This window comes from Saccharopolyspora gloriosae (genome assembly GCF_014203325.1).
GTDB classification, from domain to species: Bacteria; Actinomycetota; Actinomycetes; order Mycobacteriales; family Pseudonocardiaceae; genus Saccharopolyspora_C; species Saccharopolyspora_C gloriosae.
The window spans coordinates 458,591-513,820 of record NZ_JACHIV010000001.1; the positions used below are offsets into that span (position 1 = coordinate 458,591).

The 55,230-nt window shown below is 69.1% G+C and carries 56 protein-coding genes; 26 read left to right on the top strand and 30 right to left on the bottom strand.

What is annotated here, in order from left to right:
• Positions 1 to 124: 124 nt before the first annotated feature.
• Positions 125 to 373 (bottom strand): hypothetical protein, encoded by a 249-nt coding sequence (locus tag BJ969_RS02160; protein WP_184476790.1) that lies wholly within the window; start codon positions 371 to 373, stop codon positions 125 to 127.
• A 264-nt stretch (positions 374 to 637) separates the two neighbouring features.
• On the bottom strand, positions 638 to 886 hold the full coding sequence (locus BJ969_RS02165; protein WP_184476792.1) for a hypothetical protein: 249 nt from the start codon (positions 884 to 886) through the stop codon (positions 638 to 640).
• A gap of 305 nt (positions 887 to 1,191) precedes the next feature.
• Between BJ969_RS02165 and BJ969_RS02170 the strand changes: the two genes are divergently transcribed.
• Positions 1,192 to 2,439: a DUF885 domain-containing protein gene (locus tag BJ969_RS02170; RefSeq protein WP_184476794.1), complete on the top strand. Its 1,248-nt coding sequence runs from the start codon at positions 1,192 to 1,194 to the stop codon at positions 2,437 to 2,439.
• A gap of 507 nt (positions 2,440 to 2,946) precedes the next feature.
• Entirely contained in the window at positions 2,947 to 4,317 is a 1,371-nt protein-coding gene (gene phoH2, locus BJ969_RS02175; protein WP_184476796.1) for an RNA 5'-3' helicase PhoH2, read from the top strand.
• A 124-nt stretch (positions 4,318 to 4,441) separates the two neighbouring features.
• On the opposite strand, the gene BJ969_RS02180 is transcribed toward phoH2, so the two are convergent.
• The 5 genes from BJ969_RS02180 to BJ969_RS02200 all read right to left on the bottom strand — a co-directional run bounded on the left by BJ969_RS02180 (position 4,442) and on the right by BJ969_RS02200 (position 10,307).
• Positions 4,442 to 5,881, bottom strand: coding sequence for a GuaB1 family IMP dehydrogenase-related protein (locus tag BJ969_RS02180; protein WP_184476798.1), 1,440 nt, complete (start codon positions 5,879 to 5,881; stop codon positions 4,442 to 4,444).
• 235 nt (positions 5,882 to 6,116) lie between these two features.
• A complete protein-coding gene (locus BJ969_RS02185) occupies positions 6,117 to 6,674 on the bottom strand; it encodes a hypothetical protein (protein WP_184476800.1) in 558 nt (185 codons plus the stop codon).
• A 119-nt stretch (positions 6,675 to 6,793) separates the two neighbouring features.
• The gene (locus tag BJ969_RS02190) at positions 6,794 to 7,219 is read right to left on the bottom strand and encodes a DUF4288 domain-containing protein (RefSeq protein WP_184476802.1); all 426 of its coding nucleotides are present in this window, start codon (positions 7,217 to 7,219) and stop codon (positions 6,794 to 6,796) included.
• Positions 7,216 to 8,757, bottom strand: coding sequence for an ATP-dependent DNA ligase (locus BJ969_RS02195; RefSeq protein ID WP_184476804.1), 1,542 nt, complete (start codon positions 8,755 to 8,757; stop codon positions 7,216 to 7,218). The genes BJ969_RS02190 and BJ969_RS02195 overlap by 4 nt, the downstream gene beginning before the upstream one ends.
• 155 nt (positions 8,758 to 8,912) lie before the next feature.
• Positions 8,913 to 10,307, bottom strand: coding sequence for a class II fumarate hydratase (locus BJ969_RS02200; protein ID WP_184476806.1), 1,395 nt, complete (start codon positions 10,305 to 10,307; stop codon positions 8,913 to 8,915).
• Between the two features lie 241 nt (positions 10,308 to 10,548).
• Between BJ969_RS02200 and BJ969_RS02205 the strand changes: the two genes are divergently transcribed.
• Entirely contained in the window at positions 10,549 to 11,523 is a 975-nt protein-coding gene (locus BJ969_RS02205; RefSeq protein WP_184476807.1) for an NAD(P)/FAD-dependent oxidoreductase, read from the top strand.
• Between the two features lie 299 nt (positions 11,524 to 11,822).
• Here the strand turns inward: BJ969_RS02205 and BJ969_RS02210 are convergent, their stop codons facing one another.
• The 6 genes from BJ969_RS02210 to BJ969_RS02235 all read right to left on the bottom strand — a co-directional run bounded on the left by BJ969_RS02210 (position 11,823) and on the right by BJ969_RS02235 (position 16,793).
• The gene (locus BJ969_RS02210) at positions 11,823 to 12,566 is read right to left on the bottom strand and encodes a S1 family peptidase (RefSeq protein ID WP_184476809.1); all 744 of its coding nucleotides are present in this window, start codon (positions 12,564 to 12,566) and stop codon (positions 11,823 to 11,825) included.
• A gap of 320 nt (positions 12,567 to 12,886) precedes the next feature.
• A complete protein-coding gene (gene glpX / locus BJ969_RS02215; RefSeq protein WP_184476811.1) occupies positions 12,887 to 13,933 on the bottom strand; it encodes a class II fructose-bisphosphatase in 1,047 nt (348 codons plus the stop codon).
• A 122-nt stretch (positions 13,934 to 14,055) separates the two neighbouring features.
• Positions 14,056 to 14,319 carry an exodeoxyribonuclease VII small subunit gene (locus BJ969_RS02220; protein ID WP_184476813.1) on the bottom strand — a complete coding sequence of 88 codons (264 nt, stop codon included), beginning with the start codon at positions 14,317 to 14,319 and terminating at the stop codon, positions 14,056 to 14,058.
• Positions 14,316 to 14,723, bottom strand: coding sequence for a hypothetical protein (locus BJ969_RS02225; RefSeq protein ID WP_266092409.1), 408 nt, complete (start codon positions 14,721 to 14,723; stop codon positions 14,316 to 14,318). Before BJ969_RS02225 ends, BJ969_RS02220 begins: the two co-directional genes overlap by 4 nt.
• Before the next feature lie 19 nt (positions 14,724 to 14,742).
• Positions 14,743 to 16,002 carry an exodeoxyribonuclease VII large subunit gene (gene xseA / locus BJ969_RS02230; RefSeq protein ID WP_343071179.1) on the bottom strand — a complete coding sequence of 420 codons (1,260 nt, stop codon included), beginning with the start codon at positions 16,000 to 16,002 and terminating at the stop codon, positions 14,743 to 14,745.
• Between the two features lie 317 nt (positions 16,003 to 16,319).
• A complete protein-coding gene (locus BJ969_RS02235; protein WP_184476817.1) occupies positions 16,320 to 16,793 on the bottom strand; it encodes a lipid droplet-associated protein in 474 nt (157 codons plus the stop codon).
• Between the two features lie 172 nt (positions 16,794 to 16,965).
• Between BJ969_RS02235 and BJ969_RS02240 the strand changes: the two genes are divergently transcribed.
• Positions 16,966 to 18,033 carry a 4-hydroxy-3-methylbut-2-enyl diphosphate reductase gene (locus BJ969_RS02240; protein WP_184476819.1) on the top strand — a complete coding sequence of 356 codons (1,068 nt, stop codon included), beginning with the start codon at positions 16,966 to 16,968 and terminating at the stop codon, positions 18,031 to 18,033.
• A gap of 114 nt (positions 18,034 to 18,147) precedes the next feature.
• Here the strand turns inward: BJ969_RS02240 and BJ969_RS02245 are convergent, their stop codons facing one another.
• The gene (locus BJ969_RS02245) at positions 18,148 to 19,068 is read right to left on the bottom strand and encodes a DUF6542 domain-containing protein (RefSeq protein WP_184476821.1); all 921 of its coding nucleotides are present in this window, start codon (positions 19,066 to 19,068) and stop codon (positions 18,148 to 18,150) included.
• Positions 19,069 to 19,317: 249 nt separating this feature from the next.
• On the opposite strand from BJ969_RS02245, the gene BJ969_RS02250 reads away from it, so the two are divergent.
• The 4 genes from BJ969_RS02250 (at position 19,318) to BJ969_RS02265 (ending at position 26,035) form a co-directional block, all read left to right on the top strand.
• Positions 19,318 to 20,904: a sugar ABC transporter ATP-binding protein gene (locus BJ969_RS02250; RefSeq protein WP_184476824.1), complete on the top strand. Its 1,587-nt coding sequence runs from the start codon at positions 19,318 to 19,320 to the stop codon at positions 20,902 to 20,904.
• The gene (locus BJ969_RS02255) at positions 20,901 to 21,950 is read left to right on the top strand and encodes an ABC transporter permease (protein WP_184476826.1); all 1,050 of its coding nucleotides are present in this window, start codon (positions 20,901 to 20,903) and stop codon (positions 21,948 to 21,950) included. Before BJ969_RS02250 ends, BJ969_RS02255 begins: the two co-directional genes overlap by 4 nt.
• Before the next feature lie 115 nt (positions 21,951 to 22,065).
• Positions 22,066 to 23,076, top strand: a complete 1,011-nt coding sequence (locus BJ969_RS02260) for a substrate-binding domain-containing protein (RefSeq protein ID WP_184476828.1) — start codon at positions 22,066 to 22,068, stop codon at positions 23,074 to 23,076.
• Between the two features lie 484 nt (positions 23,077 to 23,560).
• Positions 23,561 to 26,035, top strand: a complete 2,475-nt coding sequence (locus tag BJ969_RS02265) for a glycoside hydrolase family 172 protein (protein WP_246456659.1) — start codon at positions 23,561 to 23,563, stop codon at positions 26,033 to 26,035.
• Positions 26,036 to 26,083: 48 nt separating this feature from the next.
• Here the strand turns inward: BJ969_RS02265 and BJ969_RS02270 are convergent, their stop codons facing one another.
• Positions 26,084 to 26,290 carry a hypothetical protein gene (locus BJ969_RS02270; protein WP_184476832.1) on the bottom strand — a complete coding sequence of 69 codons (207 nt, stop codon included), beginning with the start codon at positions 26,288 to 26,290 and terminating at the stop codon, positions 26,084 to 26,086.
• A complete protein-coding gene (locus BJ969_RS02275; protein ID WP_184476834.1) occupies positions 26,277 to 26,639 on the bottom strand; it encodes a hypothetical protein in 363 nt (120 codons plus the stop codon). The genes BJ969_RS02270 and BJ969_RS02275 overlap by 14 nt, the downstream gene beginning before the upstream one ends.
• Positions 26,640 to 26,843: 204 nt before the next feature.
• Between BJ969_RS02275 and BJ969_RS02280 the strand changes: the two genes are divergently transcribed.
• From BJ969_RS02280 to BJ969_RS02330, 11 genes are all read left to right on the top strand, one after another.
• The gene (locus BJ969_RS02280; protein ID WP_184476836.1) at positions 26,844 to 27,680 is read left to right on the top strand and encodes a Scr1 family TA system antitoxin-like transcriptional regulator; all 837 of its coding nucleotides are present in this window, start codon (positions 26,844 to 26,846) and stop codon (positions 27,678 to 27,680) included.
• 19 nt (positions 27,681 to 27,699) lie between these two features.
• Entirely contained in the window at positions 27,700 to 27,909 is a 210-nt protein-coding gene (locus tag BJ969_RS02285; RefSeq protein WP_184476838.1) for a DUF397 domain-containing protein, read from the top strand.
• 90 nt (positions 27,910 to 27,999) lie between these two features.
• Positions 28,000 to 28,707, top strand: coding sequence for a YbaB/EbfC family nucleoid-associated protein (locus BJ969_RS02290; protein WP_184476840.1), 708 nt, complete (start codon positions 28,000 to 28,002; stop codon positions 28,705 to 28,707).
• Positions 28,707 to 29,042: a hypothetical protein gene (locus BJ969_RS02295; protein ID WP_184476842.1), complete on the top strand. Its 336-nt coding sequence runs from the start codon at positions 28,707 to 28,709 to the stop codon at positions 29,040 to 29,042. The genes BJ969_RS02290 and BJ969_RS02295 overlap by 1 nt, the downstream gene beginning before the upstream one ends.
• A complete protein-coding gene (locus tag BJ969_RS02300; RefSeq protein WP_184476844.1) occupies positions 29,039 to 29,818 on the top strand; it encodes a hypothetical protein in 780 nt (259 codons plus the stop codon). The genes BJ969_RS02295 and BJ969_RS02300 overlap by 4 nt, the downstream gene beginning before the upstream one ends.
• Positions 29,819 to 29,862: 44 nt before the next feature.
• Positions 29,863 to 30,351, top strand: a complete 489-nt coding sequence (locus tag BJ969_RS02305) for a hypothetical protein (protein WP_184476846.1) — start codon at positions 29,863 to 29,865, stop codon at positions 30,349 to 30,351.
• A 15-nt stretch (positions 30,352 to 30,366) separates the two neighbouring features.
• Complete coding sequence (locus BJ969_RS02310) at positions 30,367 to 30,873, top strand: hypothetical protein (RefSeq protein WP_184476848.1); 507 nt, start codon at positions 30,367 to 30,369, stop codon at positions 30,871 to 30,873.
• A 338-nt stretch (positions 30,874 to 31,211) separates the two neighbouring features.
• On the top strand, positions 31,212 to 31,535 hold the full coding sequence (locus BJ969_RS02315) for a hypothetical protein (RefSeq protein WP_184476850.1): 324 nt from the start codon (positions 31,212 to 31,214) through the stop codon (positions 31,533 to 31,535).
• A gap of 6 nt (positions 31,536 to 31,541) precedes the next feature.
• Complete coding sequence (locus BJ969_RS02320; RefSeq protein ID WP_184476852.1) at positions 31,542 to 32,129, top strand: DUF3558 domain-containing protein; 588 nt, start codon at positions 31,542 to 31,544, stop codon at positions 32,127 to 32,129.
• 186 nt (positions 32,130 to 32,315) lie between these two features.
• Complete coding sequence (locus BJ969_RS02325) at positions 32,316 to 33,467, top strand: hypothetical protein (protein ID WP_184476854.1); 1,152 nt, start codon at positions 32,316 to 32,318, stop codon at positions 33,465 to 33,467.
• Positions 33,467 to 34,291: an ESX secretion-associated protein EspG gene (locus tag BJ969_RS02330; RefSeq protein WP_184476856.1), complete on the top strand. Its 825-nt coding sequence runs from the start codon at positions 33,467 to 33,469 to the stop codon at positions 34,289 to 34,291. The genes BJ969_RS02325 and BJ969_RS02330 overlap by 1 nt, the downstream gene beginning before the upstream one ends.
• A gap of 1 nt (position 34,292) precedes the next feature.
• On the opposite strand, the gene BJ969_RS02335 is transcribed toward BJ969_RS02330, so the two are convergent.
• On the bottom strand, positions 34,293 to 35,285 hold the full coding sequence (locus BJ969_RS02335) for a substrate-binding domain-containing protein (protein WP_184476858.1): 993 nt from the start codon (positions 35,283 to 35,285) through the stop codon (positions 34,293 to 34,295).
• A 340-nt stretch (positions 35,286 to 35,625) separates the two neighbouring features.
• On the opposite strand from BJ969_RS02335, the gene BJ969_RS02340 reads away from it, so the two are divergent.
• From BJ969_RS02340 to BJ969_RS02350, 3 genes are all read left to right on the top strand, one after another.
• The gene (locus tag BJ969_RS02340) at positions 35,626 to 37,041 is read left to right on the top strand and encodes an L-fucose/L-arabinose isomerase family protein (RefSeq protein ID WP_184476860.1); all 1,416 of its coding nucleotides are present in this window, start codon (positions 35,626 to 35,628) and stop codon (positions 37,039 to 37,041) included.
• Between the two features lie 265 nt (positions 37,042 to 37,306).
• On the top strand, positions 37,307 to 38,800 hold the full coding sequence (locus BJ969_RS02345; protein WP_184476862.1) for an FGGY-family carbohydrate kinase: 1,494 nt from the start codon (positions 37,307 to 37,309) through the stop codon (positions 38,798 to 38,800).
• Between the two features lie 341 nt (positions 38,801 to 39,141).
• Complete coding sequence (locus tag BJ969_RS02350) at positions 39,142 to 40,101, top strand: alpha/beta hydrolase (protein WP_184476864.1); 960 nt, start codon at positions 39,142 to 39,144, stop codon at positions 40,099 to 40,101.
• A 133-nt stretch (positions 40,102 to 40,234) separates the two neighbouring features.
• On the opposite strand, the gene BJ969_RS02355 is transcribed toward BJ969_RS02350, so the two are convergent.
• Complete coding sequence (locus BJ969_RS02355; RefSeq protein ID WP_184476866.1) at positions 40,235 to 41,170, bottom strand: DNA recombination protein RmuC; 936 nt, start codon at positions 41,168 to 41,170, stop codon at positions 40,235 to 40,237.
• Between the two features lie 360 nt (positions 41,171 to 41,530).
• Between BJ969_RS02355 and BJ969_RS02360 the strand changes: the two genes are divergently transcribed.
• The 4 genes from BJ969_RS02360 (at position 41,531) to ychF (ending at position 47,117) form a co-directional block, all read left to right on the top strand.
• The gene (locus tag BJ969_RS02360) at positions 41,531 to 42,709 is read left to right on the top strand and encodes an exonuclease SbcCD subunit D (RefSeq protein ID WP_184476868.1); all 1,179 of its coding nucleotides are present in this window, start codon (positions 41,531 to 41,533) and stop codon (positions 42,707 to 42,709) included.
• A complete protein-coding gene (locus BJ969_RS02365; RefSeq protein ID WP_184476871.1) occupies positions 42,706 to 45,663 on the top strand; it encodes an AAA family ATPase in 2,958 nt (985 codons plus the stop codon). Before BJ969_RS02360 ends, BJ969_RS02365 begins: the two co-directional genes overlap by 4 nt.
• 56 nt (positions 45,664 to 45,719) lie before the next feature.
• Positions 45,720 to 45,944 carry a hypothetical protein gene (locus BJ969_RS02370; RefSeq protein WP_184476873.1) on the top strand — a complete coding sequence of 75 codons (225 nt, stop codon included), beginning with the start codon at positions 45,720 to 45,722 and terminating at the stop codon, positions 45,942 to 45,944.
• A gap of 96 nt (positions 45,945 to 46,040) precedes the next feature.
• Complete coding sequence (gene ychF / locus BJ969_RS02375) at positions 46,041 to 47,117, top strand: redox-regulated ATPase YchF (RefSeq protein WP_184476875.1); 1,077 nt, start codon at positions 46,041 to 46,043, stop codon at positions 47,115 to 47,117.
• A 9-nt stretch (positions 47,118 to 47,126) separates the two neighbouring features.
• On the opposite strand, the gene BJ969_RS02380 is transcribed toward ychF, so the two are convergent.
• From BJ969_RS02380 to BJ969_RS02435, 12 genes are all read right to left on the bottom strand, one after another.
• Positions 47,127 to 48,281, bottom strand: coding sequence for a tyrosine-type recombinase/integrase (locus BJ969_RS02380; RefSeq protein ID WP_184476877.1), 1,155 nt, complete (start codon positions 48,279 to 48,281; stop codon positions 47,127 to 47,129).
• 1 nt (position 48,282) lies between these two features.
• Complete coding sequence (locus BJ969_RS02385; protein ID WP_184476879.1) at positions 48,283 to 48,456, bottom strand: helix-turn-helix domain-containing protein; 174 nt, start codon at positions 48,454 to 48,456, stop codon at positions 48,283 to 48,285.
• A 2-nt stretch (positions 48,457 to 48,458) separates the two neighbouring features.
• On the bottom strand, positions 48,459 to 49,859 hold the full coding sequence (locus BJ969_RS02390; RefSeq protein WP_184476881.1) for a replication initiator: 1,401 nt from the start codon (positions 49,857 to 49,859) through the stop codon (positions 48,459 to 48,461).
• A gap of 123 nt (positions 49,860 to 49,982) precedes the next feature.
• Positions 49,983 to 50,885, bottom strand: a complete 903-nt coding sequence (locus tag BJ969_RS02395; protein ID WP_184484672.1) for a hypothetical protein — start codon at positions 50,883 to 50,885, stop codon at positions 49,983 to 49,985.
• Between the two features lie 17 nt (positions 50,886 to 50,902).
• Complete coding sequence (locus BJ969_RS02400) at positions 50,903 to 51,100, bottom strand: hypothetical protein (protein WP_184476882.1); 198 nt, start codon at positions 51,098 to 51,100, stop codon at positions 50,903 to 50,905.
• A gap of 19 nt (positions 51,101 to 51,119) precedes the next feature.
• On the bottom strand, positions 51,120 to 51,671 hold the full coding sequence (locus BJ969_RS02405; protein WP_184476884.1) for a GGDEF domain-containing protein: 552 nt from the start codon (positions 51,669 to 51,671) through the stop codon (positions 51,120 to 51,122).
• An 85-nt stretch (positions 51,672 to 51,756) separates the two neighbouring features.
• Entirely contained in the window at positions 51,757 to 53,061 is a 1,305-nt protein-coding gene (locus BJ969_RS02410; RefSeq protein WP_184476886.1) for a cell division protein FtsK, read from the bottom strand.
• A gap of 190 nt (positions 53,062 to 53,251) precedes the next feature.
• Positions 53,252 to 53,440: a hypothetical protein gene (locus tag BJ969_RS02415; RefSeq protein ID WP_184476888.1), complete on the bottom strand. Its 189-nt coding sequence runs from the start codon at positions 53,438 to 53,440 to the stop codon at positions 53,252 to 53,254.
• A 5-nt stretch (positions 53,441 to 53,445) separates the two neighbouring features.
• A complete protein-coding gene (locus BJ969_RS02420; protein ID WP_184476890.1) occupies positions 53,446 to 53,706 on the bottom strand; it encodes a hypothetical protein in 261 nt (86 codons plus the stop codon).
• A 35-nt stretch (positions 53,707 to 53,741) separates the two neighbouring features.
• The gene (locus tag BJ969_RS02425; protein WP_184476892.1) at positions 53,742 to 54,056 is read right to left on the bottom strand and encodes a hypothetical protein; all 315 of its coding nucleotides are present in this window, start codon (positions 54,054 to 54,056) and stop codon (positions 53,742 to 53,744) included.
• 161 nt (positions 54,057 to 54,217) lie between these two features.
• Positions 54,218 to 54,493, bottom strand: coding sequence for a hypothetical protein (locus tag BJ969_RS02430; RefSeq protein ID WP_184476894.1), 276 nt, complete (start codon positions 54,491 to 54,493; stop codon positions 54,218 to 54,220).
• Between the two features lie 283 nt (positions 54,494 to 54,776).
• Entirely contained in the window at positions 54,777 to 55,115 is a 339-nt protein-coding gene (locus BJ969_RS02435; protein WP_184476896.1) for a hypothetical protein, read from the bottom strand.
• Positions 55,116 to 55,230 lie beyond the last annotated feature (115 nt).

Genomic DNA, 55,230 nt, shown 5'->3' on the forward strand with positions numbered 1-55,230 from the left:
CGCGGTACGGCGGCGGGAGCGCACCGGATTCGGCCCAGCCGCGCGGAAATCGTTCACCGCGCAGCAAAAAGGCCAGGTCCCGAAGGGCCTGGCCTTTTCTGCATCCACACGAGCGCCGAGTGTGTCAGCCCTTGGCGGAGGGGTGGTCGACCACCGGGGCGTTGACGCACTGGCTGGTCTGCGGCGACAGGATCGGGACGACGGCGCCGAGGACGGCGACGTTGTTGCCGCACAGCTGCACCGGCACCGCGCTGATGTTGTTGTCGTTCAGCACGTTGACGCCGTCGTTGTCGGCGCTGTCCGCGTTGGCGATCGGAGCGAGGGCCATCAGGCCAGCCGCCGCACCGGCGACGATCACTGCCTTCTTCATCATTGCGTTCACTCTCCTTGTGTATTGCCGCGGGATGCCCTGAAGCGGCACGATTACCCGTGTGCGCGCACACCGCCACCGATTCAGGGCGATCGAGATGTCACCGGAGAACGGATCCTGCTCGAATCGTCGAACGGGATTCCGGCTAGGTCGGTGACACTACCTCGAAATCAGAAATCCGTCGCATTCGACACACGTGAAGCGAAATGAGATCGTCTCTCGCGAACCGCTCCAAGTGGGTTTCCCGCGACTGGGGCTAGAGCCTGCTCAGCCCTTGGCGGAGGGGTGGTCGACCACCGGGGCGTTGGTGCAGTCGCTGGTCTGCGGCGACAGGATCGGGACGACGGCGCCGAGGACGGCGACGTTGTTCCCGCAGGCCTGGACGGGCAGCACGCTGAGGTTGTTGTCGTTCAGCAGGTTGACGCCGTCGTTGTCCGCGCTGTCCGCGTTGGCGATCGGTGCCAGCGCCATCAGACCCGCCGCCGCGCCGGCGACGATCACTGCCTTCTTCAGCACTTGGATGCTCCTTGTTGTTTCGGGTGTTGCGGCCGCGGTCCCTCGTTCACGAGCACCCCGGAAGTCGCCCAGGGAGGCAGCCGCGAAAAAAACCTAACCATTCCTGAAGGTGTAAGCACAGCTGGGTAACACCATCGTGTGGTCTATTAATTTGGCCCTCAAGTTCTGGGTCGTGCTCGGTTTGCGGCTACCGGGGAGTAAGAAATCGCTCGCATATCATCCGGCGATTCCGGTTCGATCGCGGGGTTGCGCGCAATGGTGTTCGGCGGCTTCCGGTGCTGCTCGCGCGGCCGTACCGTCCGGATGTGGACCCCTCGGAGCTGGTGCGCGGATACCTCCGGCTCGGGTTGCGCTTCGGCCGGCTCGACGACGGGACGGTGCTGTCCTGCACCGCCGATCCGCGGACGTGCCGCGGCGTCGAGCGTGAGCCCGTATCAAGCCCCGGCGCGCTCGTGGCGCAGGCCGCTCGGCTGCGCGCCGCGCTGCCGGATTCCGGGCTGCCGGAGGTGCGTGCCAGGTTCCTCGACGCGCAGCTCGCCGCGCTGGAGTGCCGCGGCAGGAAGCTCGCCGGGCAGCCGATGTCGTTCCGCGACGAGGTCGAAGGGTGCTTCCAGGTCCGCCCGGAGCGCGGCGATCCGGAGCGGTACCGCCAGGCGCACGCGGAACTGTCCGACGTCCTGCCCGGCTCCGGTGATCCGGCGGCGCGGCTCGCCCTGCTGTCCGAGCGGGAGCGGGTGCCGCCGGAGGTGGTGCCGCGGGCCGTCCGGGCGCTCTCGGCGGCCTTGCGCGCGCGGGTGCGCGCGCGAGTGGAGCTGCCGACGCAGGAGCAGGTCCGCTACCGCTTCGTCCGCGCCCGGCCGTGGGCGGCGCTGCACCGGTACCTGGGCGAGTTCCGCTCGCTGGTGGCGATCGACCTGGAGCGCGCGGGGTGGGCGGGGAACCTCCCGGCACTGGTCGCGCACGAGTCCTACCCCGGTCACCACGCCGAGCACTGCCGGAAGGAGCGGCTGCTCGTCGATGAGCGCGGGTGGCACGAGCACCGCATCGCCCTGCGGGACACGCCGCAGTCGCTGCTCGCCGAAGGGCTCGCGGACGCAGGGCTGCGCCTCGCGGTGGGGCCGGGCTGGGGGAGGTGGGCGTCGGAAGTGCTGGCGGAGTCCGGCGTCGCCTTCGACGGGGAGCTGGCGGAACGGGTGCACGACGTGCTGCTGCGGCTGCGCCGGGTTCGGCTGGACGCTGCGTTGTGGCTGCACGAGGACGGAGCGGGCGAGGACGAGGTGGTGGCTCGGCTGGTCCGCTGGGCGTGCCTGCCGGCGGCGCGGGCTCGCGCGTTCGTGCGGTTCATCGCGGATCCGCGGTGGCGGCTCTACGCGGTCACCTACGTCGTGGGAGCGGAGCTGCTGCACGGGAGGATCGCCGCCGGAGAGGACCTGGGGAAGCGGCTCGGCGAGCCGTGGACGCCGGTCGCGCTCGCCGACGTCCCGTCGGTGAACGGCCGGGCGGGCCTGCCGGGGGAATCGGCGCTGATCCGATCAGCGGATGCGTTCAGCTAGCCGAAAAGCACGAAAGATCCCGTTGTTCACTCGATCAGACCAAAGTGGACGCTGTGTTGATCACGGCACGTGCGTACGTTCGGGGGGTCCCGCGGCCGTGTTCCGAAGTCACCGCCACATCGTGGAAGCGCCGCTGTGAGCAGGCATTTCAACGTCATCGGGGAAGTCGGACGCGGTGCGCGGTGGCATCCGGGTGCACTGAACCCGGTGCGTACGTGACACCCGTCTGACGTTCTGGCGAATCACCTGTGTGGTCGCCTGCCCAGAACGGAATCACGGAGGTAGCGTCCGAAGTGACGGGTCGACGCGTAAATGGCCCGTCCGGGGAGGCCCTGACCGTGGCTGTTGGCTGGATCGGACGGTATCACCGTCCTCCGTGGTCGCTCGGGGCCGGTGCGCGGCCTCGGTGGCTGCGCCGGACCGTCCGTCGGTTCGGCCAGGCCAGGCAGGGGCAGGCCCGGCCCGCCGACGAGCAGGCGTGTGCCCCACGCCCGCGAGGGAGTAGCCGTGACCACACGACGTTCCCAGGCCGCAGCGGAACACCCGGCCCAGGCCGAGGTTTCCGCAGGCGTCGCAGCCCCAACGGAGGTCCGCACCTACGTGCTCGACACCTCGGTGCTGCTGTCCGATCCGTGGGCGATGACCCGCTTCGCCGAGCACCGCGTGGTGCTACCGCTGGTCGTGATCAGCGAACTAGAGGCGAAGCGGCATCACCCCGAACTCGGCTGGTTCGCCCGCGAGGCCCTGCGCGGCCTCGATGAACTGCGAATCGAGCACGGCCGTCTGGACGCGCCGGTCGAGATCGGCGAGCTCGGCGGCACGTTGCACGTCGAGCTCAACCACTCCGATCCGCAGGTGCTGCCACCAGGTTTCCGCACCGACTCCAACGACGCCCGGATCTTGGCGTGTTCGCTGAACCTCGCCGCGGACGGGCACCTGGTCACCTTGGTGACCAAGGACATGCCGTTGCGGGTGAAGGCGGCGTCGGTCGCGCTGGAGGCCGACGAATACCGGGCTCAGGACGTGGTCTCCACGGGCTGGAACGGCATGGCGGACCTCGACGTGCCACCGGAATCGGTCGACGTGCTGTTCAAGGAGGGCGAGGCCGATCTCGACGATGCCAAGGACCTGCCCGCGAACACCGGGCTGCGGCTGCTCGCCGGCACCCAGAGCGCACTGGGCAGGGTCACCGCCGACAAGCAGGTGAAGCTGGTGCGCGGCGACCGCGAGGCCTTCGGCCTGCACGGCCGCTCCGCCGAGCAGCGCATCGCGCTGGACCTGCTGCTCGACCAGGACGTCGGCATCGTGTCGCTCGGCGGCCGGGCCGGTACCGGCAAGTCGGCGCTCGCGCTGTGCGCCGGGCTGGAGGCCGTGCTCGAACGCCAGCAGCACCGCAAGGTCGTGGTGTTCCGGCCGGTGTACGCGGTCGGCGGCCAGGAGCTGGGCTACCTGCCGGGCAGCGAGAACGAGAAGATGCAGCCCTGGGCGCAGGCGGTCTTCGACACGTTGGGCGCGTTGGCCAGTGAGAACGTGCTCGAAGAGGTCACCGAGCGGGGCATGCTGGAGGTGCTGCCGCTGACCCACATCCGGGGCCGGTCGCTGCACGACTCGTTCGTGATCGTGGACGAGGCCCAGTCGCTGGAGCGCAACGTGCTGCTCACGGTGCTGTCCCGGCTCGGCGCGAACTCGCGCGTGGTGCTGACCCACGACGTGGCGCAGCGGGACAACCTGCGCGTCGGGCGGCACGACGGGGTCGCGGCGGTGATCGAGAAGCTCAAGGGGCACCCGCTGTTCGCCCACATCACGCTCACCCGCTCGGAGCGCTCGCCGGTGGCGGCGCTGGTGACGGAGATGCTGGAAGGGGAGTTCACGCCCTGAGCGACGGCCGGTCGGGGGCGCCCGCGACCACGGGCGCCCCTGACCGGGCTCGCGACGGCAGGACGAAGGCCTCCGGGGCCGGAGGCCTTCGCGTCGTCGGAGGCGAACGGGTCCCCCCCGCAGGTCACCAGCCGGTGGGCAGCGGGCGGCCTTCGGCGAAGCCCGCGGCGGACTGGATGCCGACCAGCGCCCGCTCGTGGAACTCGGCGAGGGTGCGCGCTCCCGCGTAGGTGCAGGAGGAGCGCAGGCCGGAGCTGATCTCGTCCAGCAGGTCCTCGACGCCGGGGCGCTTCGGGTCGACCTTCATCCGGGAGCTGGAGATCCCTTCTTCGTAGAGCGCCTTGCGGGCCTGGTCGAAGGCGCTGTCGGTGCGGGTCCGGGCGCCGACGGCGCGCTTGGACGCCATGCCGAAGGACTCCTTGTACGCCCGGCCGTGCTCGTCGCGCAGCAGGTCGCCGGGTGATTCGTGGGTGCCCGCGAACCAGGAGCCGACCATCACCGAGGAAGCCCCGGCTGCCAGCGCCAGCGCCACGTCCCGCGGGTGGCGGACCCCGCCGTCGGCCCACACGTGCTTGCCGAGTTCGCGGGCGGCGGCGGCGCATTCGGCGACGGCCGAGAACTGCGGACGGCCCACGCCGGTCATCATGCGGGTGGTGCACATGGCGCCCGGACCGACGCCGACCTTGATCACGTCGGCGCCGGCTTCGACGAGGTCGCGCACGCCGTCGGCGGTGACCACGTTGCCGGCGGCCACGGGCACCGTCGGGTCGAGCGCGCGCACCGAGCGCAGCGCGTTGATCATCTTCTCCTGGTGGCCGTGCGCGGTGTCCACGACGAGCGCGTCCACGCCCGCAGCGAGCAGCGCCGCCGCCTTGCCGGGCACGTCACCGTTCACGCCCACCGCCGCGGCGACCCGTAGCCTGCCCGCGGCGTCCAAAGCGGGCGCGTAGATCTCCGCGCGCAGCGAACCGCGCTGGGTGAGGATCCCGGCGAGCCTGCCTTCGGCGTCGACGGCGAGGGCGACCTGCCTGCCCTGGCGGTCGAGCTGCTCGAAGACCTCGCGCGGCTTGGTCTCCAGCGCCAGCACCACCGGGTGGTGGTCGGCGACCTCGCCGACCCGGGCGAACCGGTCCACTCCCGCGCAGGCGGCCTCGTCGACCACGCCCACCGGCCGCCGGTCGTCGTCGACGACCACGACGGCTCCGTGCGAACGCTTCGGCAGCAGGTTGAGCACGTCGGCGACGGCGTCGTCCGGGCGCAGCACCAGCGGGGTGTCCCAGACGGGGTGGCGCTCCTTCACCCACGACACGATCTCGGCGACGGCGCTCGGGGCGACGTCCTGCGGCAGCACCACGAGCCCGCCGCGGCGGGCCATGGTCTCGGCCATCCGACGGCCCGCGACGGCGGTCATGTTGGCGACCACGACGGGCAACGTCGCGCCCGATCCGTCGGAGGTCGAGAGGTCGACGTCGAACCGGGACTCGACGCCGGAGCGGCGCGGTGCCAGGAACACGTCGTCATAGGTCAGGTCGGTGGTGGGCTGCTGCCCGTTCAAGAACTGCACAGTCGTCCACGATACGTGCCGGACCGGCCGCGACGATGTGATTCGCCCGCACGACCACCTGCTGTAGAGGCGCGGGAACGGGCTGTAGATCATCCGGAAGTGTGGCGCCTCGATGTTGCGGATGTTGCGGCGGCACGGCTAGGTTTGACAGCAGCTGCGCACCGAGGTGCGTGGAAGTAAGCCGGGACCCCCCGCCGGAGGCGGGACCCCGGCCTCTGCGTTTTCAGGGGCCCGGTCACGAGGCATCCACTTCGATCACGATCGCGGCGCTGGACAATTGCTCCAGATGTCGCTCGTCGCCTCGGTACGCGGCCAGCGCAGCCCCGCACACGATGTCCGGAAGCCAGAGCAGCGCATCCGTGCTGCCGGGCATGAATTCGATGTGCACCTTCGTCGAGATCACTCGTTTGCGCTTGCAGACTGCGAGCGTCTGCTTGTCCAGCTTGTCGTTGCGAACCTGGCGCGACTCCATCACCAGCATGTTCGTTCCCGCCGCCTCGATCTCCGGCAAGACCGCTTCCAGGCACTTCCGCCGGGCTCGTTCGGCGTTCATCGGGAGTGCGGTGCCCACGGTGGCCAAGCTGATGCTGCGGAATGCGCTCGCGACCTTGGCGAGCTCTTCCCGCCGGAGGTCAGGTTCTTTGCTCCAGTGGAGCTTCTGCCCGCCTTTGCGCAAGCCTCCGAGCGTGGTGCGGATGGTTTCGGCCTCGGTCAGGTCGACGAGGCTTGCGGTGAGGATGTAGACGCCGAGATCGAGGTCGTAGGACTCGTCGGCGTAGGCGGCGAAGAACACTCACCTGACTAGATCGGGAACGTGCGTTCGAGATCAAGCTCGTGCACTCGAACGAGTTGAAAGATCACCGGTGGGTTGGAAACGCGGTCTGGCCGGGCCGGGTTCGTGCGAGGCGCCGCTCAGATCTCTTCGCCGCTGAGGAGGGGTTCGAAGGAGCGGTAGGCGCTGTAGTTGCGGAAGAAGCGGCTGTAGAGCTCGGAGCCGTCGTCGAAGGTGGCGTCCTCGACCTGCTTGACCTCGATGAGCTCCTTGAACTTCCAGGTGATCAGCTCGCCGTCCTCGTTGTGGTAGCTCGCCGCCTGCTGCTTGCCGTAGTCGACGGCCTTCTCCTTGGCCTCCTCGTCCGATTCGGCCTTGACCAGCACGAAGGACTCCTCGTAGAGCTGGGGTTCGGCGGCGGATTCCGACGAGATCTCGATGAGCATCAGCGCGACGTAGAACTCGGCCTTGGCGGAGGTGGTGCTGGGCTGGAAATCGCGCGGATCGATGCTGCCCGAACCGATGTCGATGGAGCCGACCTGCTCGTCGTCGCCTGGTGTGGTCATGGCTCCACTTTCTCATCCCGCGCTCCGCCGCCGGGAAGCATGGCCCGCACCGCCTCGATGGTGTCGGCGGTGGCCGCGTCCTTGTCGGGGCGGTAGCGCAGCACGCGGGCGAAGCGCAGCGCGACCGCTCCGGGGTAGCGGGTGCTGACCTGCACGCCGTCGAGTTCGATCTCCACGACGAGCTCGGGCGCGAGGTGCACGGTCCAGTCGTCGCGGTGCGTCTCGTGGCGGGGGAACTCGCTGGTCTGCCAGGTGAGGAGTTCGTCGGTGAGTCCTTTGAACGTCTTGCCCACCATGATCGGCGGCCCGCCGTCGGGATCGCGGGCCCCGAGGTGCAGGTTGGACAGGTGGCCGCTGCGCCGCCCGTGGCCCCATTCGGCGGCGAGCACCACCAGGTCGAGCGTGTGCGAGGGCTTGATCTTGCGCCAGGTCCGGCCGCGGCGTCCCGCCGCGTACGGCGAGTCGAGCGCTTTCACCACGACGCCCTCGTGGCCCGCGTCGAGAGCGTCGTCCAGGACCGCCGCCGCGTCGGCGTCGGAATGCGGACGCACGCCGGGGACCCGGTGTTCCGGTGCGATTCGGGCGAGCGCGTCGAGCCTGCGGTGCAGCGGCTCGTCGACCAGGTCCGTTCCGTCCAGATGCAGGCAGTCGAAGAAGTAGGGCCGCAGCACCTCGTCGCGCGGGCTCTGCGCGCCGAAGCGGGCCATCGTCTCCTGGAACGGGCGTGGGCGTCCGGAGTCGGCGAGCGCCAGCGTCTCGCCGTCGAGGACCGCGGAATCGCAGGTCAGGCTCCGGGTGAGGGCGACGATCTCGGGGACTTGGCCGGTGATCTCGCGCAGCGTGCGGGTGTAGACGTGCACCTGCTCGCCGGACCGGTGGACCTGGATGCGCGCGCCGTCGAGCTTGTACTCGACGACGCAGGCGCCGAGCTCGGCCAGCGCCGCGTCCAGCGCGTCGGCGGGGGAGGCGAGCATCGGCCGCAGCGGCCTGCCGACTTCGAGGCGGACCTCCGCGAGCGCCGCCGAACCGCCCAGCAGCGCGGCCTCAGCGGTGGCGGGCAGCCTGCCGGAGAGCATGAACGCGCGGCGCACGGGCGCGGCGGGCACGTCGGCGGCGCGGGCGACGGCTTCGAGCATCACGCCCTCCAGCGCCCCTTGCCGGAGCTCGCCGCCGAGCAACCGGATCAGGAACCGCTGCTCCTCGGCGGTGGCCTTGCCGAGCAGGTCGTGCAAGGCCTCGGCGCGGCGCCGTCCCGAGCCGGTGCCGGCGATGCCGCGCAGCCCGTCGACCGCCGCGTCGACGTCGAGGACGGTGAGCGAAGGGGTGGTCGCGGGCTCGACGTGCAGCGCCGACAACGTCGACCACCCGACCCCGACCCGGCCGCCGGGCAGTTCACCTGCGAGCAGCGCGGTGGCGGGCCGCACCTCCGCCGCGTCGAGCCCGGTGAGCAGCCCGGCGATCGCGGTCACCTTCGCGGTGCGGGCGCGGGTGGCCGCGACCTCGGCGGATGCGGCGACGACCGCGTTCAGCGACACCATCCGCCCATGGTGCCCACGTCCACCGACAACTCGCTCAAGATCGACGGAACCGCGGGGGTGGCGCGCGGCGTCTCAGTCGTGATCCGGAACCACTGGGGGTGCTCCGGATCGGCCGTGCGCCTCGCCGAACAGCGGGGCGCACGGCCGCGTCCGGCTCACTTCGGCTGCGCCATGCCCAGCACGTCGAGGGCGGTGTCGAGCTGCTCCAGGGTGAGCGTGCCCGCGTCGACGTGACCGCGTTCCAGCACGACCTCCCGGATGGTCCGGCGTTCCTTGAGGGCCTGCTTCGCGATCGAGGCGGCCTCCTCGTAGCCGATGAAGCGGTTCAGCGGCGTGACGATCGACGGCGATCCCTCGGCGTACTCGCGGGCGCGCTCGGCGTTGGCCGTGACCTCGGCGAAGACCTTGTCGGCCAGCAACCGGGACACCGCCGCCAGCAACCGCGCGGATTCCAGCACGTTGCGCGCGATCACCGGCAGGTTCACGTTGAGCTGGAAGTTGCCCTGCGCGCCGGCGAAGGCGACGGCCGCGTCGTTGCCGATGACCTGGGCGACGACCTGCAGCGTGGCCTCCGGGATCACCGGGTTCACCTTGCCGGGCATGATCGACGAGCCGGGCTGCAGGTCCGGCAGCGCCAGTTCGGCCAGGCCGGTGCGCGGGCCGGAGCCGAGCCAGCGCACGTCGTTGGCGATCTTGTTCAGGCTCACCGCGACGGTGCGCAGGTGACCGGAGGTCTCCACCACGCCGTCCTGGGTGGCCTGCGCCTCGAAGTGGTCGCGGGCCTCGGTCAGCGGCAGTCCGGTGACGCGGGCGAGCTCTTCGGCGACGGCCTGGCCGAAGCCTTCCGGCGCGTTCAGGCCGGAGCCGACGGCGGTGCCACCGATGGGCAGTTCGCCGAGCCGCCCCAGACCGGAGCGCAGCCGTTCCACGCCGAAGCGGACCTGCGAGGCCCACGCGCCCGCCTCCTGGGCGAGCGTGATCGGGACCGCGTCCATCAGGTGGGTGCGCCCGGACTTGACGACCTCGGTCCACTCGGCGGCACGTCCCTCGACGACCCCGGCCAAGTGCTCCAGGGCGGGGATGACTTCGCTGAGCACGGCTTCGGTGGCCGCGACGTGGATCGTCGTGGGGAACGTGTCGTTCGACGACTGCGAGGCGTTGACGTGGTCGTTCGGGTGCACCTCGCGGCCGAGCCCGCGGGTGGCGAGGGTCGCGATGACCTCGTTGGCGTTCATGTTCGACGAGGTGCCCGAACCGGTCTGGAAGACGTCGATCGGGAAGTGCTCGTCGTGGCGGCCTTCGGCGACTTCGTCGGCCGCGGCGGCGATGGCCTCGGCCATGTCGGCGTCGAGGATGCCGAGCCTGCCGTTGACCCGTGCGGTGGCGGCCTTGAGGAGGCCGAGGGCGCGGATCTGGGCGCGTTCGAGCCCGCGGCCGGAGATCGGGAAGTTCTCCACGGCGCGCTGGGTCTGCGCGCGGTACAGGGCTTCGGCGGGGACCCTGACCTCGCCCATCGTGTCGTGTTCGATCCGGTAGTCCTGTTCAGCCATGACCGAAGTGTCCTCCGATCCGGCCGGTCCGGTCAGTATGGGCCGCCCCACTTCCAGCCGGTCGGGACGCGGAACGCGGGTGGTGGGCCGATCACGTTGGCCGGGCTCGTAGCCGGTCCGGTTCCGCGCAGGTCGCGGGGTCGCCGCGGGCGCCGGGCGGGTGCGCGTCGGCGACATCGGGCGGGCGCGGGGGCTAGGCTCGGATGTGATCCACGTTGCACCGGTGCGAGTGGGGGTGGGCATGTCGGAGCCGTTCGAGGTCGATCTGCTGGTCGTGGGCGCGGGCCCGACGGGGCTGTTCGCGGCGTACTACGCGGGGTTCCGGGACCTGTCGGTGGCGGTGGTGGATTCGCTGCCGGAACCGGGCGGTCAGGTGACGGCCATGTACCCGGAAAAGATGATCTTCGATGTGGCCGGGTTCCCCGCGGTCCGCGGCCGGGACCTGGTGGCCGCGCTCGTGGAGCAGGCGGCGCAGTACGACCCGGTCTACCTGCTCGGGCGCGACGCCACCGAGCTGTCCGATGTGGACGATGGAGTGCTGGTCCAGGTCGGGGGCCGGCCGGTGCGGGCGCGGGCGGTGCTGGTCACCGCGGGTATCGGTGAGTTCTCGCCGCGTCCGCTGCCCGCGGGTGGGGACTGGCTCGGGCGCGGCGTCGTGCACTTCGTCCCCGACCTGTCCGTGCACGGCGGTCACGACGTGGTGGTCGTCGGCGGTGGCGATTCGGCGTTCGACTGGGCGCTCGCGCTGCACCCGATCGCCCGCAGCGTCACGCTCGTGCACCGCAGGGCGCGGTTCCGCGCGCATCCCGGTCTGGTGCGCAAGGTCGAGGACCTCGGCGTCGAGCTCATCACCGAGGCGCAGGTCGCGGAGGTGCGCGGGGACGCGGACGGCGTGCACGAGGTGGAGCTGGCGCTCGGCGACGAGCGCCGGGTGCTACCGGCGCGAACCGTCGTCGCCGCCCTGGGCTTCACCGCCGACTTGGGCCCGATCGAATCCTGGGGCCTGGACCTGGACAAGCGCTCCATCAAGGTCGACACCACGATGCGCACCACCCGCTCCCGCATCTACGCGGCAGGAGACGTCGCCTCCTACCCCGGCAAGGTCAAGCTCATCGCCACCGGCTTCGGCGAGGCCGCCACAGCAGTGAACAACATCGCCGCGACCATCAACCCCGAAACCCACCTCTTCCCAGGCCACTCCTCCAACCAGAGCTGACCCACACCCCCAGCAGAAACCCCACGCAACGGACGGCGAAGCCGTGCAGTTGGGCGGGCGAAGCCACGCCTGCCTCGCGGCCGAAGGCCGTGCCCGGCGGCGAAGCCGTGCAGTGGACGAGCGAAGCGAAGTCTGCCTTGCGGCCGTAGGCCGTGCCTGTATGTGCGAAGCACATAGCCCACGTCGAGAAGACACCTGAGGTTCCGCCACCCGACCCCCAAAGCAAAAAGACCCCGACCCCCGCACACGTGGAACGGCCGCCCTTCCGTAGGGAAGGGCGGCCGGACTAGGGACCACGGTCAGGCCGCGGTGTTCTCCTCGACCCAGTCGGACAGGGCCGACACGTCGGTGTAGATCGAGGGGCCGGTCGCGCAGTTCGAGTCGCTGTTGCCGGAGCGGCTGGTGGCGCCGATCAGTTCCCAGGAGCCTTCGGTGCCCTTGATCTGCGGTCCGCCGGAGTCGCCGTAGCAGGCGCCGGAGTCGCCACCGGGGTTGGAGGTGCAGATCTCGCTCTCGCCGGTGATGCCGGAGCAGTCGGCGTCGTCGACGACGGCGGTGTCGAGTTCTTGCAGCGTGGCGGGGGCTTCGCCGCCGGGTGCCGGGACGGTCTGGCCCCAGCCGATGATGCGGGTTTCGGTGCCGGTGGCGCCGGATTCGGGGGCGATCGAGATGGGTGCGGCTTCGACGGCCTTGTCCAGCTTGATCACCGCGAGGTCCGCCGAGGGGTGGGTGGCGATGTCGGCGATCCCGGCTTCTTCGCCGCCGGAGGCGTGCTCCAGGCTGCCGACGCGCACGGAGAGGTCCGCGGGCTCGCTGCCTTCGACGCAGTGCGCGGCGGTGACCGCCCAGTCCGCCTTGATCAGCGAAGCGCCGCAGATGTGCCCGCCGCCGGACTGCAGCGACACCATGAACGAGTAGGTCTCGGTGGCGTCGTGTCCGCCCACGACCATCGGGGTGGGCTCTTCGGCGGCGGATGCGGGCATGGCCATCGCGAGGGCGGCGCCCGCGGCGAGCACTCCGGTGAGCAGGGAGCGTGTGCGCATGGGGGACGAGTCCTTCCGTACACCCGGCTCGGGGATCGGCCGGTAGTGGAGCTCGGTCCGGTGCGGCGGGCCGAGTGACCACTGACGGTAAGGAGCTTCACTCGACCGAGGCACCCACTTATGGCGGTGTGCCCGTCGCCCCTACGCCGGTGCCGCGGCGCCGATGCGGGTCGAGGTGCAGGTCAAGTCCGCCCGATCGGCCGATTTCGGGGAAATACCGGGAAAAAGTGCCCGTCGCCCCAGCGAGGATCGATCCGGAGAGCACAAGAAAGGACCGCCCACCCCATCGGGATGAGCGGTCCGTTCGGCCTAGCGGAAGATCAGGGCAGCAGCCCGTGGCGGGCGTTCTCGCCCGCGCCGTCGAGGTCCACGTCGGAGTACTCGCGCAGCTTCGTCAGCTTGTGCAGGCCCTCGATCATCCGCACCGTGCCCGACTTCGAGCGCATCACGATGGACTGGGTGCTGCACCGGTTCGCCCGGTAGTGCACGCCCTTGAGCAGCGCGCCGTCGGTGATGCCTGTGGCGCAGAAGAAGACGTTGTCGCCGCGCACCAGGTCCGTGGTGGTCAGCACCCGGTCCACGTCGTGCCCGGCGTCGATCGCCTTCTGCCGCTCCTCGTCGTCCTTCGGCCACAACCGGGTCTGGATCTCCCCGTCGAGGCACTTCAGCGCCGCGGCCGTGATGATGCCTTCGGGGGTGCCGCCGATGCCGATCAACATGTCGACACCGCTGTCCGGCCGGGCCGCGGCGATCGCGCCTGCCACGTCGCCGTCGGAGATGAACTGGATGCGGGCACCCGCCTCGCGGACTTCGCGGACCAGGTCCTCGTGCCGCGGCCGGTCCAGGATGCAGACCGTCACGTCGGAGACGTCGATGTGCTTGGCCTTCGCGACGCGGCGGATGTTCTCGGCGGTCGGCGCGTTGAGGTCGACGACGCCCGCGGCCTCGGGGCCGACGGCGAGCTTCTCCATGTAGAACACCGCGGACGGGTCGAACATGGCGCCGCGCTCGGCGACGGCGAGCACGGCCAGCGCGTTCGGCATGCCCTTGCTCAGCAGCGTCGTCCCGTCGATGGGGTCGACGGCGACGTCCACCTCGGGACCTTCGCCGTTGCCGACCTCCTCGCCGTTGAACAGCATCGGCGCTTCGTCCTTCTCGCCTTCGCCGATGACGACGACGCCGCGCATCGAGACGGTGCCGATCAGCTTGCGCATGGCGTCCACTGCGGCGCCGTCACCTGAGTTCTTGTCACCGCGACCCACCCAGCGCCCGGCGGCCATCGCGGCGGCTTCGGTGACCCGGACCAGCTCCATGGCCAGGTTGCGGTCGGGTGCCTCGTGGCGGCCCTGCGTGGTGGACGTGCTCATCGCGCCTCCCGGTATGGCGAGCTGACTTCATCGGCATGGCGCGCCGGCTCCGCGCGCCGCACTCGTTACCGGGGATCTTCGCAGATCGCCCACCCCGAAGCCGGGTCACGTGGGCGAGCCCACTACTGCTGTTGGCCGGGTTCCTCGACGGAGGCGAGGGCGCGGTCGACGCGTTCCCTGGCGCCCGCGAGGTGGCGTTCGCACACCGTCGCGAGGGCTTCGCCGCGTTCCCAGAGGGCCAGCGACTCCTCCAGGGAAAGGCCGCCGGCTTCGAGCCGCTTGACCACGTCGGCCAGCTCGTCGCGGGCCGGTTCGTAGCCGAGTTCGGCGACGTCCGGGTGGTCGGCGACCGGGTCGAAGTGCTCGTCCTGCTCGTTGTTCGTCACGGGGTGGGGCTCTCCAGCTTGCTGGGCACGGACACCACGGCGGTCGCGATGGCCTGGTCGTAGCCGATGAACGCCTCGGCGAACTCGGCGCCGTCGCCTTCGCGGACCGCGTCGTTGATGCGCAACTGCGCTTCGGTGACCCTACGTCGATGTCCGGAACCGTGACCGACCCACCACCGGGTCCCCGCGTAGGCGGAGGCCGCGTCGGCGAGCGCCCGCAGCTTCACCGGCAGCGTCCTGCGCTCGGTGGAATCGCAGCCGCCGAGCAGCGCGTTCCAGCACCCGACCGCCGCCGCGTCCGCCTCGTGGACGCATTGCCGAACCCGCTCCGCGTCGCGCAGTTGCGGCGAGCGGGTGACGGCGACCGTCAACGGGAGGAATGTGGGCTCCTGTTGTCCCTGCACCACGACCTCCCTCGTTCTGCTACTCCGATCCGTCGGGCACCACGGCGCGTACCGCTCCGTCAACGACCCGCACCCGCAGCGTGGTTCCCGCCGGAGCCTCTTCGATCGACCGGAGCACTCCGTCGGCTCCGTCGGAGTCGACGCGCTGCACGATCGCGTACCCGCGAGCAAGAGTGGCCGCAGGACCGAGGGTCGTCAAGCGAGATCGAGTCGCGGTCATGGCGTGCCCTTCGGCGGTGAGCACGCCGGTGATGGCCCGTCGCGCGCGGTCCCGGGCCACCTGCACCTGCTCTGATCTGCGCGCCAGCGGGCCGTGCGGGTCGGCGAGCGCGGGGCGGCTGCGCAGCGAGTCGAGCAGCCTGCGCTCACGATCCACCCATCCGTGTAGCGCACGTCGCGCGCGGTCGCGCAGTTGGTGCACTCGCTGCGTTTCCTCGGCCATGTCCGGTACGACTCGTTTGCCCGCTCCGGTGGGCGTGGAGCAGCGGACGTCGGCGACGTGGTCCAGCAGCGGTGAGTCCGGTTCGTGCCCGATGGCGCTGATCACCGGGGTCCGGCAGGTCGACACCGCGCGGCACAGGGTCTCGTCGGAGAACGGCAGCAGGTCCTCCACGCTGCCGCCGCCGCGCGCGAGCACGATCACGTCGACCTCGGGGTCGCGGTCGAGTTCGCCGAGCGCGTCGAGGATCTGCGGCACCGCGGTGGAGCCCTGCACGGCCACGTTGCGGATCTCGAAGCGCACCGACGGCCAGCGCAGCCGCGCGTTGCTGAGCACGTCGTGCTCCGCGGCGGAGGCCCGTCCGGTGATGAGGCCTACCTTGTTCGGCAGGAACGGCAGCGGGCGCTTGCGGGCCGGGTCGAACAGGCCTTCCGCTTTGAGCAGCTGCCGGAGCCGTTCGATGCGGGCGAGCAGTTCACCGATGCCGACGGCGCGGATCTCGTCGACGCGCAGGCTCAGCGTGCCGCGCCCGACGAAGAACGTGGGCTTGCCGTGGACCACGACGCGGCTGCCGTCGGTCAGCGGCGGATCCTGCTTGCGCAGCAGCGAGGACGCGCAGGTCAGCGTCAGCGACACCTCGGCGGAGGGGTCGCGGAGGGTGAGGAACGAGGTGGCGGCGCCGGGGCGGTTGGAGATCTGGGTGATCTGCCCTTCGACCCAGATGTTGCCGAGCCGGTGGATCCAGTCGGCGATCTTGCGGGCGACGGTGCGCACCGGCCACGGTTCTTCCGCGCTGGTCGGCGCCTGGTTGGCGGGTGCGTTCAGGACCGCTCCTTCCACGTCCGTGCAACAGCGGCGCGATCATACGGCGCCCCCACCCCCAACGACCCCAACCGCCGAAGCCGTGCCTTGCGGCGTAGCCGTGCTTTGGGCGGCGAAGCAAGCCTGCTTGGCGGCCGGAGGCCGTGCCTGTATGTGCGAAGCACATAGCCCACGTCGAAAAGCCGACCACCTGCGGGTTCTCAGTGGATTTCTCGCGAGGACAGCTTTTTCCCTCGTGGCGGAGCCACTCGGGAAAAAGATCCCGCAGCGAGAAATCCACTGAGGTTCCGCCACCTGCCCCACTACGCAGACCAGGAGGCGGATCCAGGCAGACGTCAGTCTTCGCCGCGGAGGCGGGTTAGGCGGTTGGTGAGCATCCGGACGAACTCGACGCGGTTCTCGTTCCGCTGCTCGTGCTCCAGCAACTCCTCGACTTCGTCGGCGGAGAAGCCGCGGAGCTTGCCGCGCAGCTGCGGCAGGCTCATGCCGTCGTACTCGGCGAGCACGTCGGAGCCGTCGGTGGGTTCGGCGACGTTCACCAGCCGCTGCTCCGCCGGGGGCGGTGGTTCGTCCTCGTCGAAGGTCGCCCATTCGGGTTCGTCCTCGGTGCCCTGCCAGGCGCTGAGCGTCTCGTCGCCGCGGATGGCCAGTTCGGTGATCTGCTGCTGCACCCGCATGGACAGCTGCAGCGCTTGGCTGGCCACGGTCAGCGGCAGGCCGAGCAGCTGCGCGGGCAGCTGCCGGGTCTGTTCGACGGTGACGGTCGCGAGTCCGGCCGCGACCCGGATCGGCAAGGGATACGTCGACATGGGCCCTACCTTCCCGCACTCGCGCGTGGGAAACCATCGTCCTGGGACATGAGGTTCGCCCCCGCGCTCGGCCGGTGGGCTCCGCCGGGCGCGGGACCGGTGACGCGCGGTACGGGTGAGGTGGGTGGCCGCAGGGCTGACCCGTCGCGAGGTGGTCCGTACCCTGGCAGGTATGAGCACCTCGCCGCAGGCCGCCGATCGCCTCGCCCAAGGCGACCTTGACCAGGGCACCCCCGATCAGGACACGACGACCCCGGAGGGCCGGCGCGCCAAGCGCGTGCTGCTCGCCAAACCCCGTGGCTATTGCGCCGGTGTGGACCGCGCGGTGATCACGGTGGAGAAGGCGCTGGAGACCTACGGTCCGCCGGTGTACGTGCGCAAGGAGATCGTGCACAACAAGCACGTGGTGGAGACCCTCCAGGAGCGCGGCGTGATCTTCGTCGAGGAGACCGACGAGGTCCCGGAGGGCGCGCTGGTCGTGTTCTCCGCGCACGGCGTCGCCCCCGCGGTGCACGAGGAGGCGAAGGCCCGCAACCTGCGCACCATCGACGCGACCTGCCCGCTGGTCACGAAGGTGCACAAGGAGGTCAACCGGTTCGCCCGCGACGACTACGACATCCTGCTGATCGGCCACGAGGGCCACGAGGAGGTCGAGGGCACCGCGGGCGAGGCGCCGGACCGCGTGCAGCTGGTCGACAAGCCGGAGGACGTGGACAAGGTCAACGTCCGGGACCCCAACAAGGTGGTGTGGCTGTCGCAGACCACGCTCAGCGTCGACGAGACGATGGAGCGGGTCGACCAGATCAAGGGCCGCTTCCCGGATCTGCAGGCGCCGCCGAGCGATGACATCTGCTACGCCACGTCGAACCGCCAGATCGCGGTGAAGGCGATGGCCGCGGAGTGCGATCTGGTGCTGGTCGTGGGTTCGCAGAACTCGTCGAACTCGAAGCGCCTGGTCGAGGTCGCGCTGCAGGCGGGCGCGCGGGCTTCGCACCTGATCGACTACGCGGACCAGATCGAGGAGTCCTGGCTGGAGGGCGTGACCACGGTCGGCGTGACCAGCGGTGCCTCGGTGCCGGACGTGCTGGTCATGCAGGTCTTGGACCACCTGTCGCAGCGCGGCTGGGACGGTGAGGTCGAAGAGGTGACCACGGCGAACGAGAAGATCCAGTTCTCGCTGCCGAAGGAACTGCGCAAGGACCTCAAGGAGAACCCGGACGCCCCGAAGAGCGTGCGCTGACCCGACTCCGGATCCAAGTGCGGCCCGCTCGACCGAATGGTCCGGCGGGCCGTGCTGCGTTCGGCGGGGTTCGCGAGGCCGAGGCGAGCGGTGGCTCGGCCGTGCGCGTCCGGCTCAGCCGAAGAAGTCGTCGTCGCGCCGCGGCTTGCGGGGCCTGCGCTGCGGGTCGGGTTTCGGTTCGGGCCGTCCGCGGCCGGGCGCGGGGCGGGGGCGTCCTTCGCCGCGGTCGGCGGCCCTGCCGGGCTGGCCGCGGCCACCGGAGCCGGTGCGGCCGGGGGGCGTGCCGCGACCGCGTTCGCCGCCGCGGGCCGGCGGGGTGGCCCGGTCGCCGCGTTCGGGACGCGGGTCGCGCTTGGCCCCGTCGCGGGGGCGTCCGCCCTGTTCGGAAGCGGGCCGCCGCGCCTTGTTCCGCTCACCCCGCTCACCGCGTTCACCGCGCGGGCCGGCGGCGGGTCGCCGCTCGCCGTCGGCGGAGCGCTTGCGCGGCTGCCGGGCGGCGTCCTGCCCGGTCTCCTTCGGCGGCTTGACCGGCCGGCGCTTCTTCGTCGGGGTGTCGGAGATGTCGATGTCGTCCTGGTCGGCGCGCTGGAGCCAGAACATCCGCACGAGGCCGAACGCGAGGCTGGCGGCGGTGGTGATCGCCATCATCGGGAAGCCCGCGATGAGCGGCTGCACGACCGATAGCGCCTTGCCCATCATGCCGCTGCTGTTCGTGCCGCCGCCGAACAGCACGACCAGGATCGGCATCACCACGGTGGCGACCAGCGGGGGCTGCACCATCGGCCCGAACAGGTTGCCCCGCCGCACCAGCGCCACCGAGGCCAGGCATCCCACGATCAGGCCGATCTTGAAGATCAATCCGGGGGTGCCGCTGAGGATCAGGTCGATCACCGCGCCCAGCGCGGTGCCGCCCGCCGCGATCAGCACTGCTCCCCATAGGGGCACGCCACGGCTGCCGAAAGCGGACCGTTCTGCCCATTGTGGGGCGCCGTTGTCGGGAGTGGGGGCGCTCTGGCGCTCGCGAGTGGCGGTCACGCGCACAACCGTAACGGTCTAGAACGGGCGTGGAACGACCTCTCCGGAAGTTGATCGCGGACCTGCGGTGCTTCGTGCCCTCGTGACCGTTGTGTGATCCCAGGCGCGGCCGAATGGCGGCTGAGCCTCGGGCGGGTGGACTGTGAACCTTGACACAAGCAACTGGAAACTCTTAGCGTCCGAGCAATCGTTTTCTCGTGTTCGTCGGTTGCTTCGGGTGACAGCGGTCGGATGGCGGGGGGAACTCGAATGACGGCGCCACTGGTAGAGCTGACCGGCATCACCAAACGCTACGGCGGTGTCCTGGCGTGCGACGGTGTGGACCTGACCGTGCACGAGGGCGAAGTGCACGCGCTGCTGGGGGAGAACGGCGCGGGCAAGTCCACGTTGATGCGCGTGCTCTCCGGCGACATCGCCGACTACGAGGGCACCGTCGCGGTCGACGGGAACCCGGTGCGGTTCGCGAAGCCCTCGGATGCCCAGCAGGCCGGCATCGCGATGATCCACCAGGAGCTCGACCTGGTGCCCGCGCTGTCGGTCGCCGACAACCTCTACCTGGGCCGCGAGCTGCGCCGGGCCGGTGTGGTGGACCGCCGCCGGATGGCGCAGCGGACCCGCGAGCTGCTCCAGCGCACCGGCATCGACCTCGACCCGTCGCGCCCGGTGGGCGAGCTGCGGGTGGGCGAGCAGCAGCTGGTGACGATCGCGCGGGCGCTGCTGCTGGAAGCCAAGGTCCTGATCATGGACGAGCCGACCTCGGCGCTGTCGAACTCCGAGGTGCAGCGGCTGTTCGCGGTGATCTCCGAGCTGCGCAGGCGCGGCACCGGCATCGTCTACATCTCGCACCGGATGGACGAGATCGGCGCCGTCGCCGACCGGGCGACGGTGCTGCGCAACGGCCGGTGGGTGGCCGAGTTCGACGCTCGCGACCTCACCGCGGAGCAGGCGGCGGAGGCGATGGTGGGCCGCTCGGTGCGCACCTTGTTCCGCAACCAGGACGAGAGCCCGCCCGGTGACGAGCTGCTGTCGGTGTCGGACTTCCGGGTGCGGCCGCGCAGGCACCGGGTGGGCAGGCGGGAACCCGACGGCATCGACGTGTCGGTGCGGGCCGGCGAGATCGTCGGCGTGTGCGGGTTGCTCGGGTCGGGGCGCACGGAGCTGCTGGAGTCGTTGTTCGGCGCCGGTTCGGCGGGGCGCTGGGAGGGCTCGGTGCTGCTGGACGGGCAGCCGGTGCGGCCCGGCGGCCCCCGCGAGGCGTTGCGCAAGGGCATCGCGTTCGTCCCGGAAGACCGCCGCGCCGCGGGCTTGGTGCTGGGGCACTCGGTGCAGGCGAACATGGTGCTCTCGGTGGTGGACCGGCTCAGATTCGGTGGCCTGGTGCGGCGGAGTTCGGAGGCGGGCGAGACGGAGCGCAGCGTGCGGCGGCTGAAGGTGAAGCTGGGCCGCATCGCCGATCCGGTGGGCACCTTGTCCGGCGGGAACCAGCAGAAGGTCGTGTTCGGCCGGATGCTGCTGACCGAACCGCGGCTGCTGCTGCTGGACGAGCCGACGCGCGGCGTGGACATCGGCGCGAAGGCGGAGATCTACGAGCTGCTGGGGGAGATCGCCGCGCGGGGCATCGGCGTGCTGCTGGCGTCCTCGGAGCTGCCGGAGCTGACCGGCGTGTGTCACCGCGTGGTGGTGCTGCGGCACGGCCGAAGCGTGGCGGAGTTCGACACCACCCAGGCCGGTGAAGCCGAATTGTTGGCCGCCGCGATGGGGGAAAAGGTGTCGCAGGACGAGTCATCGGCTGTCGAGGCGGGGCGCGGCCCCGTCGCGGGGGGAGGCGCACGATGAGCGAGCAGACGCACGAGCGGGAGGCTTCGCCGAGCGCACCGGAGCCACCTCGGGGCCCGTCGCGCCGCGAGGTGGCGGAGACGCTGTTCCGGTTCCAGAGCTTCTTCGGCCTGGTCGCGGTGTTCCTCGCCGCGATCGTGCTGTCCCCGCGCGGCGACGACGGCCAGATCTTGTTCCTGACCAGCGACAACCTGTTCAACATCGTGCGCGCGGTGTCGGAGATCGGGATCATCGCGGTCGGTTTGACGTTCGTGATCCTGATCGGCGGCATCGACCTGTCGGTGGGCTCGGTGCTGGGGCTGGCCGCGGTGGGGTCGGCGGTGCTGCTGGTCAACGACGACTTCGGGGTGCTGCTGGCGGCGCTGCTGGTGCTGCTGATCGGGTTGATCTTCGGCGTGCTGCAGGGCGCGGCGGTGGCGCTGCTGGGCGTGCAGGCGTTCATCGTGACGCTGGCCGGGTTGAACATCGCGCGCGGTCTGGCGCGGATGTGGTCGGGCGGCGAGACCGTGCAGATCTCCTACGGCGACGGCGAGGGCCAGGCGCCGATGCTGTTCTCCCTGTTGGGGGAGCGCACGTTCGGCGGTGTGGTGCCGATCCCGGCGTTGATCTTCGCGGTGGTGGCGGTCGCGGCGATCCTGTTCCTGCGCTACAGCGCCTACTCGCGGCACCTGTACGCGATCGGCGGCAACGAGAAGGCCGCGCGCCTGTCCGGTGTGCCGGTGAACCGGGTGAAGATCGTCGCGTTCGCGCTGTCCGGTTTCTGCGCCGCGCTGGCGGGCATCGTGCACGCGGGTCAGCTCAACGCGGGCAGCCCGAACGACGGGCTGGCCTACGAGCTCGACGGCATCGCGGCGGTCGTGGTCGGTGGCACCAGCCTGGCAGGTGGGCGCGGGTCGGTGGTGGGCACGATCGCGGGCGCGCTGCTGCTGGGCATCCTCAACAACATCCTGAGCCTCAACAGCGTCGACACCGACATGCAGTTGCTGATCAAGGGTCTGGTGATCGTGGCCGCCGCGGCGTTGCAGCGGCTGCGCCCCACGGCCTGACTCCGGCCCGTTCCGATCCCGTCAGCCGGTCCTGGCTCCGCGAAGCCGTTCCCGGTCCCTCCGATTCCACCCGCCCCCTCGACGCGTCCCTGGAGTTCTTCGGGAAGGAAGCACGATGCGAAAGACAACGAGGTCTGCGTTCGCAGCCGCTTGCGCCGCCTTGGCCGTCACCGCCGCGGCGTGCGGCACGACGAGCGAGAACACCGGCCAGGCCCAACCGCAGGATCCGCGGCAGAGCTGCGGTGGCCCGGACGGCAAGTACACGATCGGCATGAGCCAGGCGAACCTCGCCGAGCCGTACCGGGTGCGGATGGACGCGGACATCCGCAAAGCGGCGGAGCAGGTGCCGCAGTTCGAGGACGTGCAGTTCTCGGACGCGGGCAAGGACAACGCCAAGCAGGTCAGCGACGTGGAGTCGTTCCTGACCAAGCAGGTCGACCTGCTGATGATCTCGCCGAACGAGGCGGCACCGCTGACCGACGTGGTGCGCAAGGCATACAACTCGGGCACTCCGGTGGTGCTGCTGGACCGCAAGGTCAACGGGGACGCGTACACCACGTACATCGGTGTGGACAACGTCGACATCGGCAGGCAGGCCGGGGAGTACTTCAAGGACGTGCTGTTCCCGGACGGCGGCAAGATCCTGGAGATCAGGGGCCTGTCCGGGTCGACGCCGGCCGGTGAGCGCCACGACGGCTTCATGCAGGGCATCGAGGGCTCGAAGATCGAGATCATCGGGCAGGGCGACGGGGACTGGGAGCGGTCGCTGGGCCAGGAGAAGATGGACGCGCTGCTCAAGGCTCACCCGGACGCGCAGGCGGTGTACTCGCACAACGACCCGATGGCCGAGGGCGCGTACCTGGCGGCGGAGGCGGCCGGTCGGGCGCAGCAGCTGAAATTCGTCGGCATCGATGGCCTGCCGATCGAGGCCGGCGGTATTCGTTCCGTGGAGCAAGGACGTTTGCAGGCCACCTTCCTCAATCCGACGGGCGGCGAGGAGGCCGTCGAGGCGGCGAAGAAGATCCTGGTGGATTGCCGGCCGACGGAGAAGAAGCAAACCCTTCCTACGGAATTGATCACGAAGGAGAACGCGGGCGAGGTCTACGCCCGGTTGAATCAGGGTTGAGCGAGACTCCCGCTTACCACATACGGTTACTGATTCGGTGAAGGTGCAGGTCGCACGCTAGGGCGAAGTTGTCCTGGCGTGCGACTTTCTTTGGCAATACCAGCTGTCACCGAAAAGGAATCAAATCCACCTGGTTGGTGGTAGTGGCTCCCGCCTCGCGCCGGTGACCATCTTAATGAGTGAATTTCGTACTCCGGATTCCGTCGGTTCCGCGATGTTCCTTGGAGAGGCACCGGTTTCTTCCTACGCTGCGGTCTGAAAGGGAGCGCGTGATCTTGCGCGCCCGCGTTCCGGGGACCGACCGATCCGATCCCAACCGCGCACCACCGTCGAATGACCAGGACAACGCTGTCCACTGTGGATAGTGATGTGGGGAGGGCGAGCTTTGATGAGAGACCGCAGTAGTGACGCGCTGCGCGCTGCGAAACGGCTGCCGAGGAGGTTCGGCGCGTTTCTCGGTGTCGCGTCCCTGGCGGCCGCCGCGATGGTCGCTGATTCCGGCCACGGCCCGACGCAGGCCGCCGCTCAGGGTTCGGCGCAGCAGCGCGCGGCGGACAAGGGCAGCGTCGGCTGGGACACCTACCGCGAGCCGGACGGTCTGGCCCAGCTGCGCGGCTCGGAGCAGACGGGCCAGTTCTCCAGCTTCGCCCGCGACGGCAGCAACGACGACGGTTTCGAAGGCACCTTCTCCTGCCTGCGCGAGAGCGACCGCGGCTGCGTGATCGCGGAACGGGCCGGTGCGGGCGAGATCTCCTCGATCTGGTTCACCCGCGAACCGTGGGGCGACGTGACCGGCACCGGCAACATCGTGATCGAGCTGGACGGCCGCACGGTGCTCGACGCCCCGCTGATCGACGTGGTCAGCGGCCGGGTCGGCGCGCCGTTCGAATGGCCGCTGGTCGGCAACGCCGACGATTCGGCGGGCGGCGCGGTGATCAAGGTGCCGATGCCGTACCGCGAGTCGATGCGGGTGACGGTGCAGAACAACCCGAACTTCTACCACGTGGACTACCGCTCCTTCGGCGACGCGGAGGGCGTGGACACCTTCGACCCGTCGGACCCCGCCGAGGACGTGCTGGCGCGGCTGCGGATGTTCGGCGTCGCGGACCCGAAGGGCACCGACCCGGAGGCGCAGCCGACCCGCCGCGACTTCGGCGTCGTCCCGGGCACGGCGGCTCCGGTGGCGCAGATCGAGGGGCCTGGGCAGATCAACGAGCTGCGGCTGCGCATCCCGCAGATCGTGCCGAGCCCGCGGGTCGTCGACGACGGTCGCGCGTTCGGCGCGGGCGGCGGCAGCCGGTTCGACGCGGCGGTGGCCCCGGACAACGAGGGCGTGCGCATCGTGCGCCGCTCCGACCCGCAGGTCGCCGACCAGGTGGCCACCCTCAGCGTGGACGGCGCCCCCGCGGGTGAGTGGCGCAGCGGTCCGGCGGCGCCGGGCGGTTGGGCGGTGCAGGCGATCGACGTGCCCGCCGAGCTCACCGCGGGCAAGTCCTCGGTGGAGGTCGCGAGCCGGTTCGTGTCCTCGTCGCTGGACGTCAACGAGTTCCGCTACGACGTGCAGAGCCTGGTCGACGGCGAGTGGGTGCGCACCGACGTGCTCGACGTGGGCCCCGCCCATCCCGGTGAGGAGGCGGCGCACGGCTACCGCATCGACAACGCGGTGTTCGCGCGGGAGAAGCTGCTGGGCCGCTACGGCTTCAGCCCCGAGGAGGTGACCGCCTCGGAGCACGTGCTGGAATCGGCGCGGTTGCGCATCACCTTCGACGGCAAGACGACGGTGGACGCCCCCATCGGCGAGTTCTTCGGCTCCGGCCTCGGTGAGTACGACGTCCGCAGCATGATGACGTCGATCGATCCGGGCGACGGCGGTTGGTACACCTCGTGGTGGCCGATGCCGTTCAGCCAGAGCGCGACCGTGGAGATCGTCAACGGCGGCGGCGTGCCGATCGAGGGCATGACGGCGGAGGTCTCGACGGCGCCGAAGGACGTCGACGAGAACACCGGCTACTTCAACGCCACGCACCACCGCGGCCGGACCGTGGAGGGCCAGGACTGGAACTTCCTGGACGCGAAGGGCTCGGGCACGTTCTACGGCGTGACGCACACGATGCGCGGCCTGATCCCGCCGAACGCGGCGGCCACGCACCGCAACCAGCCGTTGTCGATGCCGGAGACGAACGCGGTCGCCAACCAGCGCAACTACTTGGAGGGCGACGAGCGGTTCTACGTCAACGGTTCGGCGAGCCCGGCGTGGCACGGCACCGGCAGCGAGGACTACTACGAGTCGGGCTGGTACTTCCGCGACGGCACGACGTTCTCGATGCCGCTGGCCGGCAACCCGGCGCACGAGCTCAACGGTGACGGCTGCCAGTACGACTGCACGGGCGCGTACCGCTTGCAGGTGCCGGACGCGATGCCGTTCAACGACGGCCTGATCGCGGACATCGAGCACGGTCCGAACAACGACGAGCCGGGCGACTACAGCTCGACGGCGTACTGGTACGGCGGGCATCCGGTGTCGCAGGAGAAGGTCGACGACCTCGACCTGTCGGACCGCGGCAGCCGCGATTCGCACGGTTATGAGGCGGGCGGCGAGACGGTCGAGCCGTTGCAGTCCCGCTTCGAGGGAACCGATGTGGAGCGCAGCGGCCAGGTGGCGGCGTCGACGGGTCCGGTGAGCTTCGACGTGGAGCTCGGCGAGGACAACGCGGGTGCCCACTTGCGCAGGCTCAGCGATCAAGCGCAGGCCTACCAGCAGGTGGAGGTGCGGGTCGACGGCGAGTCGGCGGGCACCTGGTTGCAGCCCTTGGGCAACGGCACGCACCGCTGGCTGGACGACGGTTTCGAGCTGCCCGCCGCGCTGACGGAGGGCAAGGGCAAGGTGCGGGTGGAACTGATCCCGGTGCAGGGCGCCCCGCCGTGGACGGCTTCGCGGTACGAGGTGTTCCAGTACTGAGCGATTCCCGCTGACGGTGCCCGGTGGTTCGTCGACCACCGGGCACCGTCATGTCCGGGGGTAGCAGAGCGGGCAGGCGGTCAGCGGCCACTGGTTCGGGGTGGGTGGCGCGCAGACCGCGCCGCAGTCGGCGAGGCCGAGCCGATTCCGCTGCGCGCCATGGGAGATCCGCCGCGCGTTGGCCGGGGAGACGTGGTGCACCCGGTCACTGGTGAACACGCCGGGCCAGCCGCGGGCGGGGTCAGGCGACGACATGAGAGGGCAGCCAGAGGGCACTCGCGCTCCCGGTGCGGCCGGGCGCGCCGGGAGCGCCGTGCGGGGGAAGTTCGAGCAGTTCGGTGACGACGTCGGCGACGTTCCCGTGCCGTTGCCACAGGGGTTGCGGAGTGCCCCGGTCGAGGTCCGCGAGCCGGTAGCGGGCGGCCGTCGCGTCGTGCCGGTCGTGCGCGACGTAGGTGTCCATCGCGCCGTGCGAGGCCCGGAATCCGTGCACCGAGAGGACTTCGCCCCGGCTCGGCACGTGCTGGAACCGGAACCCGGCCCGCACGCTGGCGCGGATCGCCGCGAGGTGCGGGAGGAACGAGGACTCAACTCCGGACAGCATTGCCACCCCCGGAAATCGGCTGGAGACGTGGAGCCGGTGGCCCGGTCGGGGAGGAGGGGAGACCACCGACCCCACGTCAGCGACGTCGGATCGCCGCTAAGTCGAATCTATAAGCGGCAATGCCATCTAGATAGTCGCCCTTTAGGGGGATCATGTTTTCGAGCGGTACGCGGCAGACTGTCGCGGAGCGATCTAGGAGGCAGCGTGACGAACCCGGGGCCGGTCATCCGCAGGCTCGAACTCGGCTTGGAACTGCGCAGGATGCGTGAAGCGGCCGGAGTGGAGCCGAAGGAGATCGCCGACCTGCTGCGCTGGGACGTCTCCAAGGTGTCCAAGCTGGAGAACGGTGCCCGCACGATCTCCGCCGCCGAGCTGGACCGGATCGCCGAGCGCTGCGGTGTCGACGGCGACCGGACCGAACGCATCCACCAGCTGGCGAAGGAAGCGCGCAAGCGCGGCAGCTACGGGCGGGTGCAGGACTGGGCACGGTCATACGTGGGCATGGAATCGGTGGCCGGCGAACTGCTGATCCACTACGGCGACATGATCCCGGGCATCTTGCAGACGAAGGCCTACGCCGAAACATTGCTCAAGCAGGCGATCTCCGTGCGACCGGAGGACGTGGGGCGGATCGCGGACAGTCGCGTCGCTCGCCGCGCGCGGCTCACCTCGCCGAATCCTCCGGAGTTGTCGGTCGTCCTGGGCGAACCGGCGATTCGCGGTGTCGTGGGAAACGGCGAGGTCATGCGCGAACAGCTCGACGTGCTGCTGGACGTGGCGAAGCTGAAGCACGTGACGTTGCAGGTCCTGCCGCTGTCCGACTGGGCGCACCTGGCGTTGGGATCGCCGTTCACCATCCTCAACCTCGCCGAGCCGGAGAAGACGATCCTCTACCTGGAGGGTCTGACGAACGCGGATTATCTTGCTGGTCCGCAACACCTCAAGTCCTATACCGTTGCGTTCAACCGTTTGAGGGTCGCAGCGCTCAGCGAGTCCGCTTCGGCCGAGCTCATCCGGGACGCACTCGGGAAGCTCGAATAGGACAGAAGAAGGTGGCACCGTGACCGCCCAGGACACACCGGCCGTGAACTGGCGGAAGTCCACCCGCAGCAACGCCAACGGCGGAGCGTGCGTCGAGGTCGCGTTATCCGCCGACCGCTCCGCGGTCCGCGACTCCAAACTCGGCGCCACCGGCCCGATCCTGAACTTCGACGCGAACGCGTTCGGCGCCTTCCTCGGGGCCGTGAAAGCGGGCCGGCTCGACGGCTGAGAGCGCTCGGCACGGTTGCTCGGCTGTTGTGGCGTCGGAGTTTCCGCGAATCAACACCGGTACCGCCTGGTCTAGGTAGGGTGCCGACCCGTGGATCAACGGTGGCAGCTGAACGAGGAAGATCTAGAGCCCGAGGCGGCCCGGAACTCCGAGCGATCGGACTCGGCGGACGACCTGCTCCGCGGCCGGGACCCGGCGGGTGTCGTCACGGTCCACGTGACCGACACCGGCGAGTTCCGCTCGGTCGAGCTGGCCTCCGGCTGGAAGGGCACGACTGATCCGCGCAGCCTGTCCACGCACGTCGTAGCCGCCGCGAACGACGCGACCATGCGAGCGGCGACGGCACAGGCCGAGCTCGTGCAATCCGCTCCGCCAGAGGCCCCGGCGAAGCCGGTCGAAGGCATCGCCGCCTCCGATGAGCCGATCACGGCCGCGGACGCGATGCAGCTCATCAACGCCGTGTCCGCTGACCTGGAGGCGTTCAACCAGCGGATGACCGACGCCGTCGGCGCGATGGTGTCCGGCCAGAGCAGCGGCGGCCACGTCCGGGGAACGTCGAAACAAGGCCAGATCCTGGACCTCGTCATCGACGCGACCTGGTGCAGCGCCGCGCGCAACAGCGAGATCGAACGCGAACTCGCCGACGTCCTACGAGTCCTGCGCAGCAAAACCTCCCCGGGCGATGTGGCCAACGGACCGCAGAGTCCGGCGATCTCCCAACTGTTCGCGCTGGCGAGCGACCCGCAGCGATTCCTCCGCCGCCTCGGCTTCGTCACCGACCCCCCGAAGGGACCCTGATGGCACCCCCGAACGGAGAAGGCATCAAAACCGCCCTCGACGCCATGCACACCGACGCAGCCCTGTGGCGCGAACAAGCCGAAGCGATGAACGGCCCAAAGCAGGCGGTGGAAGCCGCGCGGATCAACGACGCTGACAGGTTCTACTTCAGTGATGAGCTCGGCTTGGACGACACGTTGGAAGAGCTGCGCACCGCGATCGGAGACTTGCTCGGCCAAGGGCAGCAATATTTCAACAAGATAGCCGACGATCTGACAGCTGCGGCCGAGCAGTACCAAGCCGACGACGACGCCGCCGTACACGAGCTGAACAATCTTCTTGGAGAACACCCGTGACCGCAGCCGCCGGAGATGACGTCATCCACATGGTGAGCGGAAAGCTCACCGAAGTGCAAGAGATGGTCCAGAAGCTCTACGACGGCGTCAATCAAGTGTTGAGCTGGGTGCCCGAAGCCTTCCTGCGCCTGATCGAACCGATCAAAAAGGGGATGGAAGAGTTCGGGAAGATCCATTTGAAGATTTTCGAGGACATCAACGAATTTGTTCAAAAACCTGGTCAAGTTGACCTTCTGCGTGAGATTTCGAAGCAGTGGTCCGATCAGGTTTCGGCGTCGCTGAAAGATGTCGCCGGTGCTATCAACTTGGATAAGCATCGCAGTAACATCGAATGGGAAGGGCGAGCTGCCGAGGCGTACAAGGCTCTTGTCCCCGGGCAGTCCGGTGCGGTGACCAGCATTCAGGGTGCCGCCGACAAGATGGTTACGGCGCTAGATTCGTTAGCCAACGCCATTGAGATGTTCTGGGTGGCTGTCTGGGTCGCGGTGGTTACATTCGCGGTGGGGCTGGTGGGTGCAATCGCCGGGTTGGCGGGGATCGTCACGGCACCGGCGGCTGTCGTCGGTATCGCCGGAGTCGCTTCCGTGGTCGTCGGTCTTATCGGGGCTGCTGTGACTGCTTTCTACGCCACCGTTCAGCCGATCAACTCGCAGGTCCAGATCATCAGCAGTGCCATCGATGGCCTAGGTGAGCAGTGGACGAAGCCGAACAATGGCGTCGATCTGGGTGACGGCAGTGCCAGCGATGGTGATGGGTCCAACTGGGAGGTCCGATGATTCCGATTCCTACTGGCCCTGGGCCGACGCCTAGGTTCATTCCTGTGTCGCCCGAGTGGGAACGCACGAAGAAGCTGCGTCTGCTGCTCACGGGTTTAGCGCTGATGATCGGATACCCGATCATTGCGGTGGTCGGCGTGACATGGACTTTTTTCCTGCCGGTCTCTGAGAACACGCTTTCTATCGGGGTTGCGCTGACGGTAGGAATGTTCGCATTATTTGGCTGGCTGCTGGGTTTGTCCGTCTTGTTGAGTCAGTCGTATTTCCGCGGCGGGTTCTTCGACGTCGCCGGATCCAGGGTACTCGTCCGGCAGGCGTTGGTGTTGTGCATCGGGACTGTCGTCATGAACGGTTTTTCCGAGGCTCTCCTGGCGCTCATCATCAGTACTTCAGCAGATCGAAGCAGTGGGCCGATCGTGTTGGACGCGGAACTCGTGCTCTACCTGGTATTCATGGCGGCCCCGATGTTCATGGCTGGAATCGCGTGGTGGCTGATGTTCAAGTCAGTGCGCCCTGAGCCTCCACAGTGGTGATGAAGGAAGGCTCTGATGGTCGTCTCCATCCCGTACGGCCCGCCGCCACCGCCGAGGTACATCCCGGTTTCCGCTGCGTGGATTCGACACGCGAAGCGATGCCTGCTGGGGGCAGGACTGCCGTTGTTGTTCGTCTCCGCGATGGTGGGCGCGGCTGGAATTCCGGCGCCGTTCTTCCTGGTTTCCGTGGGCAGCTTCGCGGTGCTCACAGCGATGCTGACAGCAGTGGCAGCGCTGTTCGGCTTCATGCACGGCGTTTTCACGCTTACGGCGCGGTCGTACTTCAAGACCGGATGGCTGGAGGCGAACGGTGCAACCGGCAGCCGCCGCGGTTCGGTCATTCTGATGGGAGGCGTGTTCGCCTTGAGCGCGCTGGCGGCGTTTTCCCTCCACTTGGATTCCGAAGGCGGCGTCGAACTTCTCGTGTACACGGCTTTCCTGTTCCTGCCCGCGTTCCTGTCGTTCGTGGCCACGATCGTCACGTTCACGGCATTGCGATCGGATATTCCGGGACTGCGGTGAGCGGTTCGGCTCGGCACGGTGCCGTCTTGCTCGTTCCAGGTGGCAGCACGGTCACGGTCCGGTTGAGATCTCACTCTCCCCATCGGCGCAGTCCTGGTCGGCTCGGAGCCGTCGGCACACCCGCTGATCATCGCTGTGAATCGCCGTCAATGCAGGTCAACGGAATGTGCAAATCTCTGCCTTGGAAACCATTGGGCTGAACGGGTGGCGATCACCCTCGGCGCGTCATCAACTACTGTGTTGATCGTCATACCGGTAGTTGAGTAGGTTCGCGCACGCGTGGATGCCCGAGCGTGCACCATGCTCAGCTGACGCGTGGACATGCCAGGGGAGGAAGCATGACCGGGTTCAGAATTGACCCAGAAGCACTTGAAGGTGCGATCCGGAAGCTCGAAGATGCTCGGGATGAAGCTAGGCGACTGACGCAGAGTTCTCAAATGGCGATGCCAGGTGAGTTGACCGCGAAAGACGCTACAACTGCGACGGCGCGAGAGCTGTTTGAAGCGCGCGCAAGTGGGGTCGATGCCTCGTTGCAGGGAACGGCTGGGGAAATTGTTAAAAAGCTGACGGCGAAAATCGAGTCATATCGCCAGACCCTGGAAGAGTACAGGCAGGCTGACGACAATGCGACGGTTGACGCCAATCAAGTTGGGCGGGCGTAAAGGTAAATGAAGATCTGGAATTCGTCTGCGGTGCGCCTCCTGTCCTTGCTGGCGTCGTCGGCGATCCTTGTCTCTGGCTGCGCTATTGGAGATCAAGCCGGGGGTGATGGCTCTCAGTCGACGGTGCCGAATGAGAAGCCGTCGGAAGTCAAGGATCCGCGCGAAGCCTCGGGGGCGAGTCCGTGTGACCTTTTGAAAGCTGGCGACGCTCAAGCTATGGGGTTGGAGCCGACGGGTGAGGTCACACCGAATCAGCTGGACCCGACGATGCCGGACTCGTGTGAGTGGCAGTCTCCTGGTGGGGAGACCTCGGTCGCGTTGAGCGCTATCCCTGGGCGTTCCATTCAGCAGTATCGGGAGTCTGCGGCGAGTTATGTCGACTTCGCTGAGATGGAGATCGCCGGGCATCCTGCGGTGCAAGCGAATAACGCTCCGCCGGAATCGGGTAGTTGTGGAATCTATCTCGCCACCAAGGATGATCAGATCTTGTTTTCCTTTGCGTTTGACACTCCCCCAGGTGAGAAGTTTGATCCGTGCTCGTATGCGAAGGGTGCACTCGAGCGGTCTGTTCCCGGTCTTCCTTCGGCGAAGTGAAAAAGGTTGAATATGTCTTCTCCTGTATCCGAATTTAGCGGGATTACTGGCTCTGGCATGTGCTTCGCCGGTGTGGCGAAGCAGTTGCGCGCAGATATGGGCGGGTCGCCTGACTCTGGATCGCTGCCGAGCGCGATGAACCACGGAAGTGCTGCGTGGGAACAGGCAAAGAGTCGATTTGAGCAGTTGGCGACGGACATCGAGGCCGCTCTTGGCGACGCCGAGTCCGCGCACGAAGGCCGTGCTGCCGACGCGGCGAACGCATCGATCAACGAGATCGTGCCGCACGCCAGGGCCGCCTCTGAGACCGCCGGAGCAGTGAGCAAGGCGCTGGCGAATCAGGCCACCACGCAGAACTCGACGTTCCACGAGATTCCCGGCGAGGGCGAGACGCTCAGCAATGGTCGTCCGGTTCAGCTTGATCCGCCGGAGAAGGGGTGGGTCGACGACTACGACGACACCTGGTACCTCGGCTGGGCGAGTGATTACGAAGAGCGGCAAGAAGACTTCCAGCTGACGAACGACCGGGCGACCGAGGTTCAGGAGCGCTACAAGCGCGAGACCGAGGCCAACCTCGCCGCGGTTCCCGAGTTCCAGCCGATGCCCGGTGAGCCGGCCAACGCGACTCCGGTCGGTGCCACGACTCCTTCCGCGCAGAGTGCGATGGGGAGTTCGCAGTTCAGCAGCCTTTCCTCCGGTGGTGGGGCGCCTGCGGGCAGTTCCTCGTCGTGGGCTTCGTCGCCCGTCTCCGGTGGCGGTGCTCCGTCGCTGGGTGGCGGGTCCGGTGGTGCGGGGGCTCCTCCGGCCGGGTCCGGTTCGGCTTGGGCGCCTGCTCCGCCGAGCGGTGGTCTGCCTCCGGGTGTCGTGCGCGGTCCCGACGGAACGCTGTACCGGCAGAACCCGCGCACGGGGGCCTGGGAGCGGCAGAACCCGCACAACGGTCGCTGGGCGCCGTCGCCGGGCGGTGGTCCTGGTGGCGCCGCGGGCGGTCGTGGTGCCGGTGGTTCCGCCGGTGGTGCCGGTGGTCGCGCGGGTGGTCTAGGTGCCGGTGCCGGTGCCGGTGCCGGTTCTGGGGCCGGTGGTCGTGCCGGGGTCGGCGGTCTCGGTGGCGCCGGTGGCGGTGCGTCCGCGGCCGGTGGTGCCGGAGCGGCCGGCCGCGGTGGCGCGGGTGCGCCCGGTGCGGGCATGGGCGGTGCCGGTCAGCGCGGCGGTCAGCAGGGCGAGGACGCCGAGCGCGAGCGGCCCAGCTGGCTCATCGAGGAGGAAGACGTGTTCACCAACGACATGCGGGCGGTGGCCCCGCCGGTCTTCGGCGACTGGGAGAACCAGGACCGCTGATGAGCCGAGGCAGAATGTCGATCAGCCCGCTCGCCGCCGCCTACCTGTGCGAGCGGTTCGACAGCCACATCCACCCGCTGCTGCGGGTGGGGCGGCTGGCGGGCGAACCCACCGAGGACGAGCGCACCCGCGCTTCCCGCGCGGGCAGCCAGGACTTGGCGCGCCTCGGGTACCTGGAACGCGATGATCTGCATCCGTTCCTGGACGACGCGTGGCAGCTGCTGACCAAACCGCCGCTGGCGGTGGGGGTGGCGGTGCACGCCAAGCGAGGCACCTCGTTCAACGCGGTCTGCGTCGAACAGGGCCGCGCCACGGTGCAGGCGTACCAAGCCGACGGTGAGAACAACGATGACCTGCAGGACATCGTGCTCAGCAGGCAGGAGTACGGCGGCCCGGCGGGCAACGCGGTGGAGCTGATCGGCGATCTGACCCCGGGGCGCGGCGGAACGGCGAGCGTGCCGACCGAAGTGCTCGACAACGCCACCAAGCGCAGGCGCAACAACCCGAACGGGACGTTGCTCAGCGCGCTCACCGGTGCGGGGGTGAAGAGCGCCGACGCGCGAGTGCTGGCGACGGTGCTCACCGCCGAACGCGAGCTGGACGGGGTGTTCACCGCGCGCAGCCACGACCGGCGAGTCGGACGCACGCGCCGGCCGCCGTACTCGGTGTCGTTCTTCACCGGCGCGGACGGTTGCTACCTGACGCAGAAGCGCGAAGGCGGCGACGGGCGGCAGTGGTTCACCGTGGCCCCCGCCGACCGGCGCAAGCTCACCGCGAAGATCGACGAAATGCTCCGGACGGTGGCGCTGCCCGCCGTCCGGTGACTCAGGTGGAGCGCTCGGTGCTGCCGCGCGCGACGAGGTGAGCCGACAACGTTCGCGTGGTCGGCTCACCCCGGTCACCACCGATGCGGCGCAGCAACAACTGCGCCCCCAGCGAACCCATGTCGTAGGCGGGCTGGGAGACCACGCTCAACGGCGGATCCAGCAACGTGGCCCACGGCGCGTCGTCGAACGCGATCACGCCCACGTCGCGGCCCGCCCGCAGGCCCAGCTCGCCGAGCGTTTCCAGCACGCCCACCACCATCGCGTTGTTCGCGACCAGCAACGCGTCCGGCGGCTCGTCCTGGTCCAGCAGCTGCCGCGCCGCGCGCCGGGCGCCGGCCGCGCGGAACTCCGTGTGCCGGACCAAGCCCAAGTCCGCGAGCCCCGCCGCTTCCAAGCCCTCCCGGTACCCGTTGAGGCGCGCGTCCGCGGTGGGCATGCCGCTCGGACCGGTGAGGCAGCCGATCCGGACGTAGCCCTGCTCCGCCAAGTGCAGCGTGGCGTTCTTCGCCGCGCTGCCGCTGTTCACCAGGACCGTGTCCCCGCCTCCCGGCAGCGGCCGGTCCAGCGCGACGATCGGGGTCGCGTGCGCGCGCAGCAGCGCGGCACCCTCCTCCCGGCCGGTCGGGGACAGCAGGACGCCCGCGACGCGCTCCTGCAGCGCCACGTCCAAGTACTCGCGTTCCTTCGCCGGATCGTCGTCCGAGTTGCACAGCACGACCGAGAAGCCGGCGGCGTGCGCGACGTCCTCCACACCTCGGGAGATCGCGGTGAAGAACGGGTTCTCCACGTCCGAGATGATCAGCGCGAGGACCGCCGTCTCCTGCTTGCGCAGGTTGCGGGCCGGTCCGTTCGGGCGGTAGCCGAGCTCGTCGGCCGCCGCCGCGACCCGCGCGGCCAGCTCCGGATCCACGGTGCTCTTGCCGTTGAGCGCGCGGGAGACCGTCGCGGTGGACACGCCGGCCCTGGCCGCCACGTCACTGATCGTCGCCACCGGACCTCCTGATGTCGGCTGGCCGCGTGGTTGCGGCGTGGATTCCTTGACAGCCTCGCCAAGCCCAGAATAACTTCCGGGAAAACGATTGCTCATAACCCGGTCGGTCATCGATGAACGAATTCGGGTGGCAGCGGCAGGCGCGGAACCCCAGCGCAGGCACGCCCGTGGCGTTCTCCGAACCCGGCCGGGCGCGGTGAGAGCCGACCCGGAACGAGATCGTTCTCGAAGCGGGGCGGCTCGTCGGCGGACCGGTCCGTTCGACGATCTCGTGGCCCGCGAACCGAAATGGCACGTCCCGACGCAACCCTGGCACGTTCCGCAGAACCTGGGAGGACCCGTGGCCCGCATCGGTGTGGTCGGCATTTCCGACGGTCGTGATCATGTGCACGCTCGCAACGCGGAATTCATCCAAGCCAAGCAGGACGCCCTCGTGGCCTCGCTGCGGGCTGCAGGGCACGACGTCGTCGCAGGTGGTGACCTCGTGGCCACCAACGTGCTCGCCACCTCCGTGGCCCGCGAGGTGGCCGCCGCCGACGTCGACGTCACCGTCTTCTACTACACCGTCTGGTCGTTCCCGCACTTCACGATGCTCGCCGCCGACGCCACCCGCAGCCCGCTGGTGCTCGTCGCCAGCACCGACCCCACCGAACCCGGCCTCGTCGGGATGCTCGCCGCGGGCGGCGCGCTCGACCAGATCGGGCGCAAGCACACCCGGGCCTGGGGCGCCCCCGACTCCCCGGAACTCGCCGCCGCCATCGGCGTGCAGGCGACCGCCGCCGCCGCGGTGAAGTCGCTGCGCGGAGCCACCTTCGGCCGGTTCGGCGGGCGACCCATGGGCATGAACACCGCCGTGGCCAACACCGACCAGTGGCAGCGCCAGTTCGGCATCGACGTCGAAGAGATCGACCAGTACGAACTCGTGCTGCGCGCCGAGAAGGCCGACGCCGCCGAAGCCCGCAAGGGCCGCGAGTGGATCGAGCAGCACGCCGCCGGAGTGCACTACGACGGCAAGAAGCTCACCCCGGACCTGCTGGAACGCCAGATCCGCTCCTACATCGCGGTCCGCGACATCATCGCCGAACGCCACCTCGACTTCTCCGGCATCAAGGGCCAGCCGGAACTCACCGAGAACTTCGCGACGATGGACGTCACCGAGGCCTTCCTCAACGACCCCTACGACTGGAACGGGCCGAAGGAGACCCACGTCTGCGCCACCGAGGCCGACATGGACGGCGCGCTGACCATGCAGCTGTTCAAGCAGGTCGCCCGCACCCCGGTGCTGTTCGCCGACGTCCGGCACTACCACGCGGACCGGGACATCTGGGACCTGTGCAACTCCGGTCAGCACGCCACCTGGTACGCCGCGCGCAGCGACGACCCGGCGGAGAACCTCGCGAAGGTCAACTTCTACCCGGAGGTGTTCTTCTTCCCTGCGGGCGGCGCATCCGTGCAGCACATCGCCGCACCAGGGCAGATGACGCTCGGCAGGCTCACCAGGGAAGCCGGGGAGTACCGGCTGCAGATGATGCTCGGCGAGTTCGAGAGCTACGACGACGACACCAACCGCACCCTCGTCGAGCAGTCCACCCCGGAATGGCCGCACGCGTTCGCCCGGCTCGACGCGCCCGGCGACGTGTTCCTGTCCAAGTTCGGCGCCAACCACCTGCACGCCGTGCCCGGCGACCACCGCGCGGAACTGCGCGCCGTCGCCGAGCAGCTCGGCGTGCGCCTGGACGAGTGGACCCGGGGCTGAGCCGTCCGGCTCCAGCGCGCGCTCAGCCGGTGAGGCAAAGCCGAACAAGCTGAAGCGGGCACAGCCAAAAGCGGACCTGGAGCGGCTCGATTCCGATCAGCACCAGGTCACGGGCCACGTCCAGCGGCCATCGGTCGGAATCGGGCTCCGGCCGATGGCCCACCGGGCGGCCCGCGAAGTCCGAAACGGACAGGAGTGCGGATCACCCGGTGGCGAGGTCTTTACGATGCCGCGGGGAACACCGGACGAGCGGGAGGAACAGGCGATGTCTGAGGGCGTGCTGATCGGAGTCGACGTCGGAACGTCGAGCTCCAAGGGTGTGCTGGTCACCACCGACGGGCGCATCGTGGCCCGAGCGACCCGGCCGCACGAGACCTCCTACCCGCATCCGGGCTGGGTCGAGCACGACGCGGAATCGGTGTGGTGGAACGACTTCGTGGGCATCGTGCGGGAACTCGTGCCCGCCGCCGAAGGCCGCAGCATCGAAGGGCTCGGCGTCAGCGGCATCGGCCCGGTGCTGCTGCCCGCCGACGGCGACGGCAACCCGCTGCGGCCCGCGATCCTCTACGGCGTGGACACCCGCGCCACCACCGAGATCGCCGAGCTCACCGAGGAATTCGGCGCCGACGAGATCCTGCGCCGCGGTGGATCCGCGCTGACCAGCCAAGCCGTCGGGCCGAAGATCCGGTGGCTCGCCAAGAACGAACCCGAGATCTACGCGCGCACCGAGAAGCTGCTCATGTGCAGCTCCTACCTGGTGCACCGGCTCACCGGGCGCTACGTGCTCGACCACCACTCCGCCAGCCAGTGCGACCCGCTCTACGACCTGCAGGCACGGGACTGGTCGAAGGACTGGGCGCAGCGCGTCGCCCCCGACCTGCCGCTGCCCGAACTCGCGTGGCCCACCGAGATCGTCGGGAAGGTCGGCCCGCAGGCCGCCGCCGAGACCGGACTGCCCGAAGGGCTGCCCGTCACCACCGGCACCATCGACGCCTGGGCCGAAGCCACCAGCGCGGGCGTGCGCGAACCCGGCGACGTGATGCTGATGTACGGCACGACGATGTTCTTCGTGCAGGTGCTCACCGACCCCCGGCCGCACTCGGCGCTGTGGGGGACCTGCGGCGTCTTCCCCGACACCTACACGCTCGCCGCGGGCATGGCGACCTCCGGCGCGGTGACCGACTGGATCCGGCGGCTCGTCGACGGCGACTTCGCGGAACTCGTCGAGCAGGCCGCCGGTGCCCCCGCCGGGAGCCGCGGGTTGCTGCTGCTGCCGTACTTCGCCGGGGAGCGGACGCCGATCTTCGACCCCGACGCGCGCGGTGCGCTGCTCGGGCTCACCACCAGCCACGGCCGGGCCGAGGTGTACCGGGCCGCGCTGGAAGGCATCGGCTACGGGGTGCGGCACAACCTGGAGGCGATGAGCTCCGCCGGTGGCCGCGCGGGGCGGCTCGTCGCCGTCGGCGGCGGTACCCAGGGCGGGCTGTGGACGCAGATCGTCTCCGACATCTCCGGGCAGGAGCAGCAGGTTCCGAGCGAGACCGTCGGCGCCGCCTTCGGCGACGCGCTGATGGCGGGGGTGGCCACGGGAACCGCCGTGAACGAGCGCGAGTGGAACCCGGTGGCGCGGACCGTCGTGCCGGACGCGGCCCGCACCGAGCGCTACGACGCCTTCTACCAGCGCTACCTGGAGCTCTACACCGCCACCGCCGACATCCAGCACTTCCTCGCGGCCCAGCAGCACGCCGCCGACGCCTGACCCCCGCGCACCGCGGTTCCGAGCGAACGGACCGTTCGTCCAATCCCGTTGGGCGAACGGTCCGTTCACTCGTTTCCGGTTTCGTGCAGCGGTGCTGTGGTTTGGAGTGAGCGGACCGTTTGTCCAATCCCCTTGGATGAACGGTCCGTTGACTCGTTTCTGGGGCTCGTGCGGCGGTGTTGTGGTTCGTAGTGAGCGGACCGTTTGTCCGGTTCGGTTGGTCGAACGGTCCGTTGACTTGTTGCTGGGGCGTGCTGGAGCCACTCGAACGGGTGAAGGGGTTGTTATGGTCCTTGGCGGTCGGCACCGGTGATCGGAGCCAACGGTTCCGGGAGGGCGGCATGGCCTCGGCACGGCGGGTCTGGCGAGCGGTGCTGGCCGGAACGGCGGTGCTGACCGCGGCCGCGCTCACCTCGGGATGCCTCGCCTCGTCCGAAGCGGGGAGCGGGACGCTGATCGGCGCGGCGGCCGCAGACCTGGGAGCGAGCCGGACCGTGGCCGACCAGGTGTACGCGCAGCGCCCGAGCGGGCCGTTGGCCCTCGACCTGTTCCTGCCCGCGGGCAACGGCCCGCACCCGCTCGTCGTCTACGCGCACGGTGGTGGCTGGGACGCGGGGAATCGGGCGATCGACGGGCGCCTCGCCGCCGGTGGAGCGGCCGAGTCGCTGGCGGCGGAACGGATGCTGAGCAAGGGGTTCGCGGTGGCCACCGTGGACTACCGGCTCAGCGATCTGGGCCCCGCGCCGGCGCAGGTGGAGGACGTCGCCGAAGCGGTCCGCTGGCTGCAGCGGCACGCCGGGGACTGGCGGCTCGACTCGGAGCGCATCGTGCTGTGGGGCGCCTCAGCGGGCGGATTGCTGGTCTCGCAGCTCGGGGCGGTCACCGATGATCCGGACGAACCCGGCGGCGGGCTCACCGGAATCCGCGGTGTCGTCAACTGGTTCGGCCCGACCGACCTGAGCGTCGAAGCGGAACTGGCGAACCCGCGGCTGTCCGACTACTCGCGCCGTACGGTGCGGAAGTACCTGGGCTGCCTGCCCAATGAGTGCCCGCGCCACGCCGACGCGGCCAGCCCGATCCGCAATCTCTCCGGTGCCGAGCCGCCGTTCCTGATCCAGCACGGCACGAAGGACTCCCTGGTGCCGATCAAGCAGAGCCTGGACTTCGCGGACGCGCTGCGCGAACTCGGCGTGGACGTCGCGCTGCACCCCTACGACGACTTCGACCACGGCTTCACACCAGGCCCGAGCGTCCCGATGATCGTCGACGCGATGGACGCCTTCCTCGCCGAACACGGCTGACCCGCACTGCGCCTGGCAACCGAACGGCGTCGGTGTACGGGTGAGCGGCGTTCCCGCTCCTCGTCCTGTCAGTGGCCGAGCAGCGACCAAGCGAGTTCCGCCACCCGAGCAGGACGAGCACAACGACAGGGCCTCAGTTCTCGGAGGCTTCGGTGCCGACGAGTCCCTCCTCCTCGCGGCGGACCGTTCCGATGGAGGCCGAGCCGCCCGCGCTCTCGGCCAGCGGCTGCACGGCGCCGCGGAACGACTCCAGCGCGTCGAGCTCCCGGCGGCGGGCCGAGACGAACCGCTGCAGGTGCGTGCTGGAGAGGTTCACCGCCTCCACCGCGCCCGAGGCCGCCCGCTGCGCGCGCACCGCCTGCGACCGCACCTGCTCGATGTCCTCGGCGATGGTGCGCTCGGTCGCCGCGAACAGGGCGGCGGAGGCGAGCACCGCGAAACTCGTGGGCCCGCACAGGAAAACGCGCTTGTCCAGCAGCCAGGACAGCAGGCTCGGGTCGGTGTCCAGCGCGGTCACCACGGCCGCGTCGGACGGCACGAACATGATCGTGCCGTAGATCGCGTCCGCCCAGCGCTGGTACCCCTTGCCCGCGAGTTCCGTCGCGCGGGAGCGGATGTTGCGCACGTGCACCCGCAGCGCCTCGCCGCGCTCCTGCGGGTCGTTGGTCTCCATCGCCTCGGCCCACACCGCGAGGCTCGCCTTCGCGTCCACCGGGACCTGCCTGCCGCCGCCGACGGTGAGCACGAGGTCCGGCCGGGCGGCACCGCCACCCGCCAAGTCGGTCTGCACGCTGAAGTGCACGCCTTCCCGCAGTCCCAGCGACTTCGCCGTCTCGACGAGCACCTGCTCGCCGAGCTCGCCGCGGCCGGTGATCGACGCGAACGCCACCTCGTACCGGCGCAGCGCGGCCTGCTGCTCGACGGTGCGGGCGCGTTCGGTCTCGACCATGCGCAGCGCGTCGTCGGCACGCCGCGCGGAGTCGGTGTAGAGCCGCCAGATCAGCAGCAGCGCCCCCGCGAACAGCAGCATCAGCACGATCACGACGGCGGTCAGCACGCCGGTACCCATGACGATCTCCTCTCGGCGGGGAACCCGATCATCCCGCATCGGTCCGACGATCCGGCCGCCATCGCCGCGAGCTCCCCGTGATCGGCCGAACGCGCGGTGTTTCGCCTGCTGGACAAGGGTGATCCGACACGCCGGGGCATGTCGTGCGAGCGGCGCGAACGCCGCCGCAGCGGGTGGCCGGCAAGCGCGGTGGGCAGCGCGTTCACCGTGCTTGATCTGCGGTTTCGACGCGGCCCGCGGCTCGGTTCGGAGATCGGTCCGCGACGGAGCGGACGCGGTGCGTGGCGACATCCGATCTTTCGGGCGACCCCCGCCGACGCAGCGCGATCAGGGCGGGAGCGGTTCGGTAACTTGACCGCCATGCGGGTGCTGCACACCTCCGACTGGCACGTGGGACGCACGTTCCACGGCCGCGATCTGCTCGCGGAGCAGGAATCGGTGCTCTCCGGGCTGGCCGACCTGATCGCCGACGAGCACGTCGACGTCGTCGTCGTGTCCGGGGACCTCTACGACCGCGCCGTGCCGTCGGGCGAGGCCGTCGAGACCTGCGTGCGCGTGCTCGGCCGGTTGCGCGCGGCGGGCGCGCAACTCGTGGTGACACCGGGCAACCACGACTCCGCGGCGCGGGTCGGGGCGTTCGGCGAGTTCGCCGCCGCCGGCGGTTTGCACCTGCGCACCCGCATCTCTGAGCTGCACGAACCGGTGCTGCTCGACGACGAGCACGGGCCGGTCGCCTTCTACGGAATCCCCTACCTGGAGCCGGATCCGGCGCGCCAGGTGCTCGACTCGCACGCCGACGTGCCGGGTGCGAGCCCGATCGAGGAACGCGGTCACCAAGCGGTGCTCACCGAGGCGATGAACCGCATCCGCGCCGACCTCGAAGCCCGCGGCGAACCGCGATCCGTGGTGCTCGCGCACGCCTTCGTCACCGGTGGCGACGCCAGCGACTCCGAACGCACGATCGCCGTCGGCGGCGTGGACGACGTCCCGGGCGCGGTGTTCGACGGCGTGGACTACGTCGCGCTCGGACACTTGCACGGGCCGCAGCGGCTGGCCGAGCACCTGCGCTACTCGGGCAGTCCGGTGGCGTACTCGTTCTCCGAGGCTGCGCAGCGCAAATCCGTCTGGCTGGTGGACCTCGACGCGACCGGGCTGCACGACGTGCGCCGCCACGAACTGCCCGTGCCGCGCGAACTCGCGACGGTGCGCGGCGAACTCGAAGCGCTGCTCACCGAACCGGAGTACGCGGCCTACGAGGACTGCTTCCTGTCCGCGACGCTCACCGACGAGGTCCGGCCGCTGGACGGGATGCGCGCCCTGCAAGAGCGCTTCCCGCACGCGGTGCACCTGGAATGGCAGCCCGCGGGCGGCAGGGCCACCGCGGAGCTGCGCTACTCGGAGGCCGTGCGCGGCCGGGACGACACGGCGGTGGCCGACGGCTTCGTAGCCGACTGCCGGGGCTCCGAACCCACCGAGGGCGAACGCGCGCTGCTGGCCGAAGCCCTGCACGCCGTGCAGCTCGCCGAGGTGCGCGAATGAGGCTGCACCAGCTGACGATCACCGCGTTCGGCCCGTACCGGGACCGCGCCGAAGTGGACTTCGACGCGCTCGGCACCGACGGCCTGTTCCTGCTGCACGGCGACACCGGCGCGGGCAAGACCAGCCTGCTCGACGCGATCTGCTTCGCGCTCTACGGCGCCGTGCCCGGAGCTCGGGAACAGGTCAAGCAGTTGCGCTGCGACACCGCCGCCGACGACGTGGCCACCTCGGTCGAGCTGGAGCTCACCGTGCAGGGCCACCGGCTGCGCATCGTCCGCAGCCCCAAGTACGACCACCGCAAGAAGCGCGGCGAAGGCACCACCACCCGCAACGCGAGGGCCTCGCTGACCTGGATCAGCGACGCCCCCGACGGCGCCCCGTCCGAAGGTTCCGCCCGCATCGACGAGGTCAATCGCACCGTGCAGCGGCTGCTCGGGATGAGCGTCGACCAGTTCACGAAGGTCGTGCTGCTGCCGCAGGGCGAGTTCGCGAACTTCCTGCGGGCGGAGACCACCGAACGCGAGAAGCTGCTGGAGAAGCTGTTCGGCACCCAGCGGTTCGCCGACGTCGAGCAGTGGTTCGTCGAGCACCGCCGGGAACGCGGCCGGGCGGTGGAGGCCCACACCCAGCAGGTCCGCGAGCTCGTCGCGCGCGTCGCCCAGGTCGTCGGGCAGGACCCGGAGGACGGGGCCGACGAGCGGTTCTGGCTGGAAGGCTGGGAGAAGCACCTCACCGCGGAGCTCGACGAGACCCGGCGCGCCCGCGCCGAACTGGCCGACCGGCGCGAAGCCGCGGACGCGGAGCTGACCGCGCGCCGCGCGCTCGCCGACAAGGTCCGCCGAGTGCGGGGCGCCCACGCGGAACTGGCCGAACTCGATGCGCAGCGCCGCACCCACGAGCAGTGGCGCGCCGAACTGGACGCCGCGCAGCGGGTGCTGCCGGTGCTCACCGTCCGCCGCGCGACGACCGAAGCCGAGACCGAACTGGATCGCGCGGCCCGCGAAGCCGGACGTGCGGAGGCGGACTGCCCCGGTGCGGACCTCGACGCCTCGCTCGACGAGCTGCGCTCGCAGGCGGGCACCCACCGGGAGCGCGCGGGGGCGCTCACCGAACTGCTTCCCGAAGCGCGGCAACAGGAAACCGACCACGCCCGGCTCGCCGAACTCACCCGCGGCATCGAAACCGACGAGCGGGCGGGCGCCGAGCTGGCGGAGCAGCAGACCGCGCTGCCCGAGCGCATCAGCACCGCTCGGGCGCGGCTCGACGAGTCGAAGCAAGCCGAAACCCGCCGCGAGCAGGCCGACGCGAAGGTCGCGGAGCTCACCGAACTGCTGCGCACCGCCCGCGCCGTGCCCGCGGCGCGGCAGGACTACGAGCAGGCCGCCGAGGCCGCGAAACGCGCGGTGGACGCCCACCAGCAGGCCCGCGAAACCCTGCTGGACCTGCGGGATCGCCGGCTCGCGGGCATGGCCGCCGAACTCGCCGCCGGTCTCGCCGCCGGTGCCGCCTGTCCCGTGTGCGGTTCGGCGGAGCACCCGGAGCCGCGCGCGGCCGTGGACGACTCGGTCTCCGCCGACGACGAGGAACGCGCCCAGCAGGCCGAGCAGCAGGCGCAGTCCCGGCGCGAGGCCGCGGCGACGGGGGAGACCGACGCGCGCAGGCACCTCGACCTGCTGCTGGAGCGGGTCGGCGAGCGGACCACCGACGACCTCGTGGCCGCCACCGCCGCCGCCACCGAGCAGCGCGACACCGTCCGCGCCCTGGCCGATCAAGCCCGCGCCCGCGCCGATGAGCTCGCCGACCTGGAGTCCTCCGCGCAGCGGCTCACCGAGCGGCGCGGGGAACTGGATCGGCGGATCGCCGCGGCCCGCACCGAACGCACCGGGCTCCAGTCCACTGCGGACGCTCGCGCGGAACGGCTGGACGCGGCGCGCGGCGAGCACCCCGGCATCGCCGAACACCGCGCGCACCTGCTCGACCGGGTCGCGCGCCTCGACCGCCTGATCACCGCCCGCGGTGCCCGGGACGAGGCGGAGAAGCGCCTCGCGAAGCAGCGCGCGGCGCTGCACGAGGCGGCCGTCGAAGCGGGCTTCGACGACATCGACGCGGCGCTGGCCGCCGAACGCGGCGAAACCCGCCGCGCCGAACTCACCGACGACCTCACCCGAGCCGAACAGCGCCGGGCCACCGCGCACTCCGCACTCGGCAGCGAAGAACTCTTCGGCGTCGACGCCGACACCGAGATCGGCCTGGAAGCCGCCGCAGAAGCCGCCACCACCGCCCGCGAAGCCGCCGAGCGGGCCACCGCCACCGCGCAACGCGCCGAACAGCGCGAACAGGACGTGCGGTCGCTCGCGACCCGGTTGCGCGCGGCCTGGGACGAACTGGGCCCGGCGCTGGCCGACCACGCCGAACTGGAGGCGCTCGCCGACGTCGTCAACGGGCGCGGCCAGAACGCGCGCAAGATGTCGCTGCGCTCCTACGTGCTGGCCGCCCGGCTGGAGGAGGTGGCGGTCACCGCGACCCGCCGGTTGCAGCGGATGAGCGACGGGCGCTACTCGTTCGTGCACTCCGACGCGGCGGGCGCACGCGGCACCCGCGGCGGGCTCGGGCTCGACGTGCTCGACGACTACTCCGGCCACACCCGCTCGGCGAAGACGCTCTCCGGCGGCGAATCGTTCATGGCCTCGCTGTCGCTGGCGCTGGGACTCGCCGACGTCGTCGCCGGGGAGACCGGTGGCGCGCTGCTGGACACGCTGTTCATCGACGAAGGCTTCGGCACGCTCGACGCGAACACCCTGGACCTGGTGATGGACACCCTCGACGAACTCCGCGCGGGCGGGCGGGTCATCGGCCTGGTCTCGCACGTGGACGAGATGCGCCAGCGCATCGGAATCCGCCTGCGCATCCGCAAGTCCCGCGAGCACGGCTCCACGATCGAGCTCGATACCTGAGAAAGCTCCGCGCCCGGCTGATGACAGTGGCGTGGTTCATCCCTAATGTCGGGCTCATGGCTCAATCCATGATTCGGCGTTCCCGCGGGCTCAAGGCCGTCGGCGGCGTGGCGGGCGCGCTGCTGGCGCTCACCGTCACCGCAGGCTGCAACGACCCCGCCGCACCGCCGCAACAACAGCAGGAGCAAGAGGACGGCGGCAACCAGCAGGACGGCGACCAGCAGGACGACCAGCAGGACGGCGACGACCAGGACGGCGGGGACGACCAGGACGACGACTGAGCCGTGACGATCGGCGACGGGCGCGGGCCGGTCGTACCGGCCCGTCCCCGGGCCACCTGAGTCGATCGACCCCCGGACCACCTAGAATCACCGGCCGTGAGCCTCACCCTCGGAATCGTCGGGCTGCCCAACGTCGGCAAGTCCACCTTGTTCAACGCACTGACCAGCAACGACGCGCTCGCGGCGAACTACCCGTTCGCCACCATCGAGCCGAACGTGGGTGTCGTGCCGTTGCCCGATTCCCGGCTGGCCACCCTCGCCGAGCTGTACGGCTCCGAGAAGCTCGTGCCCGCCACCGTGTCGTTCGTCGACATCGCGGGCATCGTCAAGGGCGCTTCCGAAGGCCAGGGCCTCGGCAACAAGTTCCTCGCGAACATCCGCGAAGCGGACGCGATCTGCCAGGTCATCCGCGTGTTCGACGACCCGGACGTGGTGCACGTCGACGGCAACGTCGACCCGTCCAGCGACATCGAGACGATCAACACCGAGCTGATCCTCGCCGACCTGCAGACCTTGGACAAGGCGCTGCCGCGGCTGGAGAAGGAAGCCCGGACGAACAAGGACAAGCGCCCGGCGCTGGAAGCGGCCAACGAGGCGAAGGCCATCCTCGACGGCGGCACCACGCTGTTCACCGCGAAGAAGGCCGACGTGCCGGAACTGCGCGAGCTGAACCTGCTCACCACCAAGCCGTTCCTGTACGTGTTCAACGCCGACGAAGGCGTGCTCTCCGACGACGCCCGCAAGCAGGAACTGCGGGACCTCGTCGCCCCCGGCGACGCCGTCTTCCTCGACGCCAAGGTCGAATCCGAGCTCATCGAGCTCGACGAGGAATCGGCCCGGGAACTGCTGGAATCCGTCGGTCAGCCGGAGCCGGGCCTGCACGCCCTGGCTCGCGCCGGATTCCACACCCTCGGCCTGCAGAGCTACCTCACCGCCGGGCCCAAGGAGGCCCGCGCCTGGACCATCCCGCAGGGCGCCACCGCCCCGCAGGCCGCAGGCGTGATCCACACCGACTTCGAGCGCGGCTTCATCAAGGCCGAGATCGTGTCCTTCCCGGACCTCGTCGACGCGGGTTCGATGAGCGCCGCCCGCTCCGCGGGCAAGGTCCGCATGGAAGGCAAGGACTACGTCATGACCGACGGCGACGTCGTGGAGTTCCGCTTCAACGTGTAGAAGACGACGTTATTGCTGTTCAGAGCCGTCTTCGCCTTCTTTGTTCGTCAGTGGTTCGTCAGCCGATCCCAGAGCGTCGCGCAGCAGTCCGGCGGCGGCGCTTCGGGTTCGGTCTTCTGCGGTCGGCCACAGGTGGGCGTACGTGCTCAACGTGATGTTGGCACTGGAGTGCCCGAGCGCCCGCTGAACCGTCACCACGTCGCAGCCTGACGCGATCAGTCCCGATGCGTAGAAGTGCCGGAGGTCATGCAGGCGGACCTGTTCGCACCCGGCGGCTGAACGGGCCTTGCGCCACAGGTAGCCAATGCTGTTCTGATGAAGCGGGTACGCCGCTTCGCCCTTGAACAGCCATCGATCACCACCGACGCCCGGAAGCGCGTCGACGTACTCGCGCAGCTCAGCGTTGAGCGAGTCCGCGAGGAACACGATCCGCTCAGAGCCGTGCTTCGGCGGGAGGATCTCTACCGTCCGCCCGTTTTGACGTTGCACTTGGCGGGTGATCGAGACCGTGCGCGCCTCGAAGTCGAAATCGATGACGCGGAGTGCGGCGGCCTCCCCAAGTCGAAGTCCTGCGAACGCGCACAGCTTTACGAACTTGCCAAACCCCGGATCGGCCTCCTGGATGATTGATTTGACCATTTTCGGCGTAGGGATGTTCAGGGCCATTTCGCCGCGCCGGACACGTGGCAGGCGAACCCCCTCCGATGGGTCTGACGCAATCACTCGATCGCGGGCAGCGGCGCGGAAAACCGATCGGACGTTGTTGAAACGCGTTTTGATCGTGCCCGGAGCTAGCCCTTCTTTGCGCCCGTATCCCGTCTGCTCGGTCTGCATGTTCTTGACCCACAGCTCAATATGCGAGCGCAAAATGCGGGACATAGGGACATCGGCAAACGGGACGGACTTTGTAGCGAGGCGCATTGCGCGTTCGGTGCCAGATGCCCAGAGTTGACGCTTGGCCCAATCCTCAAAGAATTCCGAGAATGTCACGCGCCCCGAGGTGGGGTCCACAAACTGGCCCATCTTCATGGCTGCCGTCTGCTCATCCAGCCACTGCTGGGCGTCAATCTTTCGGCGAGTGGTCCGGGTGATCTGCTTTCCGCCAGGGATCGGGCGGAATTGAGCTTGCCATTTTCCATTTGCTAGCTTGCGGATGCTTGCCATTTCATGCCTCCAGTGAATTGAACCAGGACTCGACCTCTTCGGGCTTGTACCGAAGATGGCGGCCAATCTTTCGGCACGGCGGGCCGTACTTCTTGTGGCGCCATTGATAGACCGTCTGAACCGGGATTCCGAAGTATGAGGCCACGTCCCCGGGCCCCCACAAATTGCGCAACATGGTTAGTCCTTTCGTTCGGTGGCGTGGTTGCGCTGTCGTTCGGCTCGCCTGCTTTCCGCGTGTGCGTTGGCGAGTTCGCGTTCTTCGGCGGTGCGGTAGCCGACGTTGGCGAGGTCCCAGTGGTTGACGACGGTCACCGGTTCGCCTGCAATGCCGTACTTGGTGAGGGTTTCGTCAAGCCGGTATTGGCGGCGGTCGTCGCGGATTTGCCCGAAGGTGGTGGAGTAGATCTTGGATTTGGTGAGGAAGTGGCCTCGGAAGCCGAGCATGTGTGTCCAGCGGCGGAGTTTGAGTTCGGCCAGCGGGCCGGGGATTTGTCCGCCGTTGCGGCAGGTGTCGCAGTAGGGGCCGTTTTCGCAGCCGCAGCCCTCGGCTTTGTGTGCGCCGTGGGGGTGGCAGTCGGGACAGGGCACGGGGCCGCCGAGGTTCCAGGCGGTGCGCATGAGCCGCTTGTAGTGCTCGTTGACGGCAATGTGCTCGATCTGGGCGGCGGAGCGGATCGGGCGGTCGGGGGTTTCGGACTTGCCGGTGCCTTTGGTGGCGTATTTGGCCACGTAGGAGGAGATCTGGTCTTCGTTGATCTGCCCGCCGTCGTCCTCGAATCGGGAGGCGTTCGCCGCGCTGATGGGGCGGACGTCGATCTGCTGGCCCCAGGCGAATTCCCGCACCTGCCCGGCGAATTCGGGGGTGGTGTAGCGGACTTGGGCGTGCGCGGCGTGGATGGCATCAGTGAGCACGTCGGTGGACCCCCAGGCTGGCGCGGGGGAGTGGGCGCCGCCGGGGCCGTCGAGGCGAAGCACGGCGTGCAGGTGGATCGCGCCGCGTCGCTGGTATTCGGCGACTTTGGCGAAGGAGAGCCGGGCTTGGTCGGCGAAGTCCCGCACTCGGATTCCGGCGGCTTTGGCGAGGTGGCGGGCGACGGCGATAGTGAAGCGTCGCCAGAGTTCCCCGGCGGAGGCGTTGAACAGGACGTGCCCGGCGTAGTCGTAGGTGCCGGGTTGGCGCGCCTGGCCGTCCGGGCGTACCGGGCCGAATGAGGGTGCAGTGAGGGTGAGGAACACCCTCGGGCGTTCGGTGACGTGGTCGGGGACGCCTTTGGTGCCGCCGGAGAGGCCCGCACGTAGGAGGTGGAAGGCGTCGGCGGCGTAGCGGTCGGAGCAGGCCACACAGACGCTCTCGCGGCGGTTGCCGCAGGGGACGAGGACGTGCCCGGTGTTGGAGGTGACTTCGGTCCCGGTCGCGTCGTGGACGGCCCAGGTGCCGGACAGGCGGATCGGGTGAGTGCATCCGCCGGTGGAGATCATCTGTTCGCGCCACCGGGGATAGCCAGGGCCGGTGAGGTGGTCGGTAAAGCGGTCGGTGGCGCGGTAGTTGGGGCGAGACAGGGCGGCGGGCGAGGACATGAGTAGTGACCTCCGAGCATGAGAAAAAGGGGCGGGGCACTCGCGCCGGTGTGTCCGGTGTGGAGTGCCCCGCCCCTTTTCTGGTTGAGCGAGAGCGCGTTTTTAGTTGTGCCGCAACGGGGTTCAGACCTTGACGGTGTGCCCGTTGGCGGGGGTGTAGCTGGTGGCGATCTGTTCGGCCATGCCGTCCGGGACGCTGGCGACTCGTTGCACGTCGGCAGCGGTGAACGCACGTCCGGCCGCGCTGGCGTCGGCGTAGGCGTCGGCGACAGCTTTTGCCATCGGCGGGGGCAGCTTCGGCCCCCTGCGAACCGCCTGCACCGGTGTCGGTGTGGCAGGTTGCGGTGGTGCCGGTTCCCGCGGTTCCGACGAGGCGGATTCGGGCTGAGCCGATTCGGCCGGCATTGAGGCCGGAGCCGCTTGAGCGGTGGGTTTCCCGTGGTCACCGGTGTTGTCTTGGTGGGCGGCGTCGGCGTAGCCCTGCATGACGACCTGTCGGGAGCGTGCCTGGATCACCGGGATCACTTCGGCGAGCCCGTAGACGATGATCGGGATGATCAGGTGGACGGCGAGGGAGCCGAGCTGGAACCGGTCCGGATCGAGCTGGGGGACGACGTTCATGAACAGCGTCGTCCCTAGCAAGACCCGTTTGATGCGGGTCCACCAGTGGTGATCCGGCTCGACTCCGTGGGCGAGGATCACAGCCTCGAAGTTCAGGAGCAGGATCAACAGCCCGGCGAACATCGGCTCCACCGTCCAGGCCGCCCACCACACCGGGTCATTGGTTTCGGCGTCCCCGGCGAGGAACGCCTGAACCCCGGTAGTGGTGAACGAGAGCCCCAGGGCGAGGAAGAACCACAGCCCGGCCACGGTGCGGCGGCGGGTGCGCTCCATAGCGACGGCGATCAAGTCGGGATCGAGGGACAGGGGACGCAGCCGTTTGGACTCGGCGATCTTCGCCCCGAGCTTGTCCACCCGCCGGGTCTGCCCCTGCCCCCGATCACGGGATGCGCGGAACGGCCACATCACCGATTACCTCCTTCCTATTGCTGCGGGTTCGACGGGGTGATCAGGGCGATGGCACCCCGGACTAGCAGGATCAGGGCGAGCCCGCCGCCGATGGCGTAGCCGGGACTGATGAAGACCCACACCCCGGCCAGTACGAGCAGCGCGCCGACGACCAGGCCCAGCAGGACGAGTAAAGAGCGGCCGGTCAGGGCGAAGTGGACGGTGGGAAACATGAGTGTTTTCCTTTCTGTGTCAACGGGAAACGGGTGTGCGATTGCTGTTCTTGCGCCGGTACATCGCGGCATCGGCGCGGGTGAGCAGGTCGGGAAGCCCGCCGGTGGCGGGACCGGTGGCGGTGCCGATCGACAGCGACACCTCAACGGGGTGACCGTTGACCACGGAGACGTCTCCGACTGCGTCGGCGAGCTGGTCCGCGACCGCAGCCGGGTCGGTGAAGGCGTCCAAGCCGGTGAGCAGAACGGCAAACTCGTCACCGTGCAGCCGCACGGGCAGCAGGCCCGGTCGGGCATGGAGGGCGAGGACGGTGGCGATCTCGCAAAGCACGAGGTCACCGACGCGGTGCCCGTAGGTGTCGTTGATCGACTTGAACCGGTTGGCGTCGGCGAGCAGGACGGCGACGCGTTGCCTGCGTCGGCGGGCGCGGGCGAATCGGCGCTCCAGGGCGGCACGGTTTGCCAGCCCGGTCAGCGGATCGGTGTTCAGGCAGGTGAACAGGTACCGGGCGTAGAGGGACATCCCGGCGGTGCCGGACGCGGTGACGGCTAAGGCGAGTTCTGCCAACATGAGCGTTACCTCTCGCGTAGGGGTAGGCCCCACCCGAGATGTTTCGATCGGTACCCAGGTGGGGCCGTCTACTGAAATCAGGCGGTCAGGCAGCGTCGAACTCCTCCGAGTCGTCCGCGTCGTCATCGGGACGGAACCGGACGACGTTCGAGTCGTCCACGGCGGTCGGCGTGCAGGAGCGGACCAGTTCGGCAATGTCGCCATCGGAGACGCAGCCCGCACGGACCCGGATCGGACGCCGGGAACGTTGATCGACCCGGAAGCCGATCCCGGCGTGTTCGGCGTCGGCGGGGATCTCATCGGCCAAGGCCCCACGTAGCCGCATGTCCTCCCCGAGAACCATGTCCGGGTGGTTGGCGGCGGTGGTTCGTAGGCAGATCCGGCCCGTAAACAGATCCCGAATCGGCAGCACGTCCTTGGTCGGCTCCTGCAAGTAGGCGCAGACCGCGAATCCAGCCGCGCGGCCTTGGGTCATGACCTCCGCCAGCAGCCGTACTGCCTGGCGCGTGGTGCTCGAATCGGCCAGTGCGGTCATCATCGCCAGTTCGTCGATGAACAGCGGCCGGAACGGCGTCTCCCGCGAAACGGTGATCTCCCGCATCCCAGCGGCCGACAGGTGGGCTTGGGTGGCCTTCATGTCGTCCCGGTAGCCCTCGATGAGCTCCAACGCGTCGGCGGGTTCGGCGGCGTAGCGGTGGAACAAGGGCTGGGCGTCTCCGGCCTCCATGCCGCCCTTGAGATCACACATTTCCGGAAGCACAAGCCCGTCACGGATCGCCGGACCCATCGCCAACAGTGGGTTCCACAGCAGCGATCGCTTCCCGGAACCGGTGGCGCCGACACCGAGCAGGTGACCGCCCTTCAGCGGCTCGAACCAGTCGTTTCCGTACTCGTCCTCACCCATGAAGATCGCCGACAGATCCACGTCGGCGGAATCCTCCGGAATCGAGGCAGGGGCGATCAGCTCGGAGAACGGGTTCCCCCGCACCACCGTGATCGCAATCAACTGCGGCTTGACCTTGACGATGCCCAAACCGTCAGCCTTGAGCGCCATCGCGAGTTCCTCGGTGGCGTCGGTGAACTTCTTCAACGACTGCCCCCGCAGCGGCTTCACGTACAGGGTGTCGATCGACGGTGACGCCGACCGGACCCGCACCAGGCGGGGCACCTCAACATGACCGGTGCGGCGGTTCTCCCGGCTGAACTCGCAATCGATCATCAAGTTCCGCCACCGCCCAGCCACATACCGCAGCCACCGTCTCCGGAACGACCGCAGCGCCGGGGCGGCGTGCTGATCGAACGAGTCCGGATGCCCCCGATACCAGGACAATCCGGCGGCACCGAGACAGGCCAGCGTCGCCGCTGTCGGCATCGTCCCGAATTCGGCCATGCTCGCGGTCAGCAGCGGGGGAGCCGACGTCATGCCAGGGTGCCGGGCCATCCATCCGGCCGCGCGCCACTCGATTCCCTTGGGGCGGGATACCTTTGCCATCACTACTCACTCCTCCACTGCTCGAAAAAAAGGGGGTCGGCCGCCATGGGTGCGGTGGCCGACCCCCGAAACGGGAAATAGGATTGAATTAGGTGGTCTTCATGTGTGGGGACACGTCGAGCAAGTCCACCGAGTAGTTCGCCACCTCCCGCGCCAACTCGTCGTGTTCCTTCTTGAACCCGGCGGAGCGAACCTGAAGGCCCGCCATCGACTCACGCAGGTTCTTCATCGCCTTATCCAAATCACGCACCACGGCGTCCACCTGAAACTGGGACATACTGTTCACACCCTCCAGCCGCGCGACGTCAGTTCCTTCTCCCACTTCTTCGTGGACTCCCTCAACACGTGCAACTGCTGCTCCGCCTTCTTGTGCGCGCCGACGATCTGATCCTTCGTCGGCATCCGCCACTCGGACGACTTGGCGGCACCGATCTTGGAGTGCATCTTCGCGGCCTCTTCGAGGGCGATCCGCACATCCTCGATCGCCTTCCGTAGGCCCTCGTATTTCTTGTTGGCCTGACGATTCCACGCCTGCACCTGCATTACGCATCACTCCTTCTATTTGATGAAAAGGGGAATCACGCCGTCTTTCGACGCTGCCCCCATTGGCTGGGCTTGGACAGCACCGACCAGCGTTCCGACTTCCGCCGGGACCTCGTCGGCACCAGCACCGACCGTGCTGGACCCATCAAACGCCCGTAGCGGACCTGGTGAGTGCCGCCGACCTCCAGCCACCCGGCATCGAGAAGCTGATGCACCACCGCTTCGGTCTCCGCCGGAACCTCCTCGACCTCATCCCCGGTCGTGCACCGATACACCTGCTGGCGGAACTCGCCGATCAACATGAACCGGTCCGTGTTTGCCTGCTTCAAAACCCGCTCGATCACCTCCATGTCATTCACCGACCGGCGAGGCGCCTTCCGTGGCGGAAGCGGCACCACCGGATTTCCAAAAAGGTCCGTCTCACCGCCCGCCACCCGACACACCTCCCCACTTCGACTCAACACACCCGGAACCGTGAAAACCCAGGATTTCGATCACGCCCGAACTCCTCTCAGTGTCCGTGCAGCATTCGGTCTTCTTCATCGACCTTGATCAGCGTTGCTAGCGAATCCATGGCCTGATCGACCAACCCGGACACCACACTCATCTTCTGCATGGCCTCACGCGCCGACTCTGCAACCGCAGCGCCGGGAAAAGCGCCGGTAGCCGGAAGGGACTCGGCTTCAGCAACACAGCCCCTCAACGACCCCGTGATCGCCTTCGCGTCTTCAAAGACCCGAGCAAACTTCTCGAATGTTTCCCAATGGGGACTTTCCTGGAACTTCATGCGTTGTCACCGCCGCTGCTGCCGATCGCGCCCAACTCGACGACGTCACCCGTCATAACGCACCCCTTTGCGTTGAAGTGCTGACATGCCCTGCGGGACTCATCAGGCCGGTCTCTTTCCCGGCGACGCCTCGCGGCGTTTCATCCAGCATTCCGGCGGTCAATTCACGCCGGAAAAAGGCATAGTTCGGCCCACTATGGTTTTGTTAAAGAACAAGCAGCCAGAACGGCTTAGAAAGTCACATCAGAAACCGGATGCAGAATCCGGGAATCAACAGCGGGGATCAGTTCGCGAGCTTCGCGCCCACCGCGCGGACCGACACGCCCTCGCGGCCGTTGCGCGCCCACTGCGAGATGCGCGGGTTGATCAGCTCGACCACCGCGTCCTCCAGCGGCTCCTGCGGCTCCGTCTCCAAGGTCACCTTGACCTCGAAGCCCTTCGGGGTGCGCTGGCCCTCCACGGCGTGCTGGCGCAGGAACACACTCAGCTCATACAGCGGGGCGCCGTCGCGGTCGGTCTGCGTCTCCATCTTCCCTGCGTCGTTCTGGAACATCTTCACCGTCGGCGCCTCCAGCGCCCGCACCTTGTAGCCCTCGAACTGGACCGGAACGTTCTTCAGCATCTCTGCACCTCGTTCGTCTGCGTTTTCAGTGGGCCAGCTTGGCTAGCCATGTACAGATTAGGGCAGCATGGCTAGCCATGTCAACAGGTTGGCCAACATGGCTAGTCAGATCGAG

Excerpts from the sequence above, each read along its gene's own strand:
- BJ969_RS02160 (WP_184476790.1), bottom strand. The coding sequence starts at position 373 with ATGATGAAGAAGGCAGTGATCGTCGCCGGTGCGGCGGCTGGCCTGATG.
- BJ969_RS02190 (WP_184476802.1), bottom strand. The coding sequence starts at position 7,219 with ATGACCACACCAGGCGACGACGAGCAGGTCGGCTCCATCGACATCGGT.
- BJ969_RS02195 (WP_184476804.1), bottom strand. The coding sequence starts at position 8,757 with ATGGTGTCGCTGAACGCGGTCGTCGCCGCATCCGCCGAGGTCGCGGCC.
- BJ969_RS02200 (WP_184476806.1), bottom strand. The coding sequence starts at position 10,307 with ATGGCTGAACAGGACTACCGGATCGAACACGACACGATGGGCGAGGTC.
- BJ969_RS02205 (WP_184476807.1), top strand. The coding sequence starts at position 10,549 with ATGTCGGAGCCGTTCGAGGTCGATCTGCTGGTCGTGGGCGCGGGCCCG.
- BJ969_RS02210 (WP_184476809.1), bottom strand. The coding sequence starts at position 12,566 with ATGCGCACACGCTCCCTGCTCACCGGAGTGCTCGCCGCGGGCGCCGCC.
- glpX (WP_184476811.1), bottom strand. The coding sequence starts at position 13,933 with ATGAGCACGTCCACCACGCAGGGCCGCCACGAGGCACCCGACCGCAAC.
- BJ969_RS02235 (WP_184476817.1), bottom strand. The coding sequence starts at position 16,793 with ATGTCGACGTATCCCTTGCCGATCCGGGTCGCGGCCGGACTCGCGACC.
- BJ969_RS02240 (WP_184476819.1), top strand. The coding sequence starts at position 16,966 with ATGAGCACCTCGCCGCAGGCCGCCGATCGCCTCGCCCAAGGCGACCTT.
- BJ969_RS02250 (WP_184476824.1), top strand. The coding sequence starts at position 19,318 with ATGACGGCGCCACTGGTAGAGCTGACCGGCATCACCAAACGCTACGGC.
- BJ969_RS02255 (WP_184476826.1), top strand. The coding sequence starts at position 20,901 with ATGAGCGAGCAGACGCACGAGCGGGAGGCTTCGCCGAGCGCACCGGAG.
- BJ969_RS02260 (WP_184476828.1), top strand. The coding sequence starts at position 22,066 with ATGCGAAAGACAACGAGGTCTGCGTTCGCAGCCGCTTGCGCCGCCTTG.
- BJ969_RS02265 (WP_246456659.1), top strand. The coding sequence starts at position 23,561 with ATGGTCGCTGATTCCGGCCACGGCCCGACGCAGGCCGCCGCTCAGGGT.
- BJ969_RS02270 (WP_184476832.1), bottom strand. The coding sequence starts at position 26,290 with ATGTCGTCGCCTGACCCCGCCCGCGGCTGGCCCGGCGTGTTCACCAGT.
- BJ969_RS02275 (WP_184476834.1), bottom strand. The coding sequence starts at position 26,639 with ATGCTGTCCGGAGTTGAGTCCTCGTTCCTCCCGCACCTCGCGGCGATC.
- BJ969_RS02295 (WP_184476842.1), top strand. The coding sequence starts at position 28,707 with ATGGCACCCCCGAACGGAGAAGGCATCAAAACCGCCCTCGACGCCATG.
- BJ969_RS02310 (WP_184476848.1), top strand. The coding sequence starts at position 30,367 with ATGGTCGTCTCCATCCCGTACGGCCCGCCGCCACCGCCGAGGTACATC.
- BJ969_RS02315 (WP_184476850.1), top strand. The coding sequence starts at position 31,212 with ATGACCGGGTTCAGAATTGACCCAGAAGCACTTGAAGGTGCGATCCGG.
- BJ969_RS02320 (WP_184476852.1), top strand. The coding sequence starts at position 31,542 with ATGAAGATCTGGAATTCGTCTGCGGTGCGCCTCCTGTCCTTGCTGGCG.
- BJ969_RS02330 (WP_184476856.1), top strand. The coding sequence starts at position 33,467 with ATGAGCCGAGGCAGAATGTCGATCAGCCCGCTCGCCGCCGCCTACCTG.
- BJ969_RS02345 (WP_184476862.1), top strand. The coding sequence starts at position 37,307 with ATGTCTGAGGGCGTGCTGATCGGAGTCGACGTCGGAACGTCGAGCTCC.
- BJ969_RS02350 (WP_184476864.1), top strand. The coding sequence starts at position 39,142 with ATGGCCTCGGCACGGCGGGTCTGGCGAGCGGTGCTGGCCGGAACGGCG.
- BJ969_RS02355 (WP_184476866.1), bottom strand. The coding sequence starts at position 41,170 with ATGGGTACCGGCGTGCTGACCGCCGTCGTGATCGTGCTGATGCTGCTG.
- BJ969_RS02360 (WP_184476868.1), top strand. The coding sequence starts at position 41,531 with ATGCGGGTGCTGCACACCTCCGACTGGCACGTGGGACGCACGTTCCAC.
- BJ969_RS02365 (WP_184476871.1), top strand. The coding sequence starts at position 42,706 with ATGAGGCTGCACCAGCTGACGATCACCGCGTTCGGCCCGTACCGGGAC.
- BJ969_RS02370 (WP_184476873.1), top strand. The coding sequence starts at position 45,720 with ATGGCTCAATCCATGATTCGGCGTTCCCGCGGGCTCAAGGCCGTCGGC.
- BJ969_RS02380 (WP_184476877.1), bottom strand. The coding sequence starts at position 48,281 with ATGGCAAGCATCCGCAAGCTAGCAAATGGAAAATGGCAAGCTCAATTC.
- BJ969_RS02385 (WP_184476879.1), bottom strand. The coding sequence starts at position 48,456 with ATGTTGCGCAATTTGTGGGGGCCCGGGGACGTGGCCTCATACTTCGGA.
- BJ969_RS02390 (WP_184476881.1), bottom strand. The coding sequence starts at position 49,859 with ATGTCCTCGCCCGCCGCCCTGTCTCGCCCCAACTACCGCGCCACCGAC.
- BJ969_RS02395 (WP_184484672.1), bottom strand. The coding sequence starts at position 50,885 with ATGTGGCCGTTCCGCGCATCCCGTGATCGGGGGCAGGGGCAGACCCGG.
- BJ969_RS02400 (WP_184476882.1), bottom strand. The coding sequence starts at position 51,100 with ATGTTTCCCACCGTCCACTTCGCCCTGACCGGCCGCTCTTTACTCGTC.
- BJ969_RS02405 (WP_184476884.1), bottom strand. The coding sequence starts at position 51,671 with ATGTTGGCAGAACTCGCCTTAGCCGTCACCGCGTCCGGCACCGCCGGG.
- BJ969_RS02410 (WP_184476886.1), bottom strand. The coding sequence starts at position 53,061 with ATGGCCGAATTCGGGACGATGCCGACAGCGGCGACGCTGGCCTGTCTC.
- BJ969_RS02415 (WP_184476888.1), bottom strand. The coding sequence starts at position 53,440 with ATGTCCCAGTTTCAGGTGGACGCCGTGGTGCGTGATTTGGATAAGGCG.
- BJ969_RS02420 (WP_184476890.1), bottom strand. The coding sequence starts at position 53,706 with ATGCAGGTGCAGGCGTGGAATCGTCAGGCCAACAAGAAATACGAGGGC.
- BJ969_RS02425 (WP_184476892.1), bottom strand. The coding sequence starts at position 54,056 with ATGGAGGTGATCGAGCGGGTTTTGAAGCAGGCAAACACGGACCGGTTC.
- BJ969_RS02430 (WP_184476894.1), bottom strand. The coding sequence starts at position 54,493 with ATGAAGTTCCAGGAAAGTCCCCATTGGGAAACATTCGAGAAGTTTGCT.
- BJ969_RS02435 (WP_184476896.1), bottom strand. The coding sequence starts at position 55,115 with ATGCTGAAGAACGTTCCGGTCCAGTTCGAGGGCTACAAGGTGCGGGCG.